50 protein-coding genes and 1 pseudogene (1 of these 51 running past the window's edge) are annotated in these 57,056 nt (G+C 68.1%); 37 read left to right on the top strand and 14 right to left on the bottom strand.

The genetic code is table 11. The features are described from left to right. The 4 genes in view from D105_RS0110470 to D105_RS0110455 are tightly spaced (at most 24 nt apart) and all read right to left on the bottom strand, a layout consistent with a single transcriptional unit that may run on beyond the window. On the bottom strand, nt 1-65 hold the 5' portion of the coding sequence (locus tag D105_RS0110470; protein WP_018866836.1) for a hypothetical protein. 199 nt of this gene lie to the left of the window's left edge; the window shows 65 of its 264 coding nt (coding positions 1-65); it begins with the start codon at nt 63-65; the stop codon falls past the left edge of the window. 18 nt (nt 66-83) lie between these two features. Continuing rightward, entirely contained in the window at nt 84-1,490 is a 1,407-nt protein-coding gene (locus D105_RS0110465) for a deoxyribodipyrimidine photo-lyase (protein WP_018866835.1), read from the bottom strand. Beyond that, on the bottom strand, nt 1,490-3,052 hold the full coding sequence (locus D105_RS0110460) for a cryptochrome/photolyase family protein (protein ID WP_018878365.1): 1,563 nt from the start codon (nt 3,050-3,052) through the stop codon (nt 1,490-1,492). The genes D105_RS0110465 and D105_RS0110460 overlap by 1 nt, the downstream gene beginning before the upstream one ends. 24 nt (nt 3,053-3,076) lie before the next feature. Beyond that, the gene (locus tag D105_RS0110455; protein WP_018866833.1) at nt 3,077-4,087 is read right to left on the bottom strand and encodes a MerR family transcriptional regulator; all 1,011 of its coding nucleotides are present in this window, start codon (nt 4,085-4,087) and stop codon (nt 3,077-3,079) included. A gap of 113 nt (nt 4,088-4,200) precedes the next feature. Here D105_RS0110455 and D105_RS0110450 point away from each other — a divergent pair, with 113 nt between their 5' ends. Continuing rightward, nucleotides 4,201-6,111, top strand: a complete 1,911-nt coding sequence (locus tag D105_RS0110450; protein ID WP_018878364.1) for a thioredoxin domain-containing protein — start codon at nt 4,201-4,203, stop codon at nt 6,109-6,111. A gap of 218 nt (nt 6,112-6,329) precedes the next feature. On the opposite strand, the gene D105_RS0110445 is transcribed toward D105_RS0110450, so the two are convergent. Next, nucleotides 6,330-7,142, bottom strand: a complete 813-nt coding sequence (locus D105_RS0110445) for an inositol monophosphatase family protein (protein ID WP_018866831.1) — start codon at nt 7,140-7,142, stop codon at nt 6,330-6,332. 147 nt (nt 7,143-7,289) lie between these two features. On the opposite strand from D105_RS0110445, the gene D105_RS0110440 reads away from it, so the two are divergent. The 19 genes from D105_RS0110440 to D105_RS0110350 all read left to right on the top strand — a co-directional run bounded on the left by D105_RS0110440 (nt 7,290) and on the right by D105_RS0110350 (nt 24,819). Continuing rightward, nucleotides 7,290-8,033, top strand: coding sequence for an RNA methyltransferase (locus D105_RS0110440; protein ID WP_018875728.1), 744 nt, complete (start codon nt 7,290-7,292; stop codon nt 8,031-8,033). A gap of 56 nt (nt 8,034-8,089) precedes the next feature. After that, the gene (cysE, locus tag D105_RS0110435) at nt 8,090-8,917 is read left to right on the top strand and encodes a serine O-acetyltransferase (protein ID WP_196799349.1); all 828 of its coding nucleotides are present in this window, start codon (nt 8,090-8,092) and stop codon (nt 8,915-8,917) included. Between the two features lie 58 nt (nt 8,918-8,975). Then, nucleotides 8,976-9,488, top strand: a complete 513-nt coding sequence (locus D105_RS0110430; RefSeq protein WP_018866828.1) for an Rrf2 family transcriptional regulator — start codon at nt 8,976-8,978, stop codon at nt 9,486-9,488. A 6-nt stretch (nt 9,489-9,494) separates the two neighbouring features. Next, nucleotides 9,495-10,718, top strand: a complete 1,224-nt coding sequence (locus tag D105_RS0110425; protein WP_018866827.1) for an IscS subfamily cysteine desulfurase — start codon at nt 9,495-9,497, stop codon at nt 10,716-10,718. Between the two features lie 54 nt (nt 10,719-10,772). After that, nucleotides 10,773-11,183, top strand: a complete 411-nt coding sequence (gene iscU / locus D105_RS0110420; RefSeq protein WP_018866826.1) for a Fe-S cluster assembly scaffold IscU — start codon at nt 10,773-10,775, stop codon at nt 11,181-11,183. A 7-nt stretch (nt 11,184-11,190) separates the two neighbouring features. Beyond that, a complete protein-coding gene (iscA, locus tag D105_RS0110415) occupies nt 11,191-11,514 on the top strand; it encodes an iron-sulfur cluster assembly protein IscA (RefSeq protein ID WP_018875726.1) in 324 nt (107 codons plus the stop codon). 104 nt (nt 11,515-11,618) lie between these two features. Then, nucleotides 11,619-12,146, top strand: a complete 528-nt coding sequence (hscB, locus tag D105_RS0110410) for a Fe-S protein assembly co-chaperone HscB (RefSeq protein ID WP_018878363.1) — start codon at nt 11,619-11,621, stop codon at nt 12,144-12,146. 36 nt (nt 12,147-12,182) lie between these two features. After that, nucleotides 12,183-14,066: a Fe-S protein assembly chaperone HscA gene (gene hscA, locus D105_RS0110405; protein WP_026280466.1), complete on the top strand. Its 1,884-nt coding sequence runs from the start codon at nt 12,183-12,185 to the stop codon at nt 14,064-14,066. Nucleotides 14,067-14,070: 4 nt separating this feature from the next. Next, nucleotides 14,071-14,409: an ISC system 2Fe-2S type ferredoxin gene (gene fdx / locus D105_RS0110400; RefSeq protein WP_018866823.1), complete on the top strand. Its 339-nt coding sequence runs from the start codon at nt 14,071-14,073 to the stop codon at nt 14,407-14,409. Nucleotides 14,410-14,423: 14 nt separating this feature from the next. Next, nucleotides 14,424-14,627, top strand: a complete 204-nt coding sequence (gene iscX, locus D105_RS0110395; RefSeq protein ID WP_018866822.1) for a Fe-S cluster assembly protein IscX — start codon at nt 14,424-14,426, stop codon at nt 14,625-14,627. A gap of 434 nt (nt 14,628-15,061) precedes the next feature. Further along, on the top strand, nt 15,062-15,493 hold the full coding sequence (gene ndk, locus D105_RS0110390; protein WP_017942415.1) for a nucleoside-diphosphate kinase: 432 nt from the start codon (nt 15,062-15,064) through the stop codon (nt 15,491-15,493). A 113-nt stretch (nt 15,494-15,606) separates the two neighbouring features. Next, nucleotides 15,607-16,740 carry a bifunctional tRNA (adenosine(37)-C2)-methyltransferase TrmG/ribosomal RNA large subunit methyltransferase RlmN gene (locus D105_RS0110385; RefSeq protein ID WP_018866821.1) on the top strand — a complete coding sequence of 378 codons (1,134 nt, stop codon included), beginning with the start codon at nt 15,607-15,609 and terminating at the stop codon, nt 16,738-16,740. Continuing rightward, a complete protein-coding gene (gene pilW, locus D105_RS0110380) occupies nt 16,737-17,507 on the top strand; it encodes a type IV pilus biogenesis/stability protein PilW (RefSeq protein WP_018866820.1) in 771 nt (256 codons plus the stop codon). The genes D105_RS0110385 and pilW overlap by 4 nt, the downstream gene beginning before the upstream one ends. Then, a complete protein-coding gene (locus D105_RS0110375; RefSeq protein WP_018878361.1) occupies nt 17,504-18,685 on the top strand; it encodes a helix-turn-helix domain-containing protein in 1,182 nt (393 codons plus the stop codon). The genes pilW and D105_RS0110375 overlap by 4 nt, the downstream gene beginning before the upstream one ends. A gap of 44 nt (nt 18,686-18,729) precedes the next feature. Then, complete coding sequence (gene hisS / locus D105_RS0110370; RefSeq protein ID WP_018878360.1) at nt 18,730-20,010, top strand: histidine--tRNA ligase; 1,281 nt, start codon at nt 18,730-18,732, stop codon at nt 20,008-20,010. A gap of 37 nt (nt 20,011-20,047) precedes the next feature. Beyond that, nucleotides 20,048-20,662, top strand: coding sequence for a tetratricopeptide repeat protein (locus tag D105_RS0110365; protein ID WP_018878359.1), 615 nt, complete (start codon nt 20,048-20,050; stop codon nt 20,660-20,662). A gap of 288 nt (nt 20,663-20,950) precedes the next feature. Further along, on the top strand, nt 20,951-22,111 hold the full coding sequence (gene bamB, locus D105_RS0110360; protein WP_018878358.1) for an outer membrane protein assembly factor BamB: 1,161 nt from the start codon (nt 20,951-20,953) through the stop codon (nt 22,109-22,111). Nucleotides 22,112-22,160: 49 nt separating this feature from the next. After that, nucleotides 22,161-23,621, top strand: coding sequence for a ribosome biogenesis GTPase Der (gene der / locus D105_RS0110355; protein WP_018878357.1), 1,461 nt, complete (start codon nt 22,161-22,163; stop codon nt 23,619-23,621). Between the two features lie 7 nt (nt 23,622-23,628). Next, entirely contained in the window at nt 23,629-24,819 is a 1,191-nt protein-coding gene (locus D105_RS0110350; protein ID WP_018878356.1) for an aminotransferase class I/II-fold pyridoxal phosphate-dependent enzyme, read from the top strand. A 14-nt stretch (nt 24,820-24,833) separates the two neighbouring features. Here D105_RS0110350 and D105_RS0110345 read toward each other — a convergent pair whose 3' ends face one another. Continuing rightward, nucleotides 24,834-26,225, bottom strand: coding sequence for a sodium-dependent transporter (locus tag D105_RS0110345; RefSeq protein ID WP_018878355.1), 1,392 nt, complete (start codon nt 26,223-26,225; stop codon nt 24,834-24,836). Nucleotides 26,226-26,240: 15 nt separating this feature from the next. Beyond that, nucleotides 26,241-27,878, bottom strand: coding sequence for an alpha-D-glucose phosphate-specific phosphoglucomutase (locus D105_RS0110340; protein ID WP_018878354.1), 1,638 nt, complete (start codon nt 27,876-27,878; stop codon nt 26,241-26,243). 114 nt (nt 27,879-27,992) lie between these two features. On the opposite strand from D105_RS0110340, the gene D105_RS0110335 reads away from it, so the two are divergent. Beyond that, nucleotides 27,993-28,475, top strand: coding sequence for a DUF1249 domain-containing protein (locus D105_RS0110335; protein WP_018866811.1), 483 nt, complete (start codon nt 27,993-27,995; stop codon nt 28,473-28,475). A 26-nt stretch (nt 28,476-28,501) separates the two neighbouring features. Here the strand turns inward: D105_RS0110335 and D105_RS0110330 are convergent, their stop codons facing one another. Continuing rightward, entirely contained in the window at nt 28,502-30,643 is a 2,142-nt protein-coding gene (locus D105_RS0110330) for an EAL domain-containing protein (RefSeq protein WP_018878353.1), read from the bottom strand. A 15-nt stretch (nt 30,644-30,658) separates the two neighbouring features. Continuing rightward, a complete protein-coding gene (locus D105_RS0110325; protein WP_026280465.1) occupies nt 30,659-32,791 on the bottom strand; it encodes an HDOD domain-containing protein in 2,133 nt (710 codons plus the stop codon). A 231-nt stretch (nt 32,792-33,022) separates the two neighbouring features. Here D105_RS0110325 and D105_RS0110320 point away from each other — a divergent pair, with 231 nt between their 5' ends. Beyond that, on the top strand, nt 33,023-34,471 hold the full coding sequence (locus D105_RS0110320; protein WP_018878351.1) for a MinD/ParA family protein: 1,449 nt from the start codon (nt 33,023-33,025) through the stop codon (nt 34,469-34,471). Between the two features lie 25 nt (nt 34,472-34,496). Here the strand turns inward: D105_RS0110320 and D105_RS14795 are convergent. Then, nucleotides 34,497-34,616: pseudogene (locus D105_RS14795) on the bottom strand (PLDc N-terminal domain-containing protein); the annotation flags it as partial. A gap of 539 nt (nt 34,617-35,155) precedes the next feature. Here D105_RS14795 and D105_RS0110305 point away from each other — a divergent pair. The 4 genes from D105_RS0110305 (at nt 35,156) to D105_RS0110290 (ending at nt 38,953) form a co-directional block, all read left to right on the top strand. Beyond that, nucleotides 35,156-35,605, top strand: a complete 450-nt coding sequence (locus D105_RS0110305; protein WP_018878349.1) for a YaiI/YqxD family protein — start codon at nt 35,156-35,158, stop codon at nt 35,603-35,605. 391 nt (nt 35,606-35,996) lie between these two features. After that, nucleotides 35,997-36,341, top strand: a complete 345-nt coding sequence (locus tag D105_RS0110300) for a hypothetical protein (protein WP_018878348.1) — start codon at nt 35,997-35,999, stop codon at nt 36,339-36,341. Between the two features lie 44 nt (nt 36,342-36,385). Next, nucleotides 36,386-36,712, top strand: a complete 327-nt coding sequence (locus D105_RS0110295) for a non-heme iron oxygenase ferredoxin subunit (protein ID WP_018875713.1) — start codon at nt 36,386-36,388, stop codon at nt 36,710-36,712. Nucleotides 36,713-36,982: 270 nt separating this feature from the next. Next, nucleotides 36,983-38,953 (top strand): DUF1631 family protein, encoded by a 1,971-nt coding sequence (locus tag D105_RS0110290; RefSeq protein ID WP_018878347.1) that lies wholly within the window; start codon nt 36,983-36,985, stop codon nt 38,951-38,953. A gap of 613 nt (nt 38,954-39,566) precedes the next feature. Here D105_RS0110290 and cysZ read toward each other — a convergent pair. The 4 genes from cysZ to queF all read right to left on the bottom strand — a co-directional run bounded on the left by cysZ (nt 39,567) and on the right by queF (nt 42,497). Further along, on the bottom strand, nt 39,567-40,307 hold the full coding sequence (gene cysZ, locus D105_RS0110280) for a sulfate transporter CysZ (protein WP_018875711.1): 741 nt from the start codon (nt 40,305-40,307) through the stop codon (nt 39,567-39,569). Nucleotides 40,308-40,314: 7 nt separating this feature from the next. Beyond that, nucleotides 40,315-40,524, bottom strand: a complete 210-nt coding sequence (locus D105_RS0110275) for a DUF3185 family protein (protein ID WP_018875710.1) — start codon at nt 40,522-40,524, stop codon at nt 40,315-40,317. A gap of 243 nt (nt 40,525-40,767) precedes the next feature. After that, entirely contained in the window at nt 40,768-42,063 is a 1,296-nt protein-coding gene (locus tag D105_RS0110270; protein WP_018878345.1) for an FGGY-family carbohydrate kinase, read from the bottom strand. Between the two features lie 11 nt (nt 42,064-42,074). After that, a complete protein-coding gene (queF, locus tag D105_RS0110265; RefSeq protein ID WP_018878344.1) occupies nt 42,075-42,497 on the bottom strand; it encodes a preQ(1) synthase in 423 nt (140 codons plus the stop codon). 173 nt (nt 42,498-42,670) lie between these two features. Between queF and smc the strand changes: the two genes are divergently transcribed. The 11 genes from smc (at nt 42,671) to D105_RS0110210 (ending at nt 56,716) form a co-directional block, all read left to right on the top strand. Next, complete coding sequence (gene smc, locus D105_RS0110260; protein WP_018878343.1) at nt 42,671-46,165, top strand: chromosome segregation protein SMC; 3,495 nt, start codon at nt 42,671-42,673, stop codon at nt 46,163-46,165. A gap of 127 nt (nt 46,166-46,292) precedes the next feature. Continuing rightward, nucleotides 46,293-47,510, top strand: a complete 1,218-nt coding sequence (gene zipA, locus D105_RS0110255; RefSeq protein ID WP_018878342.1) for a cell division protein ZipA — start codon at nt 46,293-46,295, stop codon at nt 47,508-47,510. Continuing rightward, a complete protein-coding gene (gene ligA / locus D105_RS0110250) occupies nt 47,507-49,597 on the top strand; it encodes an NAD-dependent DNA ligase LigA (RefSeq protein ID WP_018878341.1) in 2,091 nt (696 codons plus the stop codon). The genes zipA and ligA overlap by 4 nt, the downstream gene beginning before the upstream one ends. Before the next feature lie 230 nt (nt 49,598-49,827). Then, complete coding sequence (locus tag D105_RS0110245) at nt 49,828-50,214, top strand: nucleotidyltransferase family protein (RefSeq protein ID WP_018878340.1); 387 nt, start codon at nt 49,828-49,830, stop codon at nt 50,212-50,214. Nucleotides 50,215-50,749: 535 nt separating this feature from the next. Beyond that, entirely contained in the window at nt 50,750-50,884 is a 135-nt protein-coding gene (locus D105_RS14770; protein ID WP_018878339.1) for a HepT-like ribonuclease domain-containing protein, read from the top strand. A gap of 154 nt (nt 50,885-51,038) precedes the next feature. Further along, on the top strand, nt 51,039-51,494 hold the full coding sequence (locus D105_RS0110235; RefSeq protein WP_018878338.1) for a transposase: 456 nt from the start codon (nt 51,039-51,041) through the stop codon (nt 51,492-51,494). 391 nt (nt 51,495-51,885) lie between these two features. Beyond that, on the top strand, nt 51,886-53,787 hold the full coding sequence (locus D105_RS0110230) for a nucleoside-diphosphate sugar epimerase/dehydratase (RefSeq protein ID WP_018878337.1): 1,902 nt from the start codon (nt 51,886-51,888) through the stop codon (nt 53,785-53,787). 232 nt (nt 53,788-54,019) lie between these two features. Then, on the top strand, nt 54,020-55,186 hold the full coding sequence (locus D105_RS0110225) for a nucleotide sugar dehydrogenase (RefSeq protein ID WP_018878336.1): 1,167 nt from the start codon (nt 54,020-54,022) through the stop codon (nt 55,184-55,186). A gap of 226 nt (nt 55,187-55,412) precedes the next feature. Continuing rightward, nucleotides 55,413-55,676, top strand: coding sequence for an AbrB/MazE/SpoVT family DNA-binding domain-containing protein (locus D105_RS14765; protein WP_081619300.1), 264 nt, complete (start codon nt 55,413-55,415; stop codon nt 55,674-55,676). Then, on the top strand, nt 55,673-56,053 hold the full coding sequence (locus D105_RS0110215) for a PIN domain-containing protein (RefSeq protein WP_018878334.1): 381 nt from the start codon (nt 55,673-55,675) through the stop codon (nt 56,051-56,053). The genes D105_RS14765 and D105_RS0110215 overlap by 4 nt, the downstream gene beginning before the upstream one ends. Nucleotides 56,054-56,272: 219 nt before the next feature. Further along, entirely contained in the window at nt 56,273-56,716 is a 444-nt protein-coding gene (locus D105_RS0110210) for a transposase (protein ID WP_018878333.1), read from the top strand. Nucleotides 56,717-57,056 lie beyond the last annotated feature (340 nt).

Raw genomic sequence — 57,056 nt, 5'->3', positions numbered from 1 at the left:
TCGTAGCGGCTGAAGTTGTAGCTCACGTCCTTGGGGTACTGCAGGTTCTGTTCGGAGAAGCTCATGGTAGGGGCCTGTTTCGATCAGTGGTCTTTGATGGCCTGGAAGGCCTCGAGTGCGGCCTGGCGGCTGGCTTTCAGGTCCACGATGGGGGCCGGATAGCCGCGTGCGCCGCCGGCGCCGGGCGCGTGAATATACCGCGTTTCGACGTCCTTGAGTACGGGGACGAAGCGGCGCACGAAGGCGCCGTCGGGGTCGTGGCGTTCGCCCTGGGTTTGCGGGTTGAACACGCGAAAGTAGGGCGCGGCATCGGCGCCGCAGCCTCCGGCCCACTGCCAGCCCAGGGTGTTGGCGGCGAGGTCGGCATCCACCAGGGTGTCCCAGAACCAGTGCGCGCCATGCTGCCAGTGCAGGCGCAGGTTCTTGGTCAGGAAGGAGCCGACCACCATGCGCAGGCGGTTGTGCATCCAGCCGGTCTCCCACAACTGGTGCATGGCGGCATCGACGATCGGGAGCCCAGTGCGGCCCTGCTGCCAGGCGCGCAGGTCCGCCGCGTCCTCGCGCCAGGGGAAGGCCTCGAAGCGCGGGTTCAGCGGTCGTTCCGGGGTGTGCGGGAAGTGATAGAGCACGTGATGGGCGAAGTCGCGCCAGCCGAGCTCGCGCACGAAGGCCTCGGGTCCTCCGTGGTCCGGATGCAGGCCGGTTTGGCGCAGGGCGCGCAGGATCTGGCGCGGGGAGAGCTCGCCGAAGTGCAGATGCGGTGACAGGCGCGAGGTACCGTCATGGTCCGGGCGGTCGCGTTCGCTGGCGTAGGCGTGCAGCGCGCCGTCGAGGAATTGCGTCAGCCGCTGGTGGGCCGCGTCCTCCCCGGGCGTCCAGGCGGCGCGCAGGCCCCCGGCCCAGTCGATCTCGGGCAGGAGTCCGAGGTCTTCCGGGCGCAGGCTGGCGGGCCAGGCATCGGGGGGCGGCAGGTCGTTGGGCGCGGGCAGCGGGTCGCGATCAATGCCGCGGTGCAGGCAGGCCTTCCAGAATGGGGTGAAGACCTTGTAGGGCCGGCCCTGGCCGGTTTCGACCTCCCAGGGCTCGACCAGCAGGTGGGCATTGAAGCTGTGGACTTCGAGGCCATCGGCGCGCAGGCCGGCCTTGATCTCCGGGTCGCGCAGGACCCGGGCGGGCTCGTACAGGCGGTTCCAGTAGACGGCAGTGGCACCGGTCTCGCGTACCAGGGTCCGCACGGTGTCAAGGGCGGGGCCGGCGCGCAGGATCAGGCGCGAACCGTTCTTGCAAAGGTCCTGGTCCAGGGCCTGCAGGCTGTGGTGCATCCACCAGCGGGATGCGGCCCCCGGTTGCCAGGGCGCCTCGTCCTCCGGGGCATGGATGAACACCGGGATGACCGGCCCGCCGCGCTCGCTGGCGGCGTGCAGGGCAGGCTGGTCGGCCAGGCGCAGGTCGCGGCGCAGCCAGACGAGGGTGGGGCCGGGGCGCGGCATCAGATACGGTCTCCCTGCGCGAGTGTGTCGCGGATGTGGCGGGCCTGGGCGCGGATGGCCTCCAGGCGTTCGGGGTCCATCTTCTCGAGGTGCTTCCACTGCAGCGCGGTGCGCGGGTGGCGGGCGAACCGCTCGCGGTGACGGTCGAGGAAGTCCCAGTAAAGCGTGGTGAACGGACAGGCCTTCGCGCCGAGGGCCTCGGCCGGGTCGAACGGGCAGTGCCGGCAGTAGTTGCTCATGCGCTGAATGTAGCGGCCGGTGGCGACGTACGGCTTGGAGGCCATGCGGCCGCCGTCGGCATACTGCGACATGCCGACCACGTTGGGGAGTTCCACCCACTCCACGGCGTCGACGTAGATACCCAGATACCAGGCGTGGATCTCGGCCGGGCGCACGCCCAGGAGCTGGGCGAACAGCCCGGTGACCATCAGTCGCTGGATATGGTGCGCATAACCGCGTTTCAGGGTCTGGCCCACGGCCTGGTGCAGGCACTGCATGGAGGTTTCGGCATCCCAGTAGAGGGCCGGCAGCGGCTGATCCGCCTCCAGGGCGTTCCATTCGTGCCAGGCCTCGCCAAAGTGGAAGTACAGCCCGCGCACGTATTCGCGCCAGCCGAGGATCTGCCGGATGAACCCCTCGACCGCGGGGAGCGGCGCATGGCCGTCGCGCCAGGCCTGTTCCGCCGCGTCGATCACCGCGCGCGGATGGATCAGGTGCAGGTTCAGCGCGGCCGACAGGCGGGCGTGATAGAGCCACGGCTGGTCGGTCCACATCGCGTCCTGATAGGTGCCGAACAGGGGCAGGCGGTGCTGGATGAAGTCGGCCAGGGCCTGTTGTGCCTGTTCCGGGGTGACCGGCCAGTCGAACGCATCCGTCTGGCCCGCTAGTTCCGGCAGATACCGGGCGACGGCATCCCGGCATTCGCGCGTGATCGTGTCGGGTTCGAAGGCGACGGGGGGCGGCAGCAGGCCGGGCCCGTCCCGGCCGAAATGTTCGCGGTTGTCGGCGTCAAAGTTCCACTGTCCGCCGGCGGGTTCGTCGCCATTCATCAGGATGCCCAGGGCGGCTCGCTGCTGGCGGTAGAAGTACTCCATGCGCAGCTGCTTGCGCGTCCCGGCCCATTGCTCGAAGGTCGTCTGCGATACCAGGAAGCAGGGATCCTCGCGGACCTCCAGTGGCACGCCCCGGGTGCGGCAGGTGGCCTCAAGCTGACGGCATACACGATGTTCCCCCGGCTGGAGGACGATCACCCGGGTCGGCTGGAGCCGTTCCAGGTCGGTGTCCAGGGCCTCGCCCAGGGTTGGCTCGGGGTGCTCCCCGAGATGGCGATAGTGAACGCTCAGGCCTGCCTTGCGGAGCTGCCGGGCGAAGTGGCGCATCGCCGACAGAAACAGGGTGGTGCGGGCCGCATGCGAGAGGACGTGGCGGGATTCGTGGGCCACCTCGGCCATCCACACGGCATCCCGGTCGGGGTCCAGCTCCTGCAGAACCGGGTGGTCGGGGGCGAGCTGGTCGCCGAGCACAACCAGGAGGGTGCGCACGGACGCGGCGGAGGTGGCCACTGAGCCGGGAGGCGCGCGCGGCGGCTACTGGGGCAGGTGCCGGGAGAGTCGTGCGGCGGCCTCCAGCGGCGGTCCGGGCAGAACCTCCACCGTGCGGCCGTGCTTGACCTTGGAAAGCTCCAGCGCGGCCGAGCCGGCAAGGTAGCAGGGCGGTCCGGCTTGGTTGAGGATGGCCTCCACCCGGGGCAGTTCGGGGCTGCGCATCAACTGCGAGGAACCATGGATGATCAGCGCCGGGGCACGCAGACGGCGCATCAGCGTCTCCAGACCCTCGGGGCTGGTGGCGTCGAACAGGGGCAGGGTCTTCAGGCCGTGGCGGGCGCAGGCAAGCTGCAGCAGCAGTCCGCCGACCTGCTGGTGCCCGCCGCCCAGGACCAGACAGGGGTAGGACGGGTCGTCGCAGGCGCGCGTGGCCGAGCGCAGCTGGTCCGCGAATGCGGCCGTGGCCCAGGCGGCGAACACCGCCAGGCGGACCTCGCCCTCGGCATTGTGACGGGATTCCTCGCGCAGGCGGCGGTACACCTCGAGGAAGGCGCTTTCGTGCACGCCATTCCAGCCGTGGCGCATGACCAGCCGGGCGTAGACGCGATCCAGCTCCCCTGCATCCAGATCCGTGACCGAGTCGTACAGTGCCTCGGCGACCGGATCCATGGTGTGGGGTGCGATCCCGGGGCCGGGGCTGTCGCGATGCCGGGGCTTTGTGGTGGTGTCCGGGGCGTCTTCGGTCGCGTCCGGATCCGGGCGGGGGGTGGCGGCTGCGGGTTCGTCGTCCAGAACCCGGTGGACCTGGGAGACCGGGATGCCCTGGTCCAGCAATTCCATGATCCGCTTGATGCGGGCGATATCGCCGGGGCTGTAGAGCCGATGGCCCTTGGGCGTGCGCATGGGACGAATGAGCCCGTAGCGACGCTCCCAGGCGCGCAGCGTCACGTCGTTAATGCCCGTCTCCGCGCACACGTGCCGGATCGGGTACAGGCCTTCTTCGTCTTGAAGTTCGATGTGCGTTGCGCTCGCCATGAATAAATTGTACGACATTTATACAGCGCATGTACAAGTGCCGGATCCCGGATGCGATCCGCGGAGACCATTGGGCTGCAGGGATGAACCTTTCCGGTCTTCGCGTCCCAAAGGGTAGCAACCTTTTCTAGATGCTGCTGGAGGGTCACATGTTTGCAACGCCGGAAAATCGCCGGGCCGGTCTGGTTGTTTCGCTGCTGGTCGCAGCCCTCGCGATGCCCGGCGTGGCGCAGGCCAACCCCGAGATGGCCGACAGCATCTCGCCCTACCTCCGGCTGCACACGGACGACCCCGTCCAGTGGCGGGCCTGGGATCCGGCCCTGCTGGAACAGGCCAGGGAGGAGCGGCGGCCGCTGTTGATCTCCAGCGGTTACTACTCCTGCTTCTACTGCCATGTCATGCAGGAAGAGAGCTTCCAGGACGAGGGCATTGCCGAGCGGCTGAACGAGAATTTCATCCCGGTGAAGGTCGATCGCGAGGTCGACGGGGCGCTGGACAGCTACCTGCTGGAGTTTCAGCGCGCCACCGCCGGGAGCGCGGGCTGGCCGCTCAACGTGGTGGTTACGCCCCAGGGGCATGCCCTGACCGGCGTGGTCTATGCCCCGCGCGATCAGTTCGCCGAGTTCCTCGACGGCATTACCGAACGCCTGGAGGCGGACTACGACCGGCTGGTCGATCTGGCGCGGCGCGGCAGTGACGAGCTGACCCAGCAACTGCGTGCGGGCGAGGAGCCCCTGTCGGAAAGCCGTGCCGGCCGCCTGCCGCAGGTGTTGTGGAGTCGCCTGGAGCGCGAGGCCGACGACCTGCAGGGCGGGTTCGGCAGCTCCACCAAGTTCCCGCATTCGCCGTATCTGCACGCGATGCTGGAGGCCGTGCAGGCGGGCACCGCGCCTGGCTGGGTCGGCGAGTTCCTGGAAATCACGCTCGACGAGATGGCCCACTCCGGTCTGCGCGACGTGCTGGGGGGCGGGTTCTTCCGCTATTCCGAGTCGCCGGACTGGAACGAGCCCCACTTCGAGGTGATGCTGGAGGATCAGGCCCAGCTCGCGCTTTTGTATCTACGGGCCGGTGAGCATTTCGGTCGCGAAGACTGGATCGAGCTGGGGCTGGAGAACCTCGACTTCGTCAAGCGCGACATGGCCCTGCGCGAGGACGAGACCGGCGAGCAGGCGGATACCGCCGAGGGTGGTTTCCGCGGGTTCGCCTCCAGCCTGTCGGCGGTCGACGAGGAAGGGCGTGAGGGGGGTGCCTACCTGTGGCCCGAGGCGGATCTGGAGTCCGCGCTGGCGGACCATGACTACCCGGACCTGGTGCGCGCGTGGTTCGGCATGGAGGGGAGTTCCGTGTTCGATCTCGGCTACCTGCCCCGGCGCGGCGCGGGGGTCGAGGCCCTGGCGGAGCGCTTTGACCTGGACGAGGCGGAGGTTCGCGAGCAGGTGAACGCCGGGCGCGAGATGCTGATCCGGGCGCGCGAGGCGCGCGGCCTGCCGCGGGACGAAAAGGTCCTGACCGGGGCGCATGGCCTGCTGCTCTCCGCCCTTGCGGAGGGGGCGCAGCATGACGAGCGCTTCCGCGAGGCGGGTGCGGCGGTGCAGGGCTGGCTGCTGGAGGTCGCTTCCGATCCCGACCAATTGCCCACGCTGATGGGGCTGCCCGCGGATCAGGCCGGGGCGGCCACGCTGCACGATTACGCCTTTGTCGCGCGCGGCCTGCGGGACTGGAAGGCCGCCGCGGGCGAGGGCGAGCAGGGGCCGGCGCTGGCACTGCTGGAGGCGGCCTGGGAACGCTTCCGCGATGACGACGGCTTCCGCTCGGAGCCGGAGCCGCCGCTGCCGGGGATGATCTCGCAGCGCTTCCATCCGGCGGTGCACCGGCCGTCGCCGACGACCCTGATCTTCCGGCTCAGCGCGGAGTGGCGTGATGCCAGCGAGGTGGTGGATGCGGCGTTCGCGGAATACGACCTGCGCCCGGGGCGCGCCATCGAGTCCGACCCGCACCACCACGCCCGCCTGATCCTCTGGCTGCAGCAGCGCGATCGCTGAAGGGCTGTATTACCACAGAGCGCACAGAGGACACGGAGAAGGTCAAGGGCGGTTAACAGGAAGAAGGGAAGGCTGGAAGGAACGATTTCTGGTGGTAACTTGCCCGTTTCCGGGGCCATTCATCCAAACTAAATTCCTTCCTATCTTCTAACCTTCCTGTTAGTCGCATCTGACCTTCTTCGTGCCTTCGTGTGCTTCGTGGTGACCCAACAGGCCCTTCAGGCGTCGGAGCGGGCGGAGGCTTCCTTTTCGGCCTTGTGCAGGCGCTGGAGCATCGCCTTGAGGACCTTGGGGTTGCCGGCGACGACGTCGCCGCGGCGCATCACGTCCGGGTTGCCCTGCCAGTCGCTGACCACGCCGCCGGCTTCCTGCACCAGCAGCAGGCCCGCGGCCATGTCCCAGGGCTGGAGGCCCATCTCCCAGAAGCCGTCGAAGCGCCCGCAGGCGACCCAGGCCAGATCCAGCGCGGCCGAGCCCGGGCGGCGCACGCCGGCCGTGCCCGGGATCAGGTGGCGCAGGCTGCTGAGGTAGCGCTCCAGGTCCTGGCCCTCGCGAAACGGGATGCCGGTACCCAGAAGCGCGCCGTTGAGGTCCTTGCGCTCGGAGACCCGGATGCGGCGGCTGTTGAGAAAGGCGCCGGCACCTCGGGTGGCGGTGAAGAGCTCTTCCTTCAGCGGGTCGTAGACCACCGCCTGTTCCAGCCGTCCCTTGTGCTTCAGCGCGATGGAGATGCCGTACTGCGGGATCTCACGCAGGTAGTTGGTGGTGCCGTCCAGCGGGTCGATGATCCAGACGAAATCGGCATCGGCACCGCTTTGCTCGCCGCCTTCCTCGGCCATGATCGCGTGATCGGGGTAGGCGCGGCGCAGGGTCTGCACGATCGCCTGTTCCGCCGAGAGGTCGACGTCCGAAACCCAGTCGTTGCGGGCCTTCTCGCGGGTATTCATGCGATCGGGCCGGCCCCAGGCGCGGGTGGTGATGCGTCCGGCCTCGCGGGCCGCCGATACCGCCGTGTTCAGCATGGGGTGCATGGGGGTCTCCTGGTGTTCTGCGGGGTGTCCGGCGGGCGCCTGTGGCGCGCCGCGGGAAGGCCGCGAACAATACACAAGCCGCTCTTTCTTGGGAAGTCGCGGGGTTCCCTGTGTACAATCCCCGGCCTTTGACGAGGGGCTCCACGAATGGAAGAACGCCTGGGGCGGGTGCGGGTCGTGCTGGTGGGCACGACGCACCCCGGCAACATCGGTTCCGCGGCGCGCGCGATGAAGGCCATGGGGGTGACCGATCTGGTGCTGGTGGCGCCGGAGCGATTCCCGCATGCCGACGCGACGGCGCTGGCTTCGGGCGCGGACGATCTGCTGGCGGGTGCGCGCGTGGTCGAGGACCTCGCCGCCGCGATCCGCGACTGTGTCTGGGTGGTGGGGACCAGCGCCCGTCTGCGCACCCACTCGGTACCGGTTCTGGGGCCCGCTGACGCGGCCGGGCAGGCGCTGGCGAACGCCGCCGAGGGGCCGGTGGCCCTGGTCTTTGGTCGCGAGCACAGCGGTCTGACCAACGCCGAACTCGATCATTGCAACGCCTTTGTGCAGATACCCACCGTCCCCGATTTCAGCTCCCTGAATCTGGCCGGCAGCGTTCAGGTGATGACCTACGCGCTGCGCATGGCGGCGCTGAATGGCGAAGCACCCGCCGTGTCCGGAGCCGAGCCGACCGGGGTGGAGCGGGACCCGCCCGCGACCCAGGCGGAGATGGAGGGGCTGTTCCGGCATTTCGAGCAGGCCCTGACCACCATCGATGTGCTCGATCCGGACAACCCGCGCCACCTGATGCGGCGCCTGCGCCACCTGTATCTGCGGGCCGGCCTGAGCGCCAGCGAGGTGCGCATGCTGCGCGGTATATTGACGCACACGGAAAGGGGCCGCTGAGGGCGCGTGCGGGGCACGTGATACCTTAGTGCAAGACTCAGGAATGAGGCCGGCCGATGTTTGACAGGATGCGCGAGGACATTCGCTGCGTGTTTGACCGCGACCCGGCGGCACGCAACGCCTTCGAGGTGCTGACCGCGTACCCCGGGCTGCATGCCCTGTGGTATCACCGCCTCGCGCACTGGCTGTGGACGCATCGCCTGCGCTGGCTGGGCCGGGTGGTCGGCAACTTCAGCCGCTGGCTCACCGGCATCGAGATCCATCCCGGTGCGACCATTGGCCGGCGCTTCTTCATCGACCACGGCATGGGGGTGGTGATCGGCGAGACCGCCGAGGTGGGCGACGACTGCACGATCTATCACCAGGTCACCCTGGGCGGCACGACCTGGGAGGGGGGCAAGCGCCACCCGACGCTCGGCAACGAGGTGGTCATCGGGGCGGGTGCCAAGCTGTTGGGCCCGATCCACGTTGGCGACCATGCGCGCATCGGCTCCAACGCGGTGGTCCTGAAGGACGTGCCGGCCGATGCGACCGCGGTCGGCATCCCGGCCCGGGTCATCGGGCCACGGCCCGAGCCCGATCCGCGATTCCAGCAGATGGCCGACCGCATGGGCTTCGATGCCTACGGCCTGTCGCGCGACATGCCCGACCCGGTGGCCAACGCGATCCACCGTATCGTGCAGCGGGTGCACGACCTGGACGAACGCATGGAGCGGGCCTGCCAGGCGCTCAAGCGCGCCGGGATCGACCCGGGCGAGGCCCTGGGCGAAGACGATTCCGGCCCGCTGGAGGCCTGCGATCTGGAGGGCCTGGAGCCGGACGAATGCGAGGTCCCGGGAGCTGCCACGAGCGAACAAGAACGTAAACAGCAGGGGAATACTTGATCGTTTTTGTCAGGTATTGCTAAGCTTGCCGGCAAATGACCGACAAGTGCACTCAACCATGAAACTGACGACCAAAGGCCGCTACGCCGTGACCGCCATGCTGGATGTGGCGATGCACACCCGCAACGGGCCGGTATCCCTGGCCGAGGTGGCGCGCCGGCAGAAGCTCTCATTGTCCTATCTGGAGCAGCTCTTTTCCAGGCTGCGCCGCAAGGGGCTGGTGAACAGCAGCCGCGGTCCGGGCGGAGGCTATGCCCTGAGCCGGGATCCGGAGGGCATCAGCGTCGCCGATATCGTGGTGGCGGTGGACGAGCCGGTGGACGTGACCCGCTGCGGTGGCAAGGCCAATTGCAATTCCGATTCGCGCTGCCTGACGCACGACCTGTGGACCGATCTGAGCCAGCAGGTCTACGACTTTCTCAGTACCCGCTCGCTGGCGGATGTGCTGCAGCGCCACCGCGAACAAATGGAAAAAGACGGTGTGCAGGAGGTCGTGATGCACGGCGCCTCCCTGCAGGCCTCGACCGACAAAAGCCATGCGGCCGCCGAGGCGGCCGCGGAGAGGAGCTAACGCCCCATGAGTGACCTGAAACTGCCGATCTATCTCGACTATTCCTCCACCACGCCGGTCGACGAGCGCGTGGCGGAAAAGATGGCGGGCTGCCTGACCAAGGACGGGCTGTTCGGGAACCCGGCCTCGCGCAGCCACAGTTTTGGCTGGAACGCGGAGAAGGCGGTCGAGAACGCCCGGGGCCAGGTGGCCCAGCTGGTGGGCGCCGATCCGAAGGAGATCATCTGGACCTCCGGTGCGACCGAGGCCGACAACCTGGCGATCAAGGGCGCGGCGCACTTCTACCAGCGCAAGGGCAAGCACATCATCACGGTGAAGACCGAGCACAAGGCTGTGCTGGACACCACGCGCCAGCTCGAGCGCGAAGGCTTCGAGGTCACCTACCTGGGCGTGAAGGAAAACGGCCTGGTCGACATGCAGGAGCTGGAAGACGCGATGCGTGACGACACCATCGTGGTCTCGGTGATGCACGTGAACAACGAGATCGGTGTCATCCAGGACATCGAGGCGATCGGCAACCTGTGCCGCGAGCGTGGGATCGTGTTCCATGTGGACGCCGCGCAGTCCACCGGCAAGGTCGCGATCGATCTGTCGAAGCTGCCGGTAGACCTGATGAGCTTCTCCGCGCACAAGACCTACGGTCCGAAGGGCATCGGCGCGCTGTTCGTGCGGCGCAAGCCGCGGGTGCGCATCGAGGCCCAGATGCACGGCGGTGGCCACGAGCGCGGCATGCGCTCCGGCACGCTGGCGCCGCACCAGATCGTCGGCATGGGCGAGGCGTTCGCGATCGCCGGTGCCGAGATGGGTCCCGAGCTGGAGCGCGTGCGCATGCTGCGCGACCGCCTCTGGGCCGGTCTCGACGGCATGGAAGAGGTCTACCTGAACGGTGACCAGGAACAGCGTGTCGCGCACAACCTGAACGTGTCGTTCAACTTCGTCGAGGGCGAGAGCCTGATCATGGCGCTGCGCGACATCGCGGTGTCCTCCGGCTCGGCCTGCACCTCGGCCAGCCTGGAACCGTCCTACGTGCTGCGCGCACTGGGCCGCGACGACGAGCTGGCACACAGCTCGATCCGCTTCTCCATCGGTCGCTACACCACCGTGGAGGAGATCGACCATACGGTCGAGATCGTGCGCGCCGCGGTCGCCAAGCTGCGCGAGCTCTCCCCGCTGTGGGAGATGTACCAGGACGGCATCGATCTGAGCACCGTCGAGTGGGCGGCCCACTAGGGGCCCGCTCGACACCACTAACGCAACGCGTACACACGCAACAGGAGAACGGTCATGGCTTACAGTGACAAGGTTCTGGACCACTATGAAAATCCGCGCAACGTCGGCAGCTTCGACAAGAACGACGATACGGTCGGCACCGGCATGGTCGGCGCCCCGGCCTGCGGCGACGTGATGAAGCTGCAGATCAAGGTCAACGACGAGGGCATCATCGAGGACGCCAAGTTCAAGACCTACGGCTGCGGCTCGGCGATCGCCTCCAGCTCGCTGCTCACCGAATGGGTGCGCGGCAAGACCCTGGAAGAGGCGAGCCAGATCAAGAACACCCAGATCGCCGAAGAGCTGGCCCTGCCGCCGGTGAAGATCCACTGCTCCGTGCTGGCCGAGGACGCCATCAAGGCGGCGGTGTCGAACTACCAGGAGCGCCACGGCCAGGCCGCGGAAGCCGAGAAGAAATCTGCCTGAGGGCCCTATGGCGATTACAGTGACCGAACCCGCGGCCGAACGCATCCACAACTTCCTCGAGAAGCGGGGCAAGGGTGTGGGCGTCCGGCTGGGCGTCAGGACGACCGGCTGCTCCGGCATGGCCTACGTGGTGGAGTTTGCCGACGATATCGAGGACACCGATACGGTGTTCGAGGATCGCGGCGTGAAGCTGGTCGTGAACCCGAAGTCCCTCGTGTACCTGGATGGCACCGAGCTGGACTTCGGCAAGGAAGGCCTGAACGAGGGGTTCAAGTTCAACAACCCGAACGAGAAGGCCCGGTGCGGCTGCGGTGAAAGCTTCAGCATCTGACTGAGCCTCGCACGCGGGGTGGTGCATGGCGGTTGCCCGGGGATACGTCCCCGGTGGCTGTCGTCCCACCCCTTTTCTTTTGCAAGCCCGTCGCAAGGGACGCAATGAACGACCCATTCGAGCAGTTTGACCTGCCGGTGGCCTTCGAGGTCGACCGGCAACAGCTGGACGAGCGCTTTCGTCGCCTGCAGGCGGAACTGCACCCGGACCGCTTCGTGCGCCAGGGTGACCAGGCGCGCCGCATGGCGGCGGCGGTGGCGGCCGACGTGAACGAGGCCTACGCGATCCTGGGTGACGACTACCGCCGGGCCGTGCACCTGCTGGAACGGACCGGGGTGGCCTTTGACCCCGAACGCGATACCAGTCAGGACATCGAGTTCATCGAGGCGCAGATCGAATGGCGTGAACGCCTGGAGGAAACCGCGGCGAGCGGGGATGCGGCCGGACTGGAAGCGGTCGCGACCGAGCTGGCGCAGGCTCGCGCCGAGGCACGGGCGAAGGTGGCGGATGCCCTGAAGGAGCCGGGGACCCCGGCGCCGGATGCCAAGGACCGGGTGCTGGAGCTGCGCTTCTTCGATCGCCTGCTGGAAGAAACGAAACGAACCCGACAGAACCTGGCGCGCGGCAAGTAGCACCCGCCGCGCCCGTGTGAAGGAGCCGAATACCCGATGGCGTTATTGCAGATCACCGAACCCGGAGCCGAGTCCGCGCCGCACCAGCGCCATCTCGCGGCCGGGATCGACCTCGGCACGACCCACTCGCTGGTCGCGACCGTGCGCAGCGGCGAGGCGGACACACTGCCCGACGAACAGGGTCGGCATATCCTGCCGTCGGTGGTGCACTATGCCGCGGATGCGGTGAGCGTGGGGCATGCGGCTGCCGAGCACGCCGCGGATGACCCGCACAACACCATCGCCTCGGTCAAAAGGCTCATCGGGCGCGGCGCGGCGGACGTCGCCACGCTGTCCGGCGAGCTGCCGTTCCGGCTGAAGACCGGCGAGTCCAGCGTGCCGCGCATCGAGACCGCCGCGGGCGACAAGACGGCGGTGGAGGTGTCCGCGGAGATCCTGCATACCCTGCGCCAGCGGGCCGAGGAGACCCTGGGCGACGAACTCGAAGGCGTGGTGATCACCGTGCCCGCGTACTTCGACGATGCCCAGCGCCAGGCCACGCGGGACGCCGCACAGCTGGCCGGCCTGAATGTCTTCCGCCTGATCAGCGAGCCGACCGCGGCGGCGGTCGCCTACGGACTGGACCAGGGCGAAGAGAACACCATTGCCGTCTATGACCTGGGCGGCGGTACGTTCGATATCTCTATCCTGCAGCTGCGCCGCGGGGTGTTCGAGGTGCTGGCGACCGGCGGTGATTCCGCCCTAGGCGGCGACGACATCGACCGCGCCATCGCCGACTGGCTGCTGAACCAGGCCGGCATGGCCGGAGAGACCGATCCGCAGCGCCTGCGCCGCGTGCTGCTGGCCGCCCGCCAGGCCAAGGAGGCCCTGACCGATGCCGCGCGTACCCCGGTCGAGGTCAGGCGCGCCGACGGCTCCACCTGGTCCGGCGAGCTGGATCGCGACACCCTGGTGGAGCTGGCGCGGCCGTTGCTGGAGCGCACCATGGCCGCCTGCCGGCAGGTGCTGGAGGATGCCGGGCTGGAGCCCGGCGCCATCGACGAGGTGGTGCTGGTGGGTGGTTCCACCCGCATGCCGGCGGTGCGCGAGGCGGTGGAGGGCTTCTTCGGCCGCACCCCGCACGCCGGCATCGACCCGGACCGCGTGGTCGCGATCGGGGCCGCGCAACAGGCGGACATCCTCGCCGGCAACAAGCCGGATACCGAACTGGTGCTGCTGGACGTGATCCCGCTGTCGCTGGGGCTGGAGACGATGGGCGGTCTGGTCGAGTTCATCGTCCCGCGCAACACCACCATCCCGGTCACGCGGGCGCAGGAGTTCACCACCTTCAAGGACGGCCAGACCGCGATGTCGCTGCACGTGGTGCAGGGCGAACGCGATGTGGTCGATGCCAACCGCTCGCTCGCCCGGTTCACATTGTCGGGCATCCCGCCGATGGTCGCGGGCGCTGCGCGCATTCGCGTGACCTTCCAGGTGGACGCCGACGGCCTGCTGAACGTAACGGCACGCGAGCAGACCCAGGGGGTCGAGGCGCATATCGAGGTCAAGCCGAGTTATGGCCTGACGGATACCGAGATCGAACAGATGTTGCGCGATTCCGCCTCCTCCGCGCGCGAGGACATGGAGGCGCGGCGCTTGCGCGAGGAACAGGTCGAGGCCGACCGCGTGCTCGAGGCGCTGGACGCCGCGCTGGAGACGGACGGTGACCGCTACCTCGAGGCCGCGGAACGCCAGACCATCGAGCAGGCGCGCGACGCCCTGCGCGCCGAACGCGAGAAGGGGGCCGACCCCGACGCCATCGAGGCGGCGCGCAAGCGCGTGGAGCAGGCCTCCGAGGCCTTTGTCGCGCGGCGCATGAATGACAGCATCCGGCGCGCGCTCGCCGGACACAACGTTAGCGAATACGACGCAGGGAACTGACACCATGCCCCAGGTAATCTTTCTGCCCCACGAGGAAATCTGCCCGGAGGGGGCCTCCATCGAGGCCGAGCCGGGCATCAGCATCTGCGATCTCGCCCTGAAAAACGGGATCGAGATCGAACACGCCTGCGAGAAGTCCTGTGCCTGCACGACCTGCCACGTCTACGTGCGCGAGGGGCTGGACAGTCTGGAGGAGGCCACCGAGGACGAAGAGGACATGCTCGACAAGGCCTGGGGCCTGGAGCCGGACTCGCGGCTGTCCTGTCAGGCGATCGTCGCGGACACGGACCTCGTGGTGGAACTGCCGAAGTACACCATCAATCAGGTCTCCGAGAACCACTGAGCGAGGGAAAGGCGATGAAGTGGACCGATACCCAGGAAATCGCGATGCAGCTGGCCGACGAACACCCGGACGTCGACCCGCGCAACATCAACTTCGTGGACCTGCGCCAGTGGGTGATGAACCTGCCGGACTTCGACGATGACCCCAACCGCTCCGGCGAGCGCATCCTCGAGGCGATCCAGGCCGCCTGGATGGACGAGGCCGACGTCGACGACTGACCGGGCGCTTTGGCGTTCAAGGGCGTTTATTCACCACGAAGCTCACGAAGGCACGAAGAAATTCAAGGGCGAAACCCTTTTCCACCACTGAGAACACAGAGGACACAGAGAAGGGAAGTGCGTTGAAGCACCATCCGCTTTCGGGTTTGGTTGACGCCCCAGCCCAGTACTTTGGTGTTTTTCATCCATTGGCTCCGTGTCCTCCGAGAACTCCGTGGTTCAACCGACCTTGACCTTCTTCGTGCCTTCGTGTGCTTCGTGGTGAAATCGGGGTTTGCGGCGGTGGATTGCCGTGGGCGTGGGAGGTCGCTAGACTACGCGCCGCACGTTGTGTCCGCGTCGTTTTGCGTTGGGAACCCGCCGTACGGCGGGTTCTCGCGTTTACAGACGGGCCCGGCGAATGACATCCATCCAAGTAGCAGGAGAGCCGCCCCATGGCCGTTGAACGCACCCTTTCCATCATCAAGCCCGACGCCGTTGCCAAGAACGCGATCGGCGACATCATCGGCCGCTTCGAGAAGGCCGGCCTGAAGGTCGTTGGCGCGCGCATGATGCACCTGAGCCGCGAACAGGCCGAAGGCTTCTACGACGTGCACAAGGAGCGCCCGTTCTTCAACGATCTGGTTGAGTTCATGATCTCCGGCCCGGTGCTGGTTCAGGTCCTCGAAGGCGAAGACGCCATCGCCAAGAACCGCGACATCATGGGCGCGACCAACCCGAAGGAAGCGGCCCCGGGCACCATCCGCGCCGATTTCGCCGTATCCATCGACGAGAACGCCGTGCACGGCTCCGATGCCCCGGAGACCGCCGAGCGCGAGATCGCCTTCTTCTTCGGTGACGACGGCGTCTGCCCGCGCACCCGCTAAGACGGTCCGCACCGCATGTGCTGCGGGGCCCGGTTGCACCGCGCGCCGGGCCCCGTAGGCAGGCATCCCTTCGGCACAGTACACTAGGGGACTTGAGCCAACCGGTCCCTGATATGGCAAGCGCATCCTCCACCCCCCTGAATCTGCTGGGCTACAGCCACCAACAGCTTGTCGAGCTGCTGGCGCAGTGGGGTGAACCGCGTTTTCGTGCCACCCAGCTCGTCAAGTGGATCCATCAGCGCGGGGTCACCGACTTCGAGCAGATGACCGACGTCTCGCGCAAGCTGCGCGAGCGCCTGGCGCGCGAGACCGAGATCCGCGTCCCCGAGATCGGGCTGGAAAAGGCCTCCGCCGACGGCACCGTCAAGTGGGTGCTGCGGCTCCCCGACGGCAATGCCATCGAGACCGTCTTCATCCCCGAGGGCGGGCGCGGCACGCTGTGCATCTCCTCCCAGGTCGGCTGCGCGCTCGACTGCACCTTCTGTTCCACCGCTCAGCAGGGTTTCAACCGCAACCTGACCAGCGCCGAGATCATCGGCCAGGTGTGGCTGGCCATGCAGCGCCTGCCGGCGCCGGAAGGGCGCAAGCGGGCGGTGAGCAACGTGGTGCTGATGGGGATGGGCGAGCCGCTGGCCAACTTCGACGCGGTCGTGCCGGCCTGCCAGCTCATGACCGACGACAACGCCTACGGCCTGAGCCGGCGGCGCGTGACCCTGTCCACTTCCGGTCTGGTGCCGGCGCTGGATCGTCTGAGCGAACACACGGATGTCGCGCTGGCCGTCAGTCTGCACGCGCCGAATGATGCGCTGCGCGACCGTCTAGTGCCGATCAACCGCAAGTACCCGATCGCCGAGCTGCTGGACAGCTGTCGCCGCTATGTGGAGGCGACCGATGCCCACAGCGGCGTGACCTTCGAATACGTGCTGCTGGCCGGGGTCAACGACCAGCCGGAACATGCCAACGAGCTCGCCGGACTGTTGCGCGGTATTCCCGGCAAGATCAACCTGATCCCGTTCAATCCGTTCCCGGGGGCCCCGTTCGACCGCCCGCGGGAGGCCGATGTGCTGGCCTTTGAACGACGGCTGCAAAAGGCCGGCTACGTCACCACCGTGCGGCGTACCCGCGGGGATGACATCGATGCCGCCTGCGGCCAGCTGGTGGGCCAGGTCGAGGACCGTACCAATCGCGGGATGCGCATGTTCCGCCTGCACGCCGAATTGCCACAGACGGATCGGAGGGCTTCATGACGGGACGCGCGGGTTGGCGCCTCGCCGCGGCGTTGACGCTGGCGCTGGTGCTGGGGGGCTGTGCCGCCACGGCCGACCGGCCGGTGTCCGGCGAGCGCGAGGAGGCCGCCGAGGTGCACGCCGAGCTCGGGATCGGGTATCTGCGCGAGGGCGAGTTCGAACAGGCCGAACGCAACCTGCGTCGGGCGCTGGACTATGACCCCGGCGATGCCCTGGCCAATATCGGCATGGCCGCGGTCCTCGAACGCAAGGGCCAGCTGGATCGCGCCGAGGAACATTACCGCCGGGCCCTGCGCCGTGACGAGGGCAACCCCTTCGCCCAGACCAACCTGGGGGCGTTGTTGTGCAGCCGCGAGGAATTCGACGAGGCGCAGGCCCTGTTCGCGCGCGCCATCGACAATCCGGATTATGACCGCCGCGACATCGCCTACATGAACTCCGGCGTCTGCCACGCCGATGCGGGCGATACCGAGCAGGCGGAGCGCCAGCTCCGTCAGGCGCTGGAGATCAATCCCGGCTATCCCCGCGCGCTGCTGGAGATGGCCCGGCTGACCTACCAGGACGGCCGGCCGATGCAGACCCGCGCGTTCCTGCAGCGGCTGGACAGCCAGGGCATCGAGAGCGCCGAGACCCTTCTGCTGTGCTACCAGGCCGAAACCGCGCTGGGGAACAGCCGCGCGGCCAATGCCTGTGCCGAGCGCCTGAGCCGTCAGCATCCGGACAGCGACGAGATGACCGAGTTGCGGCGTCTGGAGCGTGAAGGATGAGCGATCCGCGCGACAAGGAACCGGACCTGGGGCGGGTCGACGAGGTCGACGATTCGACCACCAACGTCGCCCCCCTGCGTACCGAGGGGAGCGACCCGGACCCCGAGCCGTCGTTCTCGGCCGCGCACGGCCTGACCACGCGCGACCGTCCCGCCGAGGCCGAGGCAGAGACGCCCGGGGGCGAGAACGAGCCCGGTGCGAGTCTGCGCCGTGCCCGCGAGGCCGCAGGCCTCGATACCGCGACCCTGGCCAGTCGGATCCACCTCGGGCGCGGCACACTGGAAGATCTCGAGGCCAATCGCTTTCATCACATGCCGCCGGCCTACGTACGCGGGTACCTGCGCTCCTGTGCCCGCGAACTGGGGGTGGACGTGGGACCCTGGATCCAGTCATTCGAACAGCACGGGCTGGTGGATCCCGAGCTGCAGGCGGTCGCGACCCCCTCGGCGCGGGCACGCCGGCGCCGCCGCAGCCGCGGGATCTACTGGCTGGCACTGTTGCTGCTTGTGGCCCTGCTGGGGCTCGGGGTCTATGCCTGGAACGAGCGCACGGGCGCGCTCGGCCTGCCGTCCATCAACCTTGGGGATGCCCGGGAGGCTGTACAGGGCCTTGCGGATCCGGCGCTGACGGACGAGGAACCGGCCGGGGTGCCGGATGGTGAAGCCGCGCCCCCGGAAGCGCTCCCGACCGAGGGCGGGACGGAGGACAGCCCGGCGGCCGAGGCAGCCGAAGCCGAGCCCACCGGGCCCATCGAGGCGGGCGAGGGTACCCCCGACGCGGGCACCGAGGAAGGCGGGGCCCTCGCGATCACGGCCGAGTCCCTGACCGAGCGCGTGGCCGTGCCGGAGGAGCCGGTCACGCCCGAGGTCGCGTCGCTGCCGGAGGCCGAAGCGCCGGCCGAGGCATCGCCGGCTCCGGCGGCGGACGCCGCCGGGGGCGCCGAGCTGGTGCTGGAGTTTTCCGAAACCTCCTGGGTGGAGATCCGCGACGCCGCTGACGAGGTCGTCCTGACCGGCGTGCTCAGTTCGGGGGATCGCGAGACGCTGCGCCTGGAACTGCCGGGCCGTGTGATCCTCGGCAACGCCGGTGGTGTCTCGCTGACACTGGATGGCACGCCAGTGGATCTCGAGCCGCATATCCGGAGCGACCGCACCGCGCGCTTCGACCTGGAAGGCTGACGCGGGATCTGCCCCCGCGGCCATCACGTACAAGAAAAGACATCATGAAAGCGATCAAGTCGATCCGCGGGATGCACGACATCCTGCCCGAGTCCATTCACGTCTGGCAGCACCTGGAAGACACGCTGCGCGAGGTCCTGGAGGGCTACGGCTACCATGAAATCCGCATGCCGATCGTCGAGGCGACCGAGCTGTTCAAGCGTTCCATCGGGGATGTCACGGACATCGTCGAGAAGGAGATGTACACCTTCGATGACCGCAACGGCGACAGCCTGAGCCTGCGTCCCGAGGGCACGGCCAGTTGCGTGCGCGCCGGGATCCAGCACGGGCTGCTGCACAATCAGGTGCAGCGGCTGTGGTACCTGGGGCCGATGTTCCGCCACGAGCGGCCGCAGAAGGGGCGCTACCGCCAGTTCCACCAGGTCGGGGTCGAGGTCTTCGGTCTGCCGGGGCCGGATGTGGACGCCGAGATGCTGGCGATGACCGCGCGCCTGTGGCGCATGCTGGGGCTGGCCAACGTGCGCCTGGAGCTGAACACCCTGGGGACGCCGGAAAGCCGCCGCCGGTACCGCGACCATCTGATCGCCTATTTCGAACAGCACCGGGAGGCCCTGGACGAGGAGGCGCAGCGTCGGCTCTACGACAACCCGATGCGCATCCTCGACAGCAAGCACCCGGAAACCCGTGCGATCGTCGTCAACGCCCCCAGCCTGATGGACGACCTCGACGAGGCCTCCCGCGCCCATTTCGATGCCCTGTGCGCGCACCTCGATGCGCTGGGCATCCCCTACGAGCACAATCCGCGACTGGTGCGCGGGCTCGATTACTATACGCACACCGTGTTCGAGTGGATCACCGACGATCTCGGTGCCCAGGGCACGGTCTGCGCCGGGGGCCGGTACGATGGCCTGGTCGAGCAGCTGGGGGGGCGCGGGACCCCGGCCATCGGCATGGCCATGGGCCTGGAACGCCTGGTGGCGTTGCTGGAGGCCCGCGAGGAGGCCCCCGCCGCGCCCGGACCCGATGCCTACCTGATCGTCGGGGGCGACGAACTGGTGGGGCCGGCGCTGCAACTGGCCGAGGCGCTGCGTGGCGAGCTGCCCGGCTTGCGCCTGGTCCAGCACTGTGGCGGCGGCAGCTTCAAGTCGCAGATGAAGCGGGCCGATCGCCTCGGCGCCCACTACGCCTTGGTCCTCGGGAGTGACGAGCACGCCGCGGGCACCGTGACGGTGAAGCCGTTAAGATCGCAGGGAGGCGAGCAGGTAGCCGTGGAGCGTACCGCACTGGCCGATCATCTCCGTACAGCGCTGGCGCAGCGGTCGTAACCGCGCCAGCGCGGATCCAGCAAGAACAAGGAACAGCATGAGCGATCTCACCGACGAAGAAAAAGCCGAACGCATCAAACAGTGGTGGGCGGACAACGGCCTTGCGATCGTGGCCGGCCTGGTCCTCGGGGTCGCCGGCCTGTTCGGCTGGAACTGGTGGAGCGACCGCGAGGAAACCCGTGCCCAGGCGGCCTCGGAGATGTATCAGGCCCTGCAGGTGGCCGGCCAGACCGGGCAGACCGACCGCGCCCAGGAACTGGCCGATGCGATCATCGAGCAGGGCCGGGGCACGCCATACCGCGCGCTGGCCTGGGTCTACCGCACGGATGTCGCCATCGCCCAGGACGATCACGACACGGCGATCAGCGCCCTGCAGGCCGCGCGCGACGCGGCCCCCGATCGGGGCTACCGCGAGGTGCTGACCCTGCGTCTCGCGCGCCAGATGATCCTGGCCGAGCGTCTGGACGACGCCGAGACCACCCTCGCGGATGTGCGCAGTGAGGCCTTCAACGGCCTGAAGCGCGAGCTGCAGGGCGATCTCGCCCGTGCTCGCGGCGATCGCGAGGGCGCCCGGGAACATTACGAGGCGGCCCTGGACGCGGGCCACAGCCCCGAATACCTGCGCCTGAAATACGAAGAGCTTTCCGTTTGAATGAGGGGGGCGGAGTCTGTCGGACTTGGAACTGATCGGCTGTGCGCGTGGGAGAACGGCCCCTTTGTCCGGTCTCGCTCGTTTCATAGTGGCCACTATGCGCCCGAGAGGCCGAAAAAATGGATTCGCTCTCCCGCCACGCTCGCGACGATCGCCCGAATCCGACAGACTCCTGGGCCGCCCGTCGTTCGCGCGCACCCGCGACACGAACGCGAGTGCGTACATAAACCCTTGTTTCCCTAGAGGATCTGTCGCCCGATGTCAGTGCCTTACCTTGCAAGTCCGGCCATGCGTCTGCTGATTGCCGGCGCCCTGATCCTGTCCCTCAGCGCCTGCGGGCTGTGGCAGCGTGATACCACCGAGCCCCCGGCCGAACTGCCGGAGTTCGAGGCGGAAGGACAGCCGGAACGGCTGTGGTCGCGCTCGGTGGGCAGCGGCGGCGAGCGTTTCCTGTGGCAGGTCTACCCGGGGATCACCGACGACCTTGTGGTGATGACCGACGCCGGCGGACGTGTCTCCGGGCTGAATCCGGAGAGTGGCAGCCAGCGCTGGCAGGTGCGCCTGGACGATGCCCGAGTCTCGGCCGGTGTCGGGGTTGGCGCAGACCTCGCGGTGGTTGGGACCCTGGACGGCTACGCGATCGGCGTGGACCTGGAAGGGGGCGGGGAACGCTGGCGCGCCGCGCTGTCCAGCGAGGTGCTGGCCGTCTCGGACGTCGCTGGCGGGCTGGTGGTCGTGCGCACCAATGACGGCCGTCTGCATGCGCTGGACGCCGCCTCGGGCGCGACCCAGTGGACCGCGCTGCGGACCACGCCCTCGCTGAGCCTGCGCGGCGCCCAGCGCCCGCAGATCACCTCCGGACGCGTGCTGGCCGGGTTCGACAACGGGCGCCTGCTGATGCTGGGGCTTAATCGCGGCAATGTCCTGTGGGAGACCACGCTGGGCATCCCCAGTGGTCGCACCGAGGTCGAGCGCATGGTAGACGTGGACGGCCATATCCCGCTGTATCGCGGTGCGGCCATTGCCGCGAGCTATCAGGGCCGGCTGGCCGCGCTGGATCTGAATTCCGGCGAGCTCTTCTGGACCCGCGATTTCTCGTCCTACCAGGGCGCGGATGTGGACACCGACTCCGACGTGCTGGTGGTGACCGATGCCGAGAGCCACGTGTGGGGCCTGCAGCCGCGCAGTGGCGGCGACCTGTGGCAGATGGACGGGCTGCGCCTGCGCGGGGTAACGGCGCCGGTCGTGGTGGGACCGCATGCGATCGTCGGCGATTACGAGGGCTACCTGCACTGGATCGATCTCGAGGATGGGCGCATCGTCGCGCGGCTGCGCGCGAGCTCGGGTTCCGTGGTGACCCGCCCGACGCTGGTCAACGGGACGCTGTACGTGGTGACCGACAACGGGCAACTGACCGCGGTGAACCCCGCGATTCGGGGCGCCGAGTGAGCCCGCTTAGGCCAGCCGGCTCTGGGTACCGCGGGGGTCGGGAACGCCGATGATCCCGGTGATCGCGCTGGTCGGGCGCCCCAACGTCGGCAAGTCCACCCTGTTCAATCAGCTCACGCGCTCGCGTGATGCCCTGGTGGCCGATGTCGCGGGGCTCACGCGGGATCGCCAGTACGGCATTGGCAAGGTGGGCGACTTCCCCTACCTGGTGGTGGACACCGGCGGCCTGTCGGGCGAGGGCGCGGAAATGGACCGCGCGATGGCCGAGCAGACTCGGCGCGCGGTGGCCGAGGCCGATCACGTGCTGTTCCTGGTGGACGCCCGCGATGGCCTGACGCCGCAGGACCAGGCCATCGCCGACCAGCTGCGGGCGGCCGGTGTGAAGGCCCGGGTGGTGGTGAACAAGACCGACGGTCTGGACGCCGACTCGGTCAGTGCCGAATTCTACGCGCTGGGCCTGGGCGCGATCACGGCCATCGCGGCCGCCCACGGGCGGGGCGTCCAGGGCCTGATGCAGGGCGTTCGCAAGGACGTGGCGGCGGCGCGCCGCGCGGCGCTGGAGGCCGGCGGCGATGAGGCCAGTGAAGCGGCGTCCAGCGACGGGCTCGACGAGGCCTCGCAGCAGGCGGCCCTGGACGACTGGCCGGGCATCCGCGTGGCGATTGTCGGGCGGCCCAATGTCGGCAAGTCGACCCTGGTCAATCGCATCCTTGGTGACGAGCGCGTGGTCGCCACCGATGTCGCGGGGACCACCCGCGACAGCATCTTCGTACCCTTCGAGCGTGACGGCACCGACTACACCCTGATCGATACCGCCGGTGTGCGGCGCCGGGCGCGGGTGCATGAAGTGATCGAGAAATTCAGCGTGATCAAGACGCTGCAGGCGATCGAGGCCGCGCATGTGGTGATCCTGGTGGTCGATGCCCAGTCCGGGCTGTCGGACCAGGATTCGCACCTGCTGGGCATGGTGATCGAGGCCGGGCGCGCGCTGGTGCTGGCGGTCAACAAGTGGGATGGCATGGAGGACCATGCGCGCGAGCGCATCCGGGACGAGCTGGACCGCCGCCTGGGGTTTGTCGACTTCGCCCGCATGCGCCTGATTTCCGCACTGCACGGCACCAATGTCGGGCACCTGCTGGACGATGTGCGCGAGGCGCATGCCAGCGCCTTTCGCAAGGTCTCCACGCCGGAACTTACGCGCCTGCTCGAGGCCGCGGTGGCGGAGCATGCGCCGCCCATGGTCAGCGGCCGCCGGATCAAGCTGCGCTACGCCCATCAGGGCGGGCAGAATCCGCCGGTGATCGTGGTCCACGGCAACCAGACCGATTCCCTGCCGGGCAGCTACAAGCGCTACCTGGAAAACTTCTTCCGCAAGCACCTCAAGCTGGTCGGGACGCCCCTGCGCCTGGAGTTCCGGTCCGGTCGCAATCCGTATGCCGGCCGGCGCAACAAGCTGACTCCGCGGCAGCAGCAAAAGCGCAAGCGCCTGATGCGGCACGTGCGCCGCTGAGTCCAGGATGACCTCGGCGCCTCTCGCCAGCCCGGCCCATGACCCGGACCTGTCGGCATTCGCCAGGGTGGTCGAGCCGTTCCGCGTGATGGACATCCTCGCCCGGGCCCAGGAGGCCGAGCGCAACGGGCGCGATATCATCCATCTGGAGGTCGGGGAGCCGGATTTCCCGACGCCGCCTCCGATGATTGCCGCCGGTCGTGCGGCGCTGGCCGCCGGGGATACGCGCTACACCCCCGCCCACGGGACCCGCGCGCTGCGCGAGGCACTGGCCGCCGACTACCGTCGGCGCCACGGTGCCGATGTGGATCCCGAGCGGATCGTGATCACGGCGGGCGCATCGGCGGCGATCCTGCTGGCCCTGGCGGCCGGGGTGAATCCGGGCGAGGAGGTCCTGCTTCCGGACCCGGGCTACGCCTGCAACCGGCAGTTCGTCGCCGCGCGTGGCGCGCTGCCCGTGGGCCTGCCAGTGCACGCCGAGGATGCCTTCCAGCCGACGCCCGAGGCCATCGCCGGGGCATGGGGCGGGAATACCCGGGCGGTGCTGCTGGGCTCCCCGGCGAACCCGACCGGGACCTGCCTGTCGCGCGAACGCCTGACCGCGATCGTCGAGGTCGTGCGCGAACGCGGCGGGCTGGTGATCATGGACGAGATCTACGCCCAGATCGTCTTTGACCACGCCGAGCCCAGTGCCGCGGCCGGTTTCCCGGACGTGGTGGTGATCAACTCCTTCTCCAAGTACTTCGCGATGACCGGCTGGCGCCTGGGCTGGATGGTGGTGCCGGAGACCTGGGTGGACCCGGTGCGTCGCCTGGCGCAGAACCTGTTCGTGGCCCCGGCCACGATGGCCCAGACGGCGGCGCTGGAGGCCTTCACCCCGGCGACCGAGGCCCTGCTGCAGACGCAGGTGCGCGAGCTGGAACAGCGGCGCGACGTGCTCCTGGACGCGCTTCCGGGGCTCGGGCTCGAGGTCCAGGCGCGGCCGGAGGGGGCCTTCTACATCTATGCCGACTGTACGGCTCACGGACCGGACTCCGAGGCGCTTTGCGCGCGCATTCTCGACCAGGCCGGCGTGGCCCTGACGCCGGGTACGGATTTCAGTCCGACCCGGGGGCGAGATTACCTGCGGATCGCCTATACCCAGTCCGAGAGCCGACTGCGCGAGGCCGTGGAGAGATTGCAGACCCTGCTGGGTTAGTGACTCCAGATTTCCTAAAGGCGGGGCAGGTGGCTGCCGAAGGACGAGAGCTGCCAGAACAGCAGCAGGAGTGCGACGGGGGCCACGAAACGCAGGGTCCAGCGCCAGGTGGCCAGGACAAGCGTCCGGTGCGGCAGCTCCTGCGCCGCGATGTGCGCCGGGACCACCCAGCCTGCGAACACCGCGATCATCAGCCCGGAAAGGGGCAGCAGGATATTGATCGAGGTGTGTTCCAGCAGGTGGTAAAGCGTTGGCAGTTCGCGCCCAAGTAGCGTGATATCGATTTGCGCCCATTCCGCCCCGCTGAAGGAAAAAATGGTGATCAGGCTGCACGCCCCGATGCTCAGCGTGGCCGTAAGGGACGCCCACCAGTGCCCAAGCCCGAAACGTTCGTGGAGCAGGTGCACGAAGACCTGAACGCCGGTGATCATCGTGCCGAAGGCGGCAAGGCCCAGCATGACGAAGAACAGCACGGTCAGGAGCGCGCCGGCCGGGATCGCGCTGAGCGCCAGGGGCAGGGCTTCGAACATCAGAGCGGGGCCGGCCGTGGGATCGAGATCGAAGGCGAATACAACGGGAAAGATCGCGAGCCCCGCGGTCAGGGCAATCAGGGTGTCCGCGATTGCGATGCCGGCGGCGGTGCCGCCGATCGAGATCTCCTGTGGCAGGTAGGCCCCGAACATCATCAGCACGCCGGCCGCGAGGGTCATGGTAAAGAAGGCATGACCGACGGCGATCAGCAGGCTGCGCGGCTCCAGTGCCGCGAAATCGGGCCAAAACATGAAGGCGGCCGCGCTGCGGACGTCGCCGATCCACAGGCCGCTGGCCATTGCCAGCAACAACAGCGCGAACAGAAGGGGCATCAGGACGCTGACGCTGCGTTCCAGGCCGCCGCGCAGCCCCAGGCCGAGGATCAGAAAGGTGGCACCGATCCCGAAGGCCGTCCACGACAGCATTCCGCTGGCCGAGGTGGTGGTGGCCACGAAGACCGCCCGTACCTGTTCGCCATCGGCCTGGGAAAAGGCCCCGGCCGCCGCCTGCGGGATGTAGGAAAACACCCACCCCGCCACCACCACATAAAAGCCCATGATCACGAATGACGCTAGGATCCCGATCCAGCCCACCATCTGCCAGCCATTGTGCGCCCGGCTCTCGCGGGCTACGGCCAGCGCCGCATAGCCCGGTGACCGGCGCCCGCGCCGGCCGATCATGACCTCGGCCATCATGACCGGGATACCGATTACGGCAATCGCCGCGAGGTAGACCAGCAGGAACGCACCCCCGCCGTTCTCGCCCAGGATATAGGGGAACTTCCAGATGTTGCCCAGCCCGACGGCCGAGGCAGTGGCGGCCAGCACGAAGGCATAGCCGTGCCGCCAGCGGATGCGGGTGGCGGTGATATCCATGCCGCGTGGGCCCGGTCAGGTGATGACGTCGGGTTTCTCGCGGCGGGTCAGGCCGGGGATGTCGCCGAGCCGGGAGGCGGCCTCGATCAGCGGACGCAGCAGTTCCTGCGGGTCGGCATCGAGGTGTTCCGGATGGGTCTCGTGCTGCTCGATGTACAGGCGCAGCGTGGCGCCCTCGGTGCCGGTGCCGGACAGCCGGAAGACGATGCGGGCACCGCTCTCGAACAGCACGCGCAGGCCCTGGTGCTCGGTCAGGCTGTTGTCCACCGGGTCGCGGTAGGCGAAGTCGTCCGCGCGCGCCACGCGCATGCCGGCCAGGGATTGCCCCGGCAGCACCGAGAGCTGTTCGCGGATGCGCGCCATCACCTGTTCGGCGCGGTCGCTCTCCACGGCCTCGTAGTCGTGCCGGGTGTAGTAATGGCGTCCGTACTGGCGCCAGTGATCGCGCACGATCTCCTCCACCGACAGGCGCCGGGCCGCCAGCAGGTTGAGCCAGAACAGCACGGCCCACAGGCCGTCCTTTTCGCGCACGTGGTCGGAACTGGTGCCGAAACTTTCCTCGCCGCACAGCCGGATGCGTCCGTCGTCCAGCAGGTTGCCGAAGAATTTCCAGCCGGTCGGGGTCTCGAAGCAGGGGAGGTCCAGCTTTTTGGCGACCACGTCTACGGCCTGACTGGTAGGCATGCTGCGCGCCACGCCCTTCAGGCCGTCGGCAAATGCCGGGATGTGGTGGGCGTTGGCCGCCATGATCGCGAGGCTGTCCGAGGGCGTGACGAAGAAATGCCGGCCGAGGATCATATTGCGGTCGCCGTCACCGTCCGAGGCGGCGCCAAAATCCGGGGCATCGCGGCCGTACAGGGCCTCGCGCAGCTCCCGCGCGTGCGACAGGTTCGGGTCCGGGTGGCGGCCACCAAAGTCGGCCAGCGGCTCGGCGCGCAGGATGGTCTCGGCCGGGGCCCCCAGGCGGTTGACCAGGATCTCCTCGGCATACGGGCCGGTCACGGCATGCATGGCATCGAAGCGCATGCGGAAGTGATCGGAGCGCAGGAGTTCGCCGATGCGCTCGAAGTCGAACAGGGTGGCCATGTAATCGGCATAGGTCCCGACCGGATCGACCACCTCGACGGCCATGTCGCCCAGCTGTCCGGTGTGCAGGTGATCGATGTCCACGTGCTCGGTGCCATTGGCGATGCGGTAGTGCTGGATGCGGGTGCTCTGCTCGAAGATGGCGTCGGTCACCGAGGGCGGAGCGGGGCCGCCGTTGGCGGTGTTGAGCTTGACCCCGAAATCGCCCTCCGGGCCTCCCGGGTTGTGCGAGGCAGACAGGATCAGGGCGCCCGTCGCCCCGCGCGAGCGGATGAGGTGCGATGCGGCCGGGGTCGACAGGAGGCCGGCGTGCCCCACGGCGACCTTCTTCACACCGTTGGCCAGGGCCATGCGCAGGATCAGCTGGATCGCCTCGCGGTTGTGGAAGCGCCCGTCGCCACCCAGGAGCAGTTCGCCGTCCTTCAGGTCGGGACAGGCGTCGAAGATGCTCTGGATGTAGTTCTCGAGGTAGTGCGGCTGGCGGAACTGGCGGACGCGCTTCCGCAGGCCGGAGGTGCCGGGCTTCTGGTCGGAAAAGGGCCGGGTGGTGACGACGCTTATGTCCATGGGGTCGCGGATCCTTGTTGGTCGATTCGAAGGTACCAAAAACCCCGGGGGGTGTCCCGCCTGGCACTACTGGCGCTCGCGGCGAAGCCGCCCTGGCCTGTTAGACTGCGCGACATGTTGCTGGAGCGTCAGACCCCGTCCCACCTGGAACCCAGGCCCGAGAGCTTCGCGGCACTGATGGAGATGTACGAGGAGAACTACCTCGCGCTGCGCCGTCTGTGTCCCGAACTCGAGCGGCAGCCGGTGCGTTCGGTCTCGCGGGTGGCGGGCGCGCTGGATCTGTACCTGGAGGTGCTGGAGCGCACCCGCTATACCACCACGCTGCACCTCACCTACCGGTTCGATCATCAGGGTGAACGCCGCGAGCAGCCAGACATGCGCGTGCGCCTGTTCCATGACGCGCGCCAGGCCGAGGTGCTGGAGCTGCACTGCCGGACCATCGGGGACGGTGCCGTCCCGGAGATGCTGAGCGGCCACCCGGGCCTGGTCTGTCGCTGGCGGCACAACCGGTTCCTGTACAAGTGGCTGCGCTACTGCCTGCGCCAGGGGCACCGCTTCCTGGCGGATACCGAGTCGCAGGTGGCCGCGGTCGAGTAGGTCGAGAAGGCGGTCGTGGTCGCGGCCTACTGACAGGCTACGGGCCGGGGCGCGATCGCGTCGTTCTCCAGCAGGCGGTGCAGCGGGGCGGGCTGACCGAACAGGAAGCCCTGCATCATCGGACACTCCAGCTTGCGCAGGTAATCGCGGTGGGCGTCGGTCTCCACCCCCTCGGCCACGATATTCATGTTCAGGCCGCGCGCCATGGAGATGATCGCGTTGACGATGCAGGCCTCGTCCTCGCGGCAGATGGTCTGCGTGAAGCTGCGATCGATCTTGAGGGTATGGATCGGCAGCTTCTGAAGGTAGCTGAGGGACGAGTAGCCGGTGCCGAAGTCGTCCACCGCGATCTGCACGCCGGCGGCCCCCAGCCGGTTCAGTTTGTGCACCGTGTCCGGGGTGTCGCTCATCAGCAGGTTCTCGGTGATCTCCACCTCCAGCAGATCGGGCGGGAAGCCGGCCTCGCCCAGGATGCCCAGGAAGTCCTCGACGAAATCGTCGCGCTCCACCAGTACGGGGGAGAGGTTCACGGCCAAATGTAGTTCCGGATAGCCCGCCTGCATGTGCTGCTGCACCTCGCGAATGGCGGTGCGCAGGGTCAGGCGGTCGAGATCCACGATCAGGCGGGTGTCCTCGGCGACCGGGATGAACTCGGCCGGGCCCAGCAGCCCCAGTTGCGGGTGGTCCCAGCGAATCAGCGCCTCGACGCCGACCATCTGGCCGGTTTCCGTGTCGACCTGAGGCTGATAGAGGATATGGAACTCGTCGCGCTCCAGGGCGCGGCGCATGTCCTGTTCCAGCTGCAGCCGGCGCGGGGGATGGCCGCCCATGTCCGGGCTGTACACGCGCACCCCGGTCTTGCCGGTGCTCTTTTCACGGTACATCGCGATGTCCGCGTTCTTGATCAGGGCCTCGAGGTTGTCGCCGGCATCCGGGTAGATCGCGATGCCGATGCTGGCGCCGACGAACAGTTCGTGGTCGCCGATCTGGAACGGGGCCTGCAGGCTCTCCAGGATCTTCTCGGCGACCTGGATCGCGGCCTCGCTGCTGGCCAGGCCCGGGATCAGCAGGGTGAACTCGTCGCCGCCGAAGCGCGACAGCGTGTCCCCCTTGCGGATGCAGCCCTGCAGGCGCTGCGCCACGCCCTGCAGCAGGCGGTCGCCGACCGTGTGCCCGAGCGAGTCGTTGATCACCTTGAAGCGGTTCAGGTCGATAAACAGCACGGCCAGCTGCGTGCCGGAGCGATGGGCGTGGGAAATGGCCACATCCACGCGGTCGCGAAACAGGGCGCGGTTGGGCAGGCGAGTGAGCAGGTCGTGGTAGGCCTGGAAGTTGATGAAGGCCTCGGATTCCTTGCGCTCGGTGATGTCGCGGGCGGTGCCGTAGGTCAGCGCCTCATGCCGGCCATCGGCGTTTTCGTCCCCGGCCCCGTTGGGCCACACCGCGACCTCGAAGAAGTGCCGGGTGTGGGACGGGCGCGCCGGTTTCAGGGCGAGTTCGACGGAGCGGATATGGGCCTGGCGGCGGGTGGCCTGTTCGAAGAAATACGCGGCCTTGTCGCGGTCCTCGGGTTCGACCAGGTCCAGGATGGAGGACTCGAGCAGGTCCTGACGGGCATAGCCCAGCAGTTCGTGGACGCGCGAGTTCACGAAACGGAAGCGGTGTTCCGCATCCAGCACGAACACGATGTCGGGCGAGTTGTTCACGATCATGCGGTGCAGGCGCTCGGATTTCTCCAGACGCGCGCGCATGGCGCGGTTGGCGTCTTCCAGCGCCTTGTGCTGCAGCGCGTTGCGTACGGTCGCCAGAAGTTCGGCCGGTTCGTAGGGTTTTTTCAGATAGTCGTGCGCGCCCTCGCGCAGGGCCCCGGCGACGTCCTCCACGGTGCTGTTGCCACTCACCACCACGGTCAGGGTTTCCAGGCCGGCGGCCTGCATGAAGCGCAGAACATCGAGACCGTCGAGTTCCGGCATGGCGAGATCGAGCAGCAGCAGGTCATAGTGCTTTTCGCGCAGGGCCTCGATGGCGGCGCCGCCACCCGGGGCGGTGCGTACGGGATAGCCTTCCAGACTCAGCAGGCCCCGCAGGCTTTCGAGCAGGCCGGGATCGTCATCGGCGATCAGGATGCGGACGGACTGCGGGTCGATCGGCGTGTCGCGGTCGGTCATCAAGGCCTCAGGGCGTCATGATTGCGTCATCCCTGATGCGTCCGCTGTCCCCTGTGTGACCAGGGGCAGGGTGATTTCAAAGCGCGTCCCGGCGCTTGTGCTGGTGAAGGTGAAGCCCGCACCGATCTCCTCGGTCAGGCGCTTGACGATGCTGAGCCCGAGGCCGGCATGGCCCGGCCCCTTGCTGGACGCCACCGGCGCGAATGCGGCGGCCTGGACCGCCGGTGGCAGGCCGGGTCCCTTGTCGGTGACCGACAAGGGCACTACGCGGCGGCCGTTGACCGTGGTCGGGGCGCGGGTGGCGATACTGATCTCGCCACCGTTCTCCTGCGCCTCTGCGGCGTTCTTCAGCAGGTTGGTCAGGATCTGGCGCAGGTGATCCGCCGACACGGACAGCGGCGGGTCCGACGGGCTGAGGTCCAGATGGAGCTGGATGCCCCGGGTCCGGCACAGGGATCCGTCGACGATGTCCGCGACCTGGCGCACCAGTGCGTTCAGCGAGCCCGGTCCGGTCTCTCCGCCCGCGGCGGCTTCCGGATCGCGCAGGCGCAGCAGGATGCGCCCAACCCGGTCGATCTCGTCCTTGATGAGGCCCAGCTCGTGGCGGGCCTCGTGCTCCGCGCCCAGCTTGTGGTGTAGCACGCCCAGGTAGTTCTGGATGATGCTGAGCGGGTTGCCGGCCTCGTGCACGGTCTCGCGGATGCGCTGTTCGGTCGTGTCCGTGTCTCGGGCCTCGGGGCGGGGCTGCGTCAGGGCGCGTGCGATCTCGCGGGTCAGGGAGCGGATGAAATCGCTGCGGGGTTCCAGGCCCTCCGCCTGGCCGTGCGTCAGCCCGAGGATCAGCACGCCGGCGGGCTGCTGACCCTCGGCCAGCAGCGGAAAGCTCCACAGGCGTTCCGCCTCGCACAGGCGGAACAGCTGCTGGTCGATCACCGGGAGGCCGGCGGCGTTTTCCTCCTCGTGACGCAGGATTTCGCGGTCCAGCAGGGTGTCGGTGACCAGGCTGCGCCCGGGCAGCAGCGGCAGGGTGAAATCGGGTGTCTCGTCATCCTCCACCCAGGCGGAGACCGACTGCTGGTCTTCGTCGACCAGGAACAGCAGGCTCTGGCTCACGCCCAGGGTCAGAAACAGGGTGCGCCGTGCGGCCAGGCAGCGGTCCTGCAACCGGGTCGCGCGGGCCATCTCTGCGTTGATCCGTTCCAGTTCGGTGAGGTCCCGGACCCGTGAGCCGAGGGCGCGTTCGGCCGCCCGGTCGGCCGATTCCGCCGCGTCTGCTGCCTCGGGACCCGGCACGGGGGCGTCAAGATCAATCTCCAGCGAGCCGGCGATGCGTCGGACATCTTCGGCCACCCGTTCGCGCAGCGCCCGTGCCAGACCCTCGTTCAGGCCGAACAGCGTGTCGGCGGCGGCCAGCGCCGTTTCGTTGCAGGTGGCCTCGGTGCTGGCCGCGAGGGTGGCCGGAAGGCAGGCCATGGCATGTGCCAGGTTCACCAGCTTCACCAGGTGGTGGGCATCACGCACGCGTTCGGCCGGCTCCAGGTGGTAGCGCACGGCATCGGCCACGAAACGGCCGAGGCCCCAGGTCTCCAGGCAGTCGCCGCCCAGCTCGCCGTAGTGGCACCCGAAGCTGTTGCGTTCCAGGGCCACCAGGTGCGGGTCATCCTCCGCCGCCTGCAGCAGGGGCCAGTAGTGGCCCTCGTCTCCGGCAAGCCGGATCAGGCGGCCGATGTCGATCAGCAACCCGGCCAGGTAGGCCTCTTCCGGGCGGGGGTAGCGGGTCAGGGTCGCGAGGACCTGGGCGAGGCTGGCGGTGGTCAGGGCGCGGCGCCAGATTACGCGGAGGTAGCCGCGATGCCGGGGTGCGAACTCGCCGAACAGCTGCTGGATCGCCGCGGTGAGGGCCAGGCTGCGCACCGTGTCCAGGCCCAGGCTGAACAGGGCGCGGTCGATGGTGCGGCAGGGCGAGCCTCGGTAGTAGAAGGGGGAGTTGGCGGCCTGCAGCAGGCGGCCGGACATCCCGGCATCCTGCAGGATGGCGCGGGCGAGGGACTGGAAATCGGCTTCATCTGCCTGGGTGGCATCAAGAACGGGGATCAGCGCCTGGGGCAGGCTGGGTAATGCGTCCGTTGCCGTGTTGACCCTCGCCATGCTGTTCCCCGGAGACGCTGTAGCCGACCCGCCGTCTCAGTTGCCCGAACCGCGAACCCGGTGTTGGCACCGTGTGGCGCCTGCGCGCCGGGCCGCTCTTGATAACCGACTATACTGTGCGGTATTCGGACACGCTACCGGACGGGGTAGACCGGCCGTGAGTTCGCCGTCATCCTTTACCGATCAGGGTTTCCTTAATCCATGCCGATGAGTGCCATGCAGGGAGCCGCAATGTCCGATCGCAGTGCCTCGGCGGATTCCCGATCCGCAGCGGTGGCGCGGCCACGGGTCTTGGCCGTGGCCAGTGGCAAGGGTGGCGTGGGCAAGTCCAGCCTCGCGGTGAACCTCGGGATTACCCTGGCGCGCCGGGCACGGCGGGTGTGCATCCTCGACGGCGACACCGGGCTGGCCAACGTCAACATCCTGCTGGGGCTGCGTCCGCAACGGGGGCTGCCCGAGGTGCTGGCCGGGGAATGCGGCATCGAGGAGATTCTCCTGGAAGGGCCCCATGGCCTGCGGATCATCCCGGGCGCCAGTGGCATCCGCGAGTACGCCGAGCTCTCCGAGGCCCACCAGCAGCGCCTGGTCACGGAGCTGGCGCGCATCGAATCGGATTTCGACGACCTGTTGCTGGACACCGCCGCCGGCATCGGCGACACCACGCTGGACTTCCTCGCGGCCAGCCATCAGGTCCTGCTGGTGCTCACCCCGGAGCCGACCTCCCTGACGGACGCCTTCTCCCTGCTGAAACTCGCCTTGCGCCGGCAGGCGCTGGATGTACGGGTGGTCGTCAACATGGTCGCGGACGTTGCCGAGGCGCGCAGCGTGTTCCAGCGCTTCGGCAACGCGGTGGAAAAATACCTGCATACGCGGGTCGATTTCCTGGGGTTCGTCCAGCGCGACGAGAGTCTGCGGACGGCGGTCACCCTGCAGCACCCGGTCGCGCTGTTTGCCGAGGGCGATCCGTCGTTCCGCCCGTTTCAGCGCCTGGCCAACGCGCTGGACGACGACCCGCCGCAGGGGCCCGACGCGGCCTTCAGCCGCTTCTGGCGCGGGCGGCTCGAGGGGTCTCCACCCGCTCCCCGATCCACTGCCGGTTCCGCCGGGGATCACGGATTCGAAGCCACGGCCCCGCCGGCAACGGCGGTCCAGGAACCTGTGGATTCCCCGGCCGGCGAGACGCCCCCGCCGGAGGTGGATGCCGACCAGGGCCTGGCCCCGTTACGCCGGGCCTTCGAGAACGCGCTGGAGGTGGCGGACCCGGAAGCCCTGGCCGAGGTCCTGAACACCCTGCACGAGCAGTACCGGGCGCGCACCGGGCGACCGGCCATCAAGGGGGTTGAGCCTTCGGTCGATGCGCCGCCGGAAGGGGCGGCCACCCCCGAGGTTGCGGAGGATGTCGCGTTGGGTGAGGCGCAGGGCCCCGCCGATCCGCCGAGCCCGCGGGCCCCTGCGGAGCGGGATGCCGTTCCGGTTGCCGATACGCGGACGGCCGCCCCGCCACCGGACTTCGGCTGGCGTGCTGCGGACCCGGACGCGGGTATCCCGGGGCCGCAGCGGACATCCCGTGCCCCGGGCTTTGATCACGAGCGGTTCGGCTCTCAGGAAGCGCTGCTTGCGCGGCTCCGCGAACTGGAGGGCCGGGACGTAGACCTGGCGGCGTTTCTGCGCCGCCTGTGAAGGGCGCGACGGGCGCGACGTGCGCCTATCGGGGGCCCAACAGCAGCCAGGCGATCAGTCCCAGAAGCGGCAGGAACAGCAGGATCAGGATCCACAGCAACTTGACGACCGGGCCGGCGGGGCTTTGCGCGGTGCGCACGATGGCTTAGGGAAACACTGATCAATGCACACGCTCGCGTTGGCACCCCAGGTTTTCCGAGACAAGGCGCGGTGCGCAGCGGGTAGTGGTTCTACCCGCAAGTGGCGCAACGCAGGATCGGGGAACCTGGGGTGCCAACCCCACAAGCCATTGACAGCAGGGGCTCGGCCGCTTTTGCGCGCGAACGGCGTTGCGGTTCCCTTGTGCAGAATGACTGCACGGCAGTCACCGCGCCTTGTTCCCACGCAAAAGCGACTCGAGCGCGAGTGTGTGCATTGATCAGTGTTTCCCTAAATTACGATCAGCAGCCAGACGAGGCCCAGAATGCCGGTAACTTCGATGCCCATGGGATGCTCCTTGCGGGTTGGATGCGTGGCCCGACCGGAACGCACGCCCTGTTTGAAGGCAGGAGCAGGTCTCTCCTGTCCAGGTCCCTGATAGCACGGGCTTGGGCGGGTGCCAACTCGGGCGGCGAAAAATGTGCCGGGCGCCGCGAACCGATACCCTGTGCCGCAACCGTCATTGAACGCCCCGGAAGGAGGCCCATGAAGATCTGGGTGGATGCGGACGCCTGTCCCGCTGTGATCAAGGAAATCCTGTTCCGCGCGGCGAAGCGGACCGGGACGCCGATGACCCTGGTGGCCAACCAGCCGATGCGCACGCCGCCGTCCAAGCTGATCGACTCCATCCAGGTGGGTGCCGGGTTCGACGTGGCCGACAACGAGATTGTCCGGCGCCTCGCGGCGGGCGACCTGGTCATCACGGCCGATATCCCGCTGGCCGCGGAGGTGATCGAGAAGGGCGGCCAGGCGCTCAATCCGCGCGGCGAGCTCTATACCCGCGACAACATCCGCGAGCGCCTCAGCATGCGCGATTTCATGGATACCCTGCGCGGGAGCGGCGTGGACACCGGCGGTCCCGCCGCCCTGGGCTCGCGCGACCGCCAGGCCTTCGGCAACGCCCTGGACCGCTGGCTTGCCCAGCACGCCCGCTAACGCACGGCGCGCCGCAGTACCTAAACCCGCAGTTGCCGGATCAGCCTGAGGGTCTCCTCCGCCAGTTCCACCCAGTCTTCCCGTGGAGCGAGGTGTCGCCGTTCGCCCGGGTCCAGTGCCCCCGTGGCCTTCGGGCCGGCGCTCGCGCGAGGCCGGGTCATTCGCGAGGGCGAGCGGGAGCGGTTCTGATGTGCCGAATTCATGCGAGGGAGCGTCCCTGTCGGGTGCGTGTGCGGGTCGTCATTCCCGGGTAACGGCAGCGAACCGTCTCGCTTGAGCCTGTGATTCGCGGGTGAATCGGCACGACGAATGCCCCTTTCGTTAGGCTGTATGGAGAAGGATGCGGCATGCGCCGTGAGCGGAACCGGGAGAAACGATCGTGTGGAAGGGGATGAAGGCCCTGATTCTGGGGTTGGTAGCGTCAGCCTTGTTGGTAGCCTGCGGTGGCGAGCGCGTGGCGCCGGTAACGCTGGAGCAACTGGCGGCGTCGGCTCCGGCGTTCGACGGCGAGCTGGTGGAAACCGAGGGAGTGGTGAACCGCTTCGACGATCCCGAGCATTACTGGCTCGAGGACGACGCCATCAACCGGGTGGCGGTCACCCCCGGTTCGGCGGTCCGCGACCACCTGGGCGAGAACCTGCGCGTAGTCGGGCGCTTTTCCTATCACCCGGAAGAAGGGCGGCGGATCGAGATTGACCCGGCCGCCACTGCGGCCCTGCGTGCATCCGCCCGTTGAACGAATCTGCTGCCTGAACCCCGGGTTTTGCCAAGGGAGACGCAATGACACATTGGATTGATGTAGCCCCGGTCGGGACGATCGAGGATGGAGACCATCGCCTGGTGGAGACGGCGGATACCGAGGTCGCCATCTTCAACCTCGGCGGCGAGTATTTCGCGGTGGAGAATCTCTGTACCCACGAGGATGTACCCATCGCCGACGGCGAGATCGACCCCGACGACTGCATTACCTGTCCGATGCACGATGCCCAGTTCTGTCTGCGCACCGGCGAGGTCATGGAGCCGCCGGCGGAAGAGCCGCTGACCCGGTTCCCCGTGCGCATCGAAGGCGACATGGTCCAGGTGGGCGCGCAGCCACTGGACGACTGAATCGGGCTAGGGAGAAGCTGATTTAATCGCGCGCAAAAGCGACTCGATCGCGAGCGTGTACCTTGATCAGTGTTTCCGTAGGATCGAGCCGGAAGCTGCCCCGGATGCTCTGCTTTTGCCGCGCCTGTACACTATTGGGTGCCTCACGTTGAACTTACGGGGGCAATCGCGCGGCTAGACGAGGGCACCCAAGCAATGGCAGGCACGGAGCAGAAAGGCCGGGAAGGCCCGGGGGCCGATCCAGCGAAGCTTTGGTCGGGACTGGCTGGATTGTCGGATGCGCAGCGCCAGCAACTGGCGCGTGGCATCGTTCCACGAGTGGCGGACCACCTCGACCGCTGCCTGGAGGCGATCGCCCGGGACTGGACCGCCGGCGGCAAGGATTCCGAAAGCAGCGAGTGGGCCAACCAGCTTCAGGGCTATCAGTTCGTGCTGCGCCGCCAGTTCGAGGAGGCCCTGGAACGGGACTTCCTGGCCACGACCTATCCCCCGAAGTACGAATTCTCCGGTTCCAGCTACGCGGGCGACAACTCCGGGTTGCAGATCCTGGACGATTACCAGTCCACCCGCCGCTCCCTGCGGCACAAGCTGGAAGGGCTTGTCCGCGAGCACAATCGCTATTCCTGGTTCGTCTTCCTGCAGGCGGCGCGCGAGGAGGATCGCTTCGAGCACCCCGGCTGGGCGCCGTGGTCGCCGCTGAACTGGTACGAGCGCCTGATCGAGACCGCCGAGGCCCAGTTCGGCCGTACCGACATGACCCTCGATCTGATGCGCGGGTATGTGCGCTGCCTGGGCAGCACCGCCGCGCCGACCCTGGCCTTCGTGGTCGAGACGGTGGAGTCCTGTGGGCTGGTCCGCGAGCCGGTTTCCGAGGAACCGGATGGCGATCTGGACCGGCCGGCGGCTCGCGCGAGCTGGGGCGCCGCCAGCGCCGAACCGGCCCCCGACGGCGCGGCGGCGCCCGCGACCGAGGCGGACGAGGCGGCCACTTCGGAAGCCGGCGCTGGCGTGGGCGTGGCGGCCCGCGCGCCGATGCCCGCGGCGGATGCGGCCCCGGAGGCCTGGCAGCAATGGGCGGCGTCCTCCGGCTGGCTGCTGGCCGCCGGCGGGGCGGGTATGGGCCCGGCGGCGGGCGCCGGTGGCTCGGCGGTCGAGGCCCCCCTGGAGGACGTCATCACGGGTGTGCTGGCGGGCGTGTTCGCCGAGGTGTCGCGCCAGCTCGAGTGCCATCCCGAGTTCCGCGCGATCATGCTGAAGCTGCAACCGCTGCTCGCGCGCGTGGTCAGCCGCGATCTCGAATTCTTCCACGACTCCGCCCACCCGCTGCGTGAATGGGTGGGCAGCCTGATCAACACCGGTGTGCGCATCAGCCCCGACAACGGCGCGGAGGATGCCGCGCTGGTCAAAGGCTATCTCGACGCGATGCGCCAGAGCGTCGAACGCCTGGAAAAGGAGGTCGATGTCCTCGATCGCGCCGGCGCACAGGCCCTGCGCGAGGAATGGGATACGGCCCGGGCGGAGCAGGACGCGCACTGGCAGGCGCAGGCGGACGCACTTGCCGAGCCGATGTGCGAGAAGGAACGCGCCGCCCGCGCCCGACGCACCCTGACTGTATGCGTGCTGGAAACCGGTGCCGAGCTGCCGGAGCGCGCCGCCGAGCAGATCGCCGAGGCCTGGGAAGACCTCCTGGCCGTGGACGAGGCGGCCGTGCAGGTCCTGGACGCCGAGGTTCAGGAGGTGGTGCGGGCGATCTGCAACGGGGTCACCCCGCAGGAAGTCAATCCGCTGGTGCAGAAGATCGTCGCCACCGCCCGCGAGCATGGCGCCGACGAGGCGCGCATCAAGGCGGTGGTGCAGCACCTCGGGCAGGCGCACCTGCAGCGTATCCGTGCCGCGGCCGACGAGCCGCGCTTCGACCCGCAGGCACGCATCCAGGCGCGTCGCGCCACGCGCCTGGAGGACGACGACCCGGATCTGCTGACCGATCTCGACGACCCCTGGGTCTTCGATGCCAGCCGGATGCGCACCGGCGAGTGGTTCGAACTGGTCGACAAGGCCAGCGGGCAGCTGCACCGCATGGGCCTCGTGTGGCGCGGCGAGGCCACGCGCGGCTATCTCTTCCTGTCGCTCGACCAGGGCGCCAGCCGCCGCCATTCCCTGCAGGGCGTCGCGCAGGAGCTGCGCGAGGGCCGCATGCGCCCGCTGCCGACCGACAACCCGCTGGATGCGCTACTGGGCTGATTCGGATCCCGCCTCTCACGAGGTCAAGGGCGTTTGGCACCACGAAGGCACGAAGGCACGAAGAAGGGCAAGGGCGGTTTACAGGAAGGTTTGAAGGTTGGAAGGGATGATGGGCTGGAGGGCCTGGGGCTCGCAGGGTTTCGGCGAGTCGCCTTGCCCCGGAAGGCTTGCCTCCGAGATCGATGATTCCGGAGGAATGGACCCGGCCGTTGTTATTCCTTCCAGCGTCCTTCCCTACTTCCTGTAACCCGGCTTTTGCAGTTCTCTGTGCCCTCCGCGCTCTCTGTGGTGAAAAATGCCTTAGGAGACACTGATTGAATCGCACGTCCGCGTTGGTGCCCCCCAGTTGTTCGAGACAAACGTTCCGAGACAAGGCGCGTCGTGCAGCGGGTAGTGGTTCTACCCGCAAGCGGCGCAACGCAGGATCGGGGAACAGGGGGCACCAACCCCACAAGCCATTGAAAGCAGGGGCTCGGCCGCCCGTTGTTATCAAAAACGGGCGCGCGCACAGCGTTGCGGTTCCCTTGTGCAGAATGACTGCACGGCAGTCACCGCGCCTTGTTCGCACGCAAAAGCGACTCGAGCGCGGACGTGCGATTCAATCAGCGTCTCCTTAGGCGTTGCCCCGGGGGTCGGGCAGGCGCACGCGCAGGTGGGTTGCGCCGATTACGGCGGCCGGGACCAGCAGCAGGTTCACCACCGGCACCATCGCCAGCAGCGTGGTGCCGGCCCCGAAGCTGAGCGTCTCCAGCCGGTGGGCGCGCAGGGTCTGGCGGACCGCCGCAAACTCCAGGCCGTCGTTCGCCAGCGGGGCTTCCATGAATTCGACGGCCAGGACCCAGCTGCCGAACAGGAACCACGCCAGTCCGGCCAGCAGGTTCAGCCCGGGGATCACCGTGATCACCAGGACCGGGATGAACAGCAGGGCGTAGTACCCGGTTTTGCGCAGCGCGGTGATGCTCGCGTGACCCATCTCGCCGAGAAACGAGCGCGCCGGCTGGCGCGGTTCGTGGCCCAGGCCGCGGGCGGTACGGTAGGCCAGCGGGCCGGAGAACGGGCTGGCGATGATCGCGGCCAGGGCTACTGCCGATACCGCAAAGGCCACCAGCAGCGCCAGGGCGAACAACGGCCATAGCAGCCAGGCCAGCCAGTCCCAGCCACTCGGGAGCCACGCGGCCAGCAGCGCCTCGAAGCCAAGTGCGGCCGCCGCCGCAAGCCCGATCACCACCACGATGTTGATGATTAGGGGCCCGATCACCAGGCCCCGCAGGCCCGGCTCGAATACGCGCGAAAGCCCGCGAAAGGGTGCCAGGAACGCGAACAGCGGGGTCAGGCGGAGCGAACGGGCCGGCACGGTGGGCTCAGCGGCGCACCCCGAAGATCGCCAGCACCAGCCCAACGACGGACATCACGCCGCCCGCGATCAGGTACCAGCGCGTCTCGTCCGTGTAGCGCCCCATGAATTCCTGGTGCAGCTCCTCGCCCAGGCTTTCGGTCGCGTTATAGCCCATCACCAGCAGAATGATCCCGCCCACCAGCAGGGCAATCCCGAGAACTCGCGTCCAGTGCATGTCGTATCCCTTTGTTGTGGTGTTCCCTTCCGAATGTAGCATCGATGGCCGGTGTGCGGCCCCGGGGCACGGTAGGAGCGGCCTTGGCCGCGAAGCCCCTGCCCGCGTACGGTTCTGGAACACCGGATATCCGTGCTACAGGAGCCGGTTCGCTGAACGCGCGCTGTTGGGGGTGTCTCCGGCTTTGGCGGGGGCTTCGCCGCCAAGGCGGCTCCTACATCGAGCTTGTCGGCATGGGGCGGGTTAGTCGGTGAAGCCGGGCTCCAGGCCCACGCCGATGCGCGCGAGGCGGGCGGCTCCGCGCGCCGCGTCGTCATCCGCGGCCGGGGTGACCGGGCATTCGAGGATGCGGTTGCGGATGCGGGTCCATACGGGGTTTCGGGCGCCGCCGCCGAGCGAGACCACGTGCTCCACGCGCGGGGCGCCCAGTTCGGTCAGGCGGCGGTAGCCGTCGCGCTCGATGCGGGCGATCCCCTCGAACAGCCCTTGCAAGAAGCGCGCGTCGTCATCGGGGCGGGGGGCGAGACGCGGCTCCAGTTCGGGATCGTTGACCGGGAAGCGCTCGCCGGTTCGGGGCAGGGGCCGGTAGTCCAGCCCGCTGTCGCTCTCCGGGTCGATGGTATCGCTCAGTCGGCCCAGCGCCGCGTCGTCGAAGTACTGGCGCAGTACGGCGCCGCCGCTGTTGGAGGCGCCGCCGACCAGCCAGCGTCCCAGCAAGCGGTGGCTGTAGATGCCCAGTTCCGGGGCGTAGATCGGCTCCGGCGCCAACTGCTTGAGCACCAGCGTAGAGCCCAGGCTGGTGACCCCGGTGGTGTCATCGGCGACACCGGAGGCGAGAAATCCGGCGATGCTGTCGGTGGTGCCGGCCACCACCCGGCAGGCCGGGTTCAGGTGCAGTGCCTCCGCCATCTGCGGGTCCACTGGGCCCAGCACGGTGCCGGCGGGGACCACCTCCGGCAGCAGGGCGGCGTCGGTCCCGAGGGTCTCCTGCAGCCAGTTCGGCCATCCCCCCCACAGGGCGTCGTAGCCCAGTTTCAGGGCGTTGTTTTCGTCCATGTGGTCGAAGCGCCCGCGCAGGCGCCCGGCGATCCAGTCGGCCTGATGCAGGACGCGGCGCACGCCCGAGAGCCCCTCGTGGCGACGCAACCACAGCAGCTTCGCGGCCGAGGAACTGGGGCTGTGCACGGCGGAAGCGGCCGGGGCCACCCCGGCCAGCACGGGCAGCATGTCGGTGGCCCGGGCATCGTTGTACATAAGAGCCGGGTGGGTCGGGCGTCCATCGGCGTCCAGGCGCAGCAGGGTCGCCGAGGTCCCGTCCACCGCGATTGCCGCCGGCTGGCCGTTCAGATGCGTAGCGGCCTCGCGCAGCAGCTCGCGCACATGGGACCACCAAAGGGCCGGGTTCTGCTCCGCCCGCTGCTCCTCGCCACCGACCGAGGCCGGCAGCGCCCGCTGCGCGGCATGGATCCGCTCGCCCGCCGGGTCCAGCAGCACGAGCCGGATCCCGGAGGTGCCGAGGTCGATGCCGATGGCGTGCATCGCGCGCGAGCTCAGCCGTTCATGTCGAGCGGGCTGCGCGTGGGCGAGGGCAGTTGCACCGGCTCCGGCGGGGTCCAGCCGGGCTTGCGGTGTTCCGCGACCACGGTGGTATAGACGCCACCGCGCACGTTGAAGTACGAGGTCAGGCGCATGTAGCGCGGGTCGGTCGCCGCCACCAGATCGGCCAGGATGCGGTTGGTCACGGCCTCGTGGAAGGCCCCCTCATCCCGGTAGGACCACATGTAGTTCTTCAGCGACTTCAGCTCCACACATTTCTGGTCCGCCACATACTGGATGTGCAGCTCGGCGAAGTCCGGTTGTCCGGTCGCGGGGCACAGGCAGGTGAATTCCGGTACGCGGATATAGATCGCGAAGTCGTTCTCCGGCGCCGGATTGTCGAAGGTCTCCAGGGTCTTGCTCGGCTGGCTGGGCATCTACGTCTCTCGTCGTTGAATGGGTGGCCCCTGCGTGTGACAGCCCCCTGTGGGAGCCTGCTAGCAGGCTCCTACAGCGGGACAGGTGCCAGGTGTTCGGGGGCGGGTCACTCTGAGGGTGTAAGCGTGTACCATTCTAACCCCGAGTTCCCTGACCGCGGATAGCGCCGAACGTGCGACTCGCCCGAATCAAGCTGGCCGGCTTCAAGTCGTTCGTGGACCCGACCACCCTCGTCCTGCCCGGTAATCGGGTGGGCGTGGTCGGGCCGAACGGCTGTGGCAAGTCCAACACCATCGACGCCGTGCGCTGGGTGATGGGCGAGTCCTCGGCCAAGCACCTGCGCGGGGACTCCAGCGAGGACGTGATCTTCAACGGCTCCTCCAGCCGCAAGCCGGTGGGGCAGGCCTCCATCGAGCTCGTCTTCGACAACTCCGACGGCCGCCTGGGCGGCGAGTACAGCGGCTATGGCGAGATCGCCGTCAAACGCGCGCTGACCCGCGACGGCCAGTCCAAGTACTTCCTCAACGGCCAGCGTGCGCGCAAGCGCGACGTGGTGGACCTGTTCCTCGGCACGGGCCTGGGGCCGCGCAGCTACGCCATCATCGAGCAGGGCATGATCGCGCGCCTGATCGAGGCGCGGCCGGAGGAGCTGCGCGTGTACCTGGAGGAGGCGGCCGGCATCTCCAAGTACAAGGAGCGCCGGCGCGAGACCGAGAACCGCGTACGCCACACCCGCGAGAACCTCGAGCGCCTGGACGACGTGCGCGACGAGGTGGCCAAGCAGGCCGAGCGCCTGAACCGCCAGGCCGCCACCGCCGAGCGCTACCAGGCCCTGGCGGCCGAACGCCGGCAAAAGCGCGCCGAGGCCATCCTCCTGCGCCTGCAGGCACAGGAACACGAGATGGAGGCCAGCCGCACCCGGCTCAACGATGCGGAGACCGCGCTGGCCCAGGCGCAGGCCGAGGCCCAGAAGGCGCAGACCGGCACCGAACAGGCGCGTCAGGAGCGCCTCGAGCTGGAGGCCGCCACCACCCAGGCGCAGAGTGCCTACTACGATCGCGCCGCCGAGGTCTCGCGGCTGGAGCAGTCCATTCGCCATGCCGAGGACGAACTGGCGCGCGAACACGCCGAGCTGCGCCAGCTGGACAGCCGCATCGAGGCCGCCGCCGGCGAGCATCAGGCGGTGGAGGCGCGCATCGCTCAGGCCGAGCAGGAGCGCGCGCAGCGCCAGGCGGCTACCGCCAGCGCCGAGGCCGAGCGCGAGCGTCTGGAGGCGGCCGCGGAAGAGGCCGAGACCGAATACCAGGCCGCGCGCGAGGCCCTCACCGAATGGGAACGCTCGCTGGCGGAGCCGCGCCAGAACGCGCAGCTCGCGCGTTCGCGCATGGACAACGCCGAGCACCTGCTCAAGCGCGTCGCCCAGCGCCGCGAGCGCCTCGAGGCCGAGCGCGCGGCCCTGCCGCAGACCCACCCGGGTACCGAGGCGGACCGCCTGGATACGGAACTGGCCGGCCTGCGCGAGCGGCTGCAGGCCCTGCAGGGCAATCGGGAACAGCAGCAGAGTGCGCTGACCGAACTGGAACAGGCCCAGCGCGAGGAGCAGGACCGCCTGCACGCCACCGAACGCGAGGCGCGCGAGGTCGCCGGGCGTCTGGCGGGGCTGGAGCACTTCGCCGGCGAGGACGACCCGCAGGAGACCCGCGCCCGGCGCGACGCCTGGGCGCGCGAACACGGGCTGGATCTGTCGCGGCCGCTGGTGCGGCAGCTGGAGGTCGCCGAGGGCTGGGACACCGCCGTGGAGATGGTCCTGGGGGCCTGGCTGGAGGCCGCCGTGACCGACACGGCCGAGGCCGCGCCGGATCTGCCCGACGCCATGCTGCGCCTGGTCGATAGCGACGTGCCGCAGGGCGCGCAGGCGCCGGCCGGCAGCCTGGCCGCTCGCGTGCAGGGCTCGCCGGTAGTCACCGCCTGGCTCGCCACGGTGCAGTGCGCGGACGATCTCGCAACCGCCCGCGCCCGGGTGGCGACGCTGGGTCCGGGCGAGAGCGTGATCACCCCGGATGGCACCTGGCTGGGCCCGGGCTGGGTCGCGCATCGCACGCTGGAGGGCGGGGCCAGCGGCGCGGTCGCGCGGGTGCGTCTGGCGCGCGAGCTGCAGGAGCGTCAGGAGGAGCTCGCGACAGATATGAACCGCCTGCAGGCCGCGCTGGAAGAGCGCAACGAGACCCTCGCGGCCACCCGCGCCCGGCGCGAGGCGCTGGACGGCCAGATCCGCGAGCAGCAGGCCCAGATCGACGACCGCGAGCGCCGCGTCCAGCGCCTGCGTGACCAGGCTCGGCAGCTCGAGCAGCAGCAGGAACGCATCGACCGCGAGGCCGGCGAGCTGGACGAGGAGGCCGCGCGTGCCCGCGAGCAGTTCGCGACCGCGGAAGCCGAGCGCAACGAGGCGCTGGCGCGCATCGAGACCCTGGAGGCCGACCGCGCGGCGCTGGAGGCACGCGTCGAGGCGGCCCGTGCCGCACAGGCCGAGGCCCGGGATGCGCTGCGCGCGGCGCGCGACGCGTCGAACCAGGCGCGCATGGCCGAACAGGAGGCGCGCCACCGCCTGGAGCGCGAACACAACGAGCGCGAACGCCTGGAGCGCCAGCGCGAAGACGATGCCCAGCGCCGCGAGCGCCTCGCACAGGGGCTGCACGAGCGCCAGGATCCGCTGGAGCAGTGGCGCGCGGATCTGCAGACCGCCGCGGAGCAGCGCCAGGAGGCCGAGGCACGCCTGACCCGGGCGCGCGCCGACCTGGAGGCCTGCGATGCGCGGCTGCGCGAACTGGCCGGTGCCAGCACCGAGCTCGGCAATCGCGTGGAGGCGCAGCGCTCGACCTGCGAGGAGCTGCGCCTGGACCTGCGCGAGCGCTCGGTGCAGATCGAACAACTGAAGACCCAGTTCCAGGAATCCGGCTTTGCCGCCGAGGCCCTTGCGCCCGAGCTACCGGAGGACGCCACCGTCCCGGCCTGGGAGCAGGCGATCGGCGAACTGGACCGCAAGATCGAAAAGCTGGGGCCAATCAACCTCGCGGCCATCGACGAGGCACGCAGCCTGGAGGAACGCTCGCGCTACCTGGAAGAACAGCACGCCGACCTGATCGAGGCACTGGAGACCCTGGAGGCGGCGATGCACCGCATCGACCGCGAGACGCGCGCGCTGTTCAAGCAGACCTTCGACCAGGTGAATGCCGGGTTGGGGCACAAGTTCCAGCGCCTGTTCGGGGGCGGCGAGGCGCGCCTGGAGATGACCGGGGACGACCTGCTGGATACCGGCGTGACCATCATGGCGCGCCCGCCCGGCAAGCGGCTGTCCACTATCCATCTGATGTCCGGAGGTGAGAAGGCGCTCACGGCTTCGGCATTGGTGTTCGCGATTTTCGAGCTGAATCCGGCGCCCTTCTGCATGCTGGACGAGGTGGACGCCCCGCTGGACGAGGCCAACGTCGGTCGGTTCTGTGATCTGCTGCGCGAGATGTCGGAGCAGATCCAGTTCATCTTCATCACGCACAACAAGGCCACCATGGCCATGGCCGAGCAGCTGATTGGCGTTACCATGCACGAGCCGGGCGTGTCGCGCCTGGTCAGCGTCGATATCGACGAGGCCGTGGAGCTGGCGGAGGCCTGAGCCAAGCCCCCCGTCATTGCGAGGCTCCAAATCTCCAGGGGATGGCACAACGGGTTCCATCGGACCCCCGGCGCCCGGCAAAACCACGGCACAAAACCGCAATTAAACGAGGTACCGCGTGGATTGGATGCGCATCAGTCTGGTCATACTGGGGATTGTCCTGATCGCGGGGATCTGGCTCGCCCATCGCCTGCGCACGCGTTCGGTTTCGCGCGACATGGAGGACGATGCCGCGGACTGGGGCGACGAGGCCGTGCACATCCGCGCCAGCGAGCAGCCGGGCGAGAAGCGCTGGTACGAGCCGGTGGACCCCAATGCTTCCCCCGAGCCGGAGGCCGGCTGGGGCGACCCGCTGGATACCGGCCGCAGTGCCGGCACGGGCGGGGCGCGTGAACCCGGGTTCGACGAGCCGCGCATTCCCGCCGCGGCCCGCGAGGAACGCCACGAACCGCATCTGGGTGTGACCGCCAGCGACGACGAGCCGGATCTGGAGCCCGACTACGGTCGCCGGGGCGAACGCGCCCAGGACATTTACGGCGTCCTGGACAACGATGACGAGCCCACACCGCCCCCGCCGCACGGCGCCTTCGAGCCGTCACCGGAGGATCGCCCGGTTCGGGCGCGGCGCCAGGGTTCGGCGAACGCTTCGGTGGACCGCGTGCGGGCGGTGCTTGGCGACGTGGGTGCCCGCCTGCGTGCCGGCCTGGACCGGGTGCGCCCGGAGCGGTTCAAGCCGCCGCGCGCCGACGACACCCTCGGCGAGCAACTGCACCCGGATCACGAGGTAGACCCGGATCTGGTCGAGAAGCCGGCCCCGGACATGGAGACGCTGGGCGAGTATGTCTCGGAGCCGCGTGTTGTTGGTCGCAACCCGAAGGCCGAGCGCCGCGCGACGGACGAGAAGATCCTGCTGCTGCACGTGGTGGCCCCGCGCAACAAGCCCTTTACCGGCGTGGCCCTGGGCGCGGCGATGCAGCGCGCCGGCATGACCCCCGGCGAGATGGATATTTATCACTTCCACGAGCCGGAAACGGATAATCGTGTCCCGCTGTTCTCCGCGGCCAACATGGTCCCGCCCGGTACCCTGCGCGAGGAAGACCTGGCCGACATGATGACGCCCGGCGTCACGCTGTTCACACAGGTACATCGCGCCGCCGAGCCGCAGCGGGCCTTCGAGGCGCTGCTGGAGCACGCCCACGTGCTGGCGCGCGATCTCGGTGGCAGCATCCTCGATGCGCAGCAATCCACCGCGACCAACCAGACGTTGGCCTACATGCGCGAGGACCTGAACGACTGGTTGCGCCGCCACCGCCCGGACGTGCTCCGCCGGCGCAGCACGCGATGAACGCGTCGGGTTCGCCGGCCTCGCAGGCCGGCGCGGCCGATACCCCGCAGGCGCGTATCGACACCCTGCGCCGGCAGATCGAGCACCACAACTACCGCTACTACGTGCTCGACGATCCGGAGGTGTCGGACGCCGAGTTCGACACGCTGATGCGCGAACTGGAGCAACTCGAGGCGGAGCATCCCGAGCTCGTCACCCCGGATTCGCCCACCCGGCGCGTCGGCGCCACCCCGGCCGAGGGCTTTGCCACGGTGCGCCACCGCCTGCCGATGCTGTCGCTGGCCAACGGCTTCGAGGCGGACGAGATCCGCGACTTCGACCGCCGCGTGCGCGAACGCCTGGCGAAGCAGACGGGCGACCCCGCACGCCTCGAGGCCGCCGTGACCTATATGGCCGAGCCCAAGCTGGACGGGCTCGCCATCAGCCTGATCTACGAGAACGGTCGCCTGGTGCAGGCCGCCACCCGCGGCGACGGCGAGACCGGCGAGGACGTGACCGCCAACGTGCGCACCGTGCGCCCGATTCCGCTGCATCTGGGCGACCGCTTTACCGATGAAGCGCCGCGTGTGCTGGAGGTGCGCGGCGAGGTCTTCATGCGTCGCGCCGACTTCGAGCGCCTGAACGCCGGACTGGAGGCCGACGGCCAGCGTGGCTTCATGAACCCGCGCAACGCCGCCGCCGGGAGCCTGCGGCAGCTGGACTCGCAGGTGACCGCTCGCCGCCCGCTCAGCTTCTTCGCCTACTCCGTGGGCTTCGTGGAGGGTGGGACCCTGCCGGACACCCAGTCCGGCACGCTGGACTGGCTGCGGGAGCTCGGCTTCCCGGCCTGCCCGGAGCGGGAGGTGCTGGAGGGTGTGGAGGCCTGTCTCGACTACTACGAACGGCTCGCCGCCCGGCGCGCGGGGCTGGACTACGAGATCGACGGCATTGTGTACAAGGTGGATGGCCTGGCCGACCAGCAGGCGCTGGGCTTCGTCTCGCGGGCGCCGCGCTGGGCCATCGCCCACAAGTTCCCCGCCGAGGAACGCACCACCACCCTGCGCAATGTCGAGTTCCGCGTCGGCCGCACCGGCGCGTTGACGCCGGTGGCGCGCCTGGAGCCGGTGCTGGTGGGCGGCGTAATGGTCAGCAACGCTACCCTGCACAACATGGACGAGATCGCGCGCAAGGACGTGCGCATCGGCGACCGTGTGATCGTGCGCCGCGCGGGCGACGTGATCCCCGAGGTGGTCGGCCGCGCCGGCGGCGAACGCCCCTCGGACACTCGCGCCATCGAGATGCCCTTGAGCTGCCCCGAGTGCGACTCGCATATCGAACGCCCGGAGGGCGAGGCCGTCGCCCGCTGCACCGGCGGGCTGGTCTGCCCCGCGCAGCGGCGCGAGGCGCTGAAGCATTTCGTCTCGCGCCGCGCGATGGACATCGAGGGCTTCGGCGAAAAGATCATCGAACAGCTCGCCGATGGCGGCATCGTGCAAAGCCCGGCCGACCTGTTCGCGCTGGACGCCGAGCGCCTGGAGGCGCTGGAACGCGTCGGCCCGAAACTCGCGGCCAACCTCGTCCACGCCCTGGAACAGGCGCGCGAGACGACCCTGGCGCGGTTCATCTTCGCCCTCGGCATCCGCGAGGTGGGCGAGGTCACTGCCCGCAACCTGGCCACATACTACGGCGACCTGGACGCACTGATGCAGGCCGATGCCGAGGCCCTGCAGGAGGTCCCCGACGTCGGCCCCATCGTCGCCGAGCACATCGCCAACTTCTTCGCCGAGCCCCACAACCTCGCGGTGATCCGCGCCCTGCGCGAGGCCGGCGTGAATTGGCCCGACCCGCCCGGGTCCGCGGCTGCGGAGGAGGGCGAGGCCGCCCCGCTGGCCGGTTGCACCTATGTCCTCACCGGCAGCTTCGACAACATGACCCGCGACGAAGCCAAGGCCGCCCTCGAGGCCCGCGGCGCCAAGATCACCGGCTCCGTCTCGAAAAAGACCACCGCCGTCATCGCCGGCGCCGACCCCGGCTCCAAGGTCACCAAAGCCGAATCCCTCGACATCCCCATCCTCGGCCCCGACGACCTCGCCCAGCTCCTCGCCTGATCATGGTGCCTTGGTGGGTATGTTTTTGTGGGAGCGGCCTTGGCCGCGAAGCCCCTGCCAAAGTCGGACCCGGGCAGGGGCTTCGCGGCCAAGGCCGCTCCCACGGGATAGATGCCACAGATCTGGTCTGAAAAAACTGCCCCCACAAGGCTCATCACGGCAACGCCGAGGATAAGCGACCGCGCGTTTGCTACTCTGACGATACGACTTAGCCTCGAATCGTGATTCCCATGCTTCAGCCGGAACGGATCAGCCGCATCAATGAACTCGCCGCCCGGCACCACTGGCGACTGGTGATCCTGTTCGGGTCCGTAGCCCGGGAAGGGCACGGGCGGGATGTGGATCTGGCCGTCGAACCGCAGGCGATGCCGGACCTGATGACGCAGGGACGGTGGCAACGGGAACTGGAAGAAATCTTCGAGCCCGACCCGGTCGATCTTCTGCTCCTTTCGGATCGTGTGTCGCCCGTCACCCGCTTCGAGGTGTTCCGCGATGGCGAATGTCTGTTCGAGGAGCGTGAAGGGCGATTCCATGCGGAGCAGGACCGTGCGTTTTTCCTGCACGCCGATTCCGTCCTGTTCCAGCGCCACCAGTCAGAGGGTTCGGATGTCGCCTGATACTTCCGAGGTGATGCAGCGCAAGTTGTCGATGTTGCGCCAGTTCCTGTCGGACCTTGAGCAATACAGTGCCCTGGAACTCCGTCAGCAGCGTCGCGAACACTATGCCATCGAGCGCCTGCTCCAACTCCTGTGTGAGTCTTCTGCCGACATCGGTCTGCAGCTGTTGCGCCGTGATGGCTATCGCCTCGCCGCGACCCAGGGAAACACTGATCCATGTACACGCTCGCGTTGGCACCCCAGGTTTTCCGAGACCAGGCGCGGTGCGCAGCCGGTAGTGGTTCTACCGGCAAGGGCCGCAACGCAGGATCGGGGAACCTGGGGTGCCAACCCCGAAGGGGCTCGGCCGCTTTTGCGCGGGAACGGCGTTGCGGGTCCCTTGTGCAGAATGACTGCACGGCGGTCACCGCGCCTTGTTCGCACGCAAAAGCGACTGGAGCGCGAGCGTGTACATGGATCAGTGTTTCCCTAACGCGACGTTTTCGAGACCCTTCGCGATCGTCTTGATCTCGAGGAGACACTGGCCGAGCAGTTGATGGACGCCTGCGCGATGCGCAACGTCCTTACACACCTGTACGACACGATCGATCTGGAGCGGGTCATCGGCGCGGTCACGCCAGCCCTTCAGGTGTACACCCAGTTCGCTCAATGGGCTGAACAACGCACCTAGCTCGAACTCTGGCGAGACGGTTTGTTTGGTGGGTGTGCACTGTGGGAGCGGCCTTGGCCGCGAAGCCCCTGCCAAAGTCGGACCCGGGCAGGGGCTTCGCGGGCAAGCCCGCTCCCACAGAACTATGGAGTGGTAACAATCTCGGGAGGCTCGAATGCCACGGAAGGCACGATCCCACCGGCTGCGGCTTGGGCGGGTTAGCGAGCACGGAAGGATTTACCTGGTCACGGCGGTTTGCGCCGATCGGCATGCCTGGTTTGGCGCGCTCGATCACGGTCGCTGTGTGGTTCAGGCGTTGCGTGAGGTGGAAGGGACGGCGACTACACTCTGCTTCGTGGTCATGCCCGACCATGTCCATTGGCTGATGCAACTTGACGATGGGGAATTGTCCCGCACCGTACAGAAGGTGAAGGGTTCCACGACTCGGCGAATCGGTCAGTTGCGTGGCCGACCTTGCCGGGTTTGGCAGCCGGGGTTCCACGATCGCGCCTTGAGGCGGGAAGAGGATCTCCAGGCGGTCGCGCGTTATGTTGTGGCGAACCCGCTTCGGGCTGGGCTGGTGCGCAATCTCCGTGACTATCCCCTGTGGGATGCGATCTGGTTGGAGTGAGGGGCTGAATCGATTGTGGCAGGGCTTCGCGGCCAAGGCCGCTCCCACGGTGGACAGAACCCAAGGTGCCGCTGTGGGAGCGGGCTTGCCCGCGAAGCCCCTGCCAGAGCAGGAAGATGGTCGCGCGTTGGGGCAGCCCCGAATGGGCCGCCTTGGCAGCGAAGCTCCTGCCCGAGGTTGGTTTCCCAGCGCGGGCGGGGGCTTCGCCTGCAAGCAGGCTCCCATTATGTGGATCACGGAGTCGGGGTGCATTTTAATCAGGGTTTGCTTATGCTCCGCGGGCCGTGACGGATCGCGGTGGCCCTCTGGATGTGCGCTTGATGTACTGTATCCGGGTGGTTTTGGTGGACATCGGAGTCGGGCGGCCAATGCGTAAAGGGTGTTGCAGCTCATGCTGAGCCGGAGCCTGGAAAGGCTGCTCAATCTGCCGCGCTCGCGGAAGCGCTGGCTCATGGTGCTGGCGGATGTCGTGATGCTGCCGCTGGCGCTGTGGTCCGGCTTCGCCATCCGCCTGGCGGAGCCGTTCCCGCCGATCATGCTGGAGACCTGGTGGCTGTTCCCGCTGGTGGTGCTGGTGGGCATCCCGGTATTCGCAAAATTGGGCCTTTACCGGGCCGTGATCCGCTTTATGGGGTCGCGGACGATCTGGGCGGTGGGAGCCGGCGTTGCCGTGCTCGCGCTCGTGTTGTGGGCTGCGGCGGCGATCGGTCGTATAGACAGCTTCCCGCGCTCGGTGCCGATCAACTTCGCGATCGTGGCCTTCCTATACGTCGGGGGCAGCCGGTTCCTGGTGCGGACCTGGTATCGCTCCATCATCGAGGCATCGGCGGGTGCCGAACCGGTTGTCGTGTTCGGGGCTGGCGAGGCCGGTGTGCAGTTGCTGTCCGGGCTCAAGGCCGGGGGGCGCTTCCGCGTGGTCGCGTTCGTGGACGAGGACCGCAGCCTGCAGGGCAGCTCGATCGACGGGATTCCGGTCCACAAGCCGGCTCACCTCGCGCGTCTGGTCAATCGCTTCCGGGTCGGTCGGGTGCTACTGGCCATCCCGTCCGCGACGCGCCAGGAGCGCCGCCGCATCCTCGAGCAGCTGGAACCGCTGCCGGTGTACGTGCAGACCGTGCCGTCGATGGAGGCAGTGGTCTCCGGACACGCGAGCCTCGAGCAGCTGGAGGACGTCGACATCGCCGATCTGCTGGGCCGGGATCCGGTTCCGCCGGACCCGGAGCTGCTCACCCGCAGCGTGCGCGGCCGGGTGGTGATGGTGACCGGGGCGGGCGGTTCCATCGGGTCGGAGCTTTGTCGGCGCATTATCCGCCTGGAGCCGGCCGCGCTGATCCTGTTCGAGCGCAACGAGTTCGCGCTCTACAGCATCGAGCGCGAGATGCAGGAGGTTGCGGCACAGCTGGAGCAGTACCCGGCGATCCACGCCGTCTTGGGCTCTGTCGCCAATGCGCGGCGCGTGGCCGCGGTGCTGGAAGAGTACGGCGTGCAGACGCTCTATCACGCGGCGGCCTACAAGCACGTGCCGATCGTCGAGTCCAACCTGATCGAGGGCGTGCGCAACAACGTCTTTGGCACCGCCGTTCTGGCGGAAGCCGCGCTGAACGCGGGAGTGGAACGCTTCATCCTGATCTCCACCGACAAGGCCGTGCGGCCCACCAACGTGATGGGGGCCACCAAGCGTCTGGCGGAGATGGTCCTGCAGGATCGAGCCCGCGAGCGGCGGGGTACGATCTTCAGCATGGTGCGTTTCGGCAACGTGCTCGGGTCCTCCGGCTCCGTGGTGCCGCTGTTCCACCAGCAGATCCGTGACGGCGGGCCGGTCACGGTGACCCACCCGGAGATCACGCGCTACTTCATGTCCATCCCCGAGGCGGCCGAGCTGGTCATCCAGGCCGGTGCCATGGCGGAAGGTGGCGAGGTCTATGTGCTGGACATGGGCGAGCCGGTCAGGATCATCGACCTCGCCCGGCGCATGATCCGCCTGCACGGGCGCCAGGTGAAGGAAGGCGGCATGCCCGAGGACGGGGTCGAGATCGTCTTCACCGGCCTGCGCCCGGGCGAGAAGCTCTACGAGGAACTGCTGATCGGCGACAACGTCGAGCCCACCGCGCATGCCCGGATCATGCGCGCCCGCGAGGACTGCGTCGCGCCACAGGACCTGCAGGCGGCCCTGACCCAGCTGGACCAGGCCGACCGCGAGATGGATACCGAGCGCGCCTGCCACACGATCCGCGCAGTGGTGCACGAATACGCCCCAGCCGACCACCCGCCGCAAGAACGGTTCGCGGGGTAAGGGCAGCGTTAGCCTTTCGTGCCTCCGATCGCATCATTGTTCATGGCGCCTCAGTATCCTCGGGCCCTGAATAATCGCGTGCGGTGGGCCAGCCCCCCGTAGGAGGCTGCTCGCAGGCGAAGCCCCTGCCAAAGCCGGACCCTGGCAGGGGCTTCGCCGCCAAGGCGGCTCCTACGGGTTCGGGGCAACCGCAAACGCAGACACAAAGATCCAGACTGAAAGGAAGCAAGGGATGAAAATCGCAGTCGCCGGAACCGGCTATGTCGGGCTTTCCAACGCCGTCCTGCTCGCGCAGCACCACGAGGTGGTCGCGCTGGATGTGGTGCCGGAGAAGGTCGAGCAGATCAACCGCCGGCAGTCCCCGATCATCGATGCCGAGATCCAGGATTTCCTCGAGAATCGCGAGCTGAACCTCAAGGCGACGCTCGACAAGCAGGCGGCCTACGAAGGCGCGGACTTCATCATCATCGCCACGCCTACGGACTACGACCCGCAGACCAACTACTTCAATACCAGCACCGTCGAATCCGTCATCCGAGACGTGCTGGCGATCAACCCGCACGCCACGATGGTCATCAAGTCCACCGTGCCGGTCGGTTACACGCGCGAGATCCGCGCGCAGATGGAGACCGATAACATTCTGTTCTCGCCGGAGTTTCTGCGCGAGGGCCGGGCGTTATACGACAACCTGCACCCGTCGCGGATCATCGTGGGCGAGCAGTCCGACCGCGCCGAGACCTTCGCGGGTCTGTTGGCGGAAGGCGCGGTGGACGCGGACATCCCGATCCTCTTCACCAACTCCACCGAGGCCGAGGCGATCAAGCTGTTTGCCAACACCTACCTGGCCATGCGTGTGGCGTATTTCAACGAGCTGGACAGCTACGCCGAGACTCACGGACTGGACACCCGCCAGATCATAGACGGCGTCTGCCTGGACCCTCGTATCGGTAGCCACTACAACAACCCGTCCTTCGGCTACGGCGGCTACTGCCTGCCGAAGGACACCAAGCAGCTCCTGGCGAACTACGACGAGATCCCCAACAACATCATCGGCGCGATCGTCGACGCCAACCGCACGCGCAAGGACTTCGTCGCCGACGCGGTCATTCGGCGCAATCCGCAGGTGGTCGGCATCTACCGGCTGGTGATGAAGAGCGGCTCTGACAACTTTCGCGCCTCCGCCATCCAGGGCGTGATGAAGCGCATCAAGGCCAAGGGCATCGAAGTCGTCGTCTACGAACCGGAGCTTCCCGAAGACGACTTCTATCGCTCCCGCGTCATCCGCGACCTCGACGAGTTCAAGCGCATCGCCGACATCATCGTCGCCAACCGCATCACCGACGACATCCGCGACCAGACCGACAAGATCTACACCCGCGACCTGTTCAACAGCGACTGATCGGTTTCGACGCCCCCACCCCTGTAGGAGGCCAGCCCCCTGGCCGATCGGATGTTGGACAGGCCCATCGGCCAGAGGGCTGGCCTCCTACAGTAATGGGCTACTCTCAACGCCAGGGTCTCAAGCGCCAGGAAGTCCCGGCGGGTTCCGAGTCGCCCGGTACCAGCATGGCTCGTTTCGCCTGTGTGTGCCATATTGGAGTCAAGCGTGGCAGAAGGAGAAACCAGTGGCACAAAAAGAAAATGAGGTGCAGGTCGGCGCACAAGGCCGAGTCGTGATCCCGGCCGCCCTGCGCAATACCTTGAAGCTGCGCCCTGGCGATCGGCTGGTCGCCCGACTGGTCGGGGAAAGCCTGGTGCTGGAACGGCGCGAGCTGGTCGAGCGGCGGCTCCGTGAGCGATTCAGGCACATCCCGCAGGACGTGAGCCTTGTGGATGAACTCATCGGTGATCGGCGGGCCGAAGCCAAACACGAGCATGGGGAATCATGACCATCGTGCTGGATGCCTCTGCTGTGTTGGCTTTCCTGCATGACGAGCTGGGCGGGGACAGGGTGGCCCGCGCCCTTGATGGTGGCTGCGTGTCCACCGTGAACTGGTCCGAGGTGCTGCAAAAATCCCTGCAGCGCAAGGTCGACGTCCAAGGCATGCAGCAGGAGTTTATCGACGTCGGGCTCTTGTTCGAGCCGTTCACGGCACAACAGGCGGATCTCGCCGCACAGCTGTGGGAGTCCTCGCGCCGGCATGGCCTGTCAATGGCCGACCGAGCCTGCCTGGCGCTGGCCAGGGACAAGGCCCTCCCGGTGCTGACCGCCGACCGGGCGTGGACCCATCTCGACCTGGACATCGAGATCCACCCCGTGCGCTAACCCCTGCACCTGTAGGAGGCCAGCCCCCTGGCCGATGGGGCCTGTCCAACACCCGATCGGCCAGAGGGCTGGCCTCCTACAAGAGCGCAACCCTCTGCGCGATAGGGAGCCGAACAAAGCCCCAACGGCCAGAATCTGGTTTATGGCCAGTCGAAGAAGACCAGACGACACCCATCCGCCCCTCGGCGGACACACCAATCCGACAACGGGAGCGATGCCATGGACGGCAAACCTCACGCTCAGGCCCTGCGCCGCGGCCGCTATTCCGAGCCCGGGCGCGTCTACCACATCACCACCGTCACGCGGGATCGCACGCCGGTGTTCCGCGACTTCGCCGCTGCCCGTGCACTGGTCGCTACGCTTCGCCACGCGCAAGCACTCGGGCATGCGGACACGCTGGCCTATGTGGTGATGCCGGATCATCTGCACTGGCTGATGGCCCTCGGCGACAGCATTCCCCTGTCCACCGTCGTGCGGTCGGTCAAGGCGGTCTCCGCCCGCAGGCTCGGGCGAGCGCTCTGGCAACCCGGGTTCCACGATCACGCGGTACGCCGCGAAGAAGATCTGACGTCGCTGGCCCGCTATATCGCTGCCAATCCCCTGCGTGCCGGTCTGGTGCGCAACCTGGGTGACTATCCTCACTGGGATGCGATCTGGCTTTGAACGGTGGGGTTGCGCCGAATCCCCCATCGGCCAGGGGGCTGGCCTTGTATGTTTACCCGTGGCAGGCCTAGAAAGGGTCTGTCGGGGTGGAGGGACGAAGCTGGCATCTGGCCTGTGGCACAGACGGTAGGAGAGTTCGTCCCACCCCTCACCTTAAACGCCGATAAGGAATCGATCGGCTCGGGACCGACGATAGATGGCAAGCCAGCGTTCGGTGAGGCCCCGACAGACCACTCCAAGCTAGCTCGGGAGGTGTGATGATGGCAACGCATCGGATCGGGGTCGATGTCGGCAAGGCCGAGTTGTGGATCAGTATTGACGGTGAAACCGCACAGCCGTG

It is taken from the genome of Thioalkalivibrio sp. ALE28, assembly GCF_000377425.1.
GTDB lineage: Bacteria > Pseudomonadota > Gammaproteobacteria > Ectothiorhodospirales > Ectothiorhodospiraceae > Thioalkalivibrio.
Note: the sequence above shows the minus strand (reverse complement) of the source record. Positions and strands in the feature narration are given on the sequence as shown.

Bases quoted from the DNA above. Each gene is read 5' to 3' on its own strand.
- D105_RS0110465 (WP_018866835.1), bottom strand. From the start codon at position 1,490: ATGCCGCGCCCCGGCCCCACCCTCGTCTGGCTGCGCCGCGACCTGCGC.
- D105_RS0110455 (WP_018866833.1), bottom strand. From the start codon at position 4,087: ATGTCGTACAATTTATTCATGGCGAGCGCAACGCACATCGAACTTCAA.
- D105_RS0110450 (WP_018878364.1), top strand. From the start codon at position 4,201: ATGCTGCTGGAGGGTCACATGTTTGCAACGCCGGAAAATCGCCGGGCC.
- D105_RS0110445 (WP_018866831.1), bottom strand. From the start codon at position 7,142: ATGCACCCCATGCTGAACACGGCGGTATCGGCGGCCCGCGAGGCCGGA.
- D105_RS0110440 (WP_018875728.1), top strand. From the start codon at position 7,290: ATGGAAGAACGCCTGGGGCGGGTGCGGGTCGTGCTGGTGGGCACGACG.
- cysE (WP_196799349.1), top strand. From the start codon at position 8,090: ATGTTTGACAGGATGCGCGAGGACATTCGCTGCGTGTTTGACCGCGAC.
- D105_RS0110430 (WP_018866828.1), top strand. From the start codon at position 8,976: ATGAAACTGACGACCAAAGGCCGCTACGCCGTGACCGCCATGCTGGAT.
- D105_RS0110425 (WP_018866827.1), top strand. From the start codon at position 9,495: ATGAGTGACCTGAAACTGCCGATCTATCTCGACTATTCCTCCACCACG.
- iscU (WP_018866826.1), top strand. From the start codon at position 10,773: ATGGCTTACAGTGACAAGGTTCTGGACCACTATGAAAATCCGCGCAAC.
- iscA (WP_018875726.1), top strand. From the start codon at position 11,191: ATGGCGATTACAGTGACCGAACCCGCGGCCGAACGCATCCACAACTTC.
- hscB (WP_018878363.1), top strand. From the start codon at position 11,619: ATGAACGACCCATTCGAGCAGTTTGACCTGCCGGTGGCCTTCGAGGTC.
- hscA (WP_026280466.1), top strand. From the start codon at position 12,183: ATGGCGTTATTGCAGATCACCGAACCCGGAGCCGAGTCCGCGCCGCAC.
- fdx (WP_018866823.1), top strand. From the start codon at position 14,071: ATGCCCCAGGTAATCTTTCTGCCCCACGAGGAAATCTGCCCGGAGGGG.
- iscX (WP_018866822.1), top strand. From the start codon at position 14,424: ATGAAGTGGACCGATACCCAGGAAATCGCGATGCAGCTGGCCGACGAA.
- ndk (WP_017942415.1), top strand. From the start codon at position 15,062: ATGGCCGTTGAACGCACCCTTTCCATCATCAAGCCCGACGCCGTTGCC.
- D105_RS0110385 (WP_018866821.1), top strand. From the start codon at position 15,607: ATGGCAAGCGCATCCTCCACCCCCCTGAATCTGCTGGGCTACAGCCAC.
- pilW (WP_018866820.1), top strand. From the start codon at position 16,737: ATGACGGGACGCGCGGGTTGGCGCCTCGCCGCGGCGTTGACGCTGGCG.
- D105_RS0110375 (WP_018878361.1), top strand. From the start codon at position 17,504: ATGAGCGATCCGCGCGACAAGGAACCGGACCTGGGGCGGGTCGACGAG.
- hisS (WP_018878360.1), top strand. From the start codon at position 18,730: ATGAAAGCGATCAAGTCGATCCGCGGGATGCACGACATCCTGCCCGAG.
- D105_RS0110365 (WP_018878359.1), top strand. From the start codon at position 20,048: ATGAGCGATCTCACCGACGAAGAAAAAGCCGAACGCATCAAACAGTGG.
- bamB (WP_018878358.1), top strand. From the start codon at position 20,951: ATGCGTCTGCTGATTGCCGGCGCCCTGATCCTGTCCCTCAGCGCCTGC.
- der (WP_018878357.1), top strand. From the start codon at position 22,161: ATGATCCCGGTGATCGCGCTGGTCGGGCGCCCCAACGTCGGCAAGTCC.
- D105_RS0110350 (WP_018878356.1), top strand. From the start codon at position 23,629: ATGACCTCGGCGCCTCTCGCCAGCCCGGCCCATGACCCGGACCTGTCG.
- D105_RS0110345 (WP_018878355.1), bottom strand. From the start codon at position 26,225: ATGGATATCACCGCCACCCGCATCCGCTGGCGGCACGGCTATGCCTTC.
- D105_RS0110340 (WP_018878354.1), bottom strand. From the start codon at position 27,878: ATGGACATAAGCGTCGTCACCACCCGGCCCTTTTCCGACCAGAAGCCC.
- D105_RS0110335 (WP_018866811.1), top strand. From the start codon at position 27,993: ATGTTGCTGGAGCGTCAGACCCCGTCCCACCTGGAACCCAGGCCCGAG.
- D105_RS0110330 (WP_018878353.1), bottom strand. From the start codon at position 30,643: ATGACCGACCGCGACACGCCGATCGACCCGCAGTCCGTCCGCATCCTG.
- D105_RS0110325 (WP_026280465.1), bottom strand. From the start codon at position 32,791: ATGGCGAGGGTCAACACGGCAACGGACGCATTACCCAGCCTGCCCCAG.
- D105_RS0110320 (WP_018878351.1), top strand. From the start codon at position 33,023: ATGTCCGATCGCAGTGCCTCGGCGGATTCCCGATCCGCAGCGGTGGCG.
- D105_RS0110305 (WP_018878349.1), top strand. From the start codon at position 35,156: ATGAAGATCTGGGTGGATGCGGACGCCTGTCCCGCTGTGATCAAGGAA.
- D105_RS0110300 (WP_018878348.1), top strand. From the start codon at position 35,997: ATGAAGGCCCTGATTCTGGGGTTGGTAGCGTCAGCCTTGTTGGTAGCC.
- D105_RS0110295 (WP_018875713.1), top strand. From the start codon at position 36,386: ATGACACATTGGATTGATGTAGCCCCGGTCGGGACGATCGAGGATGGA.
- D105_RS0110275 (WP_018875710.1), bottom strand. From the start codon at position 40,524: ATGCACTGGACGCGAGTTCTCGGGATTGCCCTGCTGGTGGGCGGGATC.
- D105_RS0110270 (WP_018878345.1), bottom strand. From the start codon at position 42,063: ATGCACGCCATCGGCATCGACCTCGGCACCTCCGGGATCCGGCTCGTG.
- queF (WP_018878344.1), bottom strand. From the start codon at position 42,497: ATGCCCAGCCAGCCGAGCAAGACCCTGGAGACCTTCGACAATCCGGCG.
- zipA (WP_018878342.1), top strand. From the start codon at position 46,293: ATGCGCATCAGTCTGGTCATACTGGGGATTGTCCTGATCGCGGGGATC.
- ligA (WP_018878341.1), top strand. From the start codon at position 47,507: ATGAACGCGTCGGGTTCGCCGGCCTCGCAGGCCGGCGCGGCCGATACC.
- D105_RS0110245 (WP_018878340.1), top strand. From the start codon at position 49,828: ATGCTTCAGCCGGAACGGATCAGCCGCATCAATGAACTCGCCGCCCGG.
- D105_RS14770 (WP_018878339.1), top strand. From the start codon at position 50,750: ATGGACGCCTGCGCGATGCGCAACGTCCTTACACACCTGTACGACACG.
- D105_RS0110235 (WP_018878338.1), top strand. From the start codon at position 51,039: ATGCCACGGAAGGCACGATCCCACCGGCTGCGGCTTGGGCGGGTTAGC.
- D105_RS0110230 (WP_018878337.1), top strand. From the start codon at position 51,886: ATGCTGAGCCGGAGCCTGGAAAGGCTGCTCAATCTGCCGCGCTCGCGG.
- D105_RS0110225 (WP_018878336.1), top strand. From the start codon at position 54,020: ATGAAAATCGCAGTCGCCGGAACCGGCTATGTCGGGCTTTCCAACGCC.
- D105_RS0110215 (WP_018878334.1), top strand. From the start codon at position 55,673: ATGACCATCGTGCTGGATGCCTCTGCTGTGTTGGCTTTCCTGCATGAC.
- D105_RS0110210 (WP_018878333.1), top strand. From the start codon at position 56,273: ATGGACGGCAAACCTCACGCTCAGGCCCTGCGCCGCGGCCGCTATTCC.